This is a genomic window from Amycolatopsis sp. WAC 01376, from assembly GCF_003947415.1.
Lineage (GTDB): Bacteria > Actinomycetota > Actinomycetes > Mycobacteriales > Pseudonocardiaceae > Amycolatopsis.
Map to the genome: position 1 here is coordinate 1,814,643 of NZ_QHKL01000001.1, position 55,666 is coordinate 1,870,308.

Sequence of the window (55,666 nt, forward strand, 5' to 3'; positions counted from 1 at the left end):
ATAGCTTTTCCGCATCTGCGGAAGTAACCTGCCAGACATGCCGCAATTCCGGTTGTCTGAAGCCGCTCGCCTGCTCGGTGTCAGCGATGACACCGTCCGCCGCTGGGTGCGCGCGGGCCAGTTGACCGCGTTCGACGACTCGGCGGGCCGCAAGGTCGTCGACGGCGCCGAACTCGCCGCGTTCGCCAAGGCGCAGGCCGAACAGCCCGAGGATCCTTCGAGCGTCGGCCGCTCCGCGCGGAACCGGTTCGTCGGGCTCGTCACCGAAGTGATCACGGACAAGGTGATGGCACAGGTCGAGCTGCAGTGCGGCCCGCATCGTGTGGTCTCGCTGATGAGCGCCGAGGCCGTCCGCGAACTCGGACTGCGGCCGGGGGTGCTCGCGGTCGCCGTCGTCAAGGCGACCACCGTCGTGATCGAAACCCCGGAAGGAACCCGATGAGGAAGCTCGCGCCCGTCCTGCTCGCGCTGGCGCTGGCCGCGACGGCCTGTGGCTCGGACGGGCCCGTCACCGCGACTGTCGAGTCGAGGACGCTGACCGTGTTCGCGGCGGCGTCGCTGACCGAGTCGTTCGGGGCGCTGGGCAAGCGGTTCGAGGCGCAGAACTCCGGGGTGACCGTGAAGTTCAGCTTCGAGGGCTCCTCGGCGCTGGTCCAGAAGCTGACCCAGGGTGCGAAGGCGGACGTCTTCGCGTCCGCCGACCAGGCCAATATGGACAAGGCCGCCAAGGGCGACGTGATCGACGGTCAGCCGTCGGTGTTCGCCACCAACCGGCTCGCCATCGCGGTCGAGAAGGGCAACCCCAAGGGAATCAAGGGTTTGGTGGATCTCGCGAAGGACGGGCTGACCGTGGTCGTCTGCGCGCCGCAGGTGCCGTGCGGGGCGGCGGCGAAGAAGGTCCAGCAGACGTCCGGGGTCACGCTCAAGCCGTCGAGCGAGGAGCAGGACGTCAAGTCCGTGCTCGCGAAGGTGCGGTCGGGCGACGCCGACGCCGGGCTCGTCTACGTCACCGACGCGACCTCGGCGGCCGCGAACGTGGACAAAGTGGACTTCCCGGAGGCGGCGGGCGCTGTCAACGACTACCCGATCGCGGTGGTGAAGGACGCTCCGCAGGCTCAGCTCGCCGGGCTGTTCAGAGACCTCGTCCTCGGCGAGGAAGGCAAGAAGGAACTCGCGAAGGTCGGTTTTGGCGCGCCCTGACCCCGCATTCAGTCCTCTGGATGCGGTAGATGCACGCGCAAGTACCGCATTCAGAGGACGAAATGCGGGAGCCGGGGTGCCGTGGGTGCTGTGGCCGCCGGCGGTGTGCGCGCTGGCGCTGGTGGTGCTGGGCGTCGTCGGCCTGCTGGTGCGCTCGGATCTGAGCCGCTTCCCGAGCCTCATCACCTCGACGTCGTCGCTGAACGCGCTCAAGCTCTCGCTGATCACCGCCGGACTGTCCACTGTGGCCAGTGTGCTGCTCGGGGTCCCGCTCGCCGTGGTGCTCGCGCGCTCGCGGGCGCGTGGCGTGCGCGTGCTGCGCGCGGTGGTGCTGCTGCCGCTGGTCCTGCCGCCGGTGGTCGGCGGCCTGGCGCTGCTGTACCTGTTGGGCCGCAAGGGTTTCTTGGGCATCCTGGTGACCACGCTGACCGGTGAGCAGGTGCCGTTCACCACGGCCGCGGTGGTCATCGCGCAGACGTTCGTCGCGATGCCGTTCCTGGTGGTCAGCCTCGAAGGAGCCCTACGCGGTGCCGGTGACCGATACGAAAGGGTCGCATCGACGCTGGGTGCCAAGCCGTGGACGGTGTTCCGCCGGGTCACGCTGCCGCTGCTGCTGCCCGCGCTCGGTTCCGGCATCGTGCTGAGCTTCGCGCGGGCGCTGGGCGAGTTCGGCGCGACGATCACCTTCGCCGGCAGCCTGGAAGGGGTCACCCGGACCCTGCCGCTGGAGGTCTACACGCAGGCAGAGGTCGACGTCGACAGCGCGGTGGCGCTCGCGTTGCTGCTCATCCTGGTCGCCGTCGCGGTGATCGCGCTCGCCCGGCCGCGCGCGCTCGAAGGGGTCCGGTCGTGACCCTTTCGGCGGAGATCGCCCTCCGGCGCGGCGAGTTCACCTTGGACGTCGGCTTCGAAGTCCCCGACGGCGGTGTGCTCGCGCTGCTCGGCCCGAACGGGTCGGGGAAGTCCAGTGTGCTCGGTTGCCTCGCCGGTCTGCTCCGGCCCGATCGCGCGCGGATCACCCTCGACGGCCGCGACCTGGCGGGCCTGCCGCCGCACGCGCGCGGTATCGGCCTGCTCTCCCAGGACGCCCTGCTCTTCCCGCATCTGTCCGCTTTGGACAACGTCGCCTTCGCGCCGCGCTCGACCGGTGCCGGACGCGCCGAGGCGAAGAGGCTCGCGCGGGAGTGGCTGACCGAAGTGGACGCGCTCGAACTGGCCGGACGGCGGCCCGCGCAACTCTCCGGCGGGCAGGCGCAGCGGGTCGCGATCGCGCGGGCACTGGCCGCCGAGCCGGGACTTCTGCTGCTCGACGAGCCCTTCGCCGCACTGGACGTCGACGCGGCACCCGCGATCCGAGGCCTGCTCCGGCGGGTGCTGCGCTCCGGACCGCCGACGGTGCTGGTCACCCACGACCCGCTCGACGCGCTGGCGCTGGCCGATCACGTGGCCGTCCTCGGCGACGGCCGGATCGTCGAACGCGGCGAGACCCGCAAGGTGCTCTCCGCGCCGCGCACGGCGTTCACCGCGCGGATCGCCGGGCTCAACCTGGTGCCCGGCATCGCCGCGGAGGGCGGTTTGCGCACGTCAGGCGGGTTGTCGCTGGCCGGGATCCCGGCGGAGGACGTCGTCGTCGACGCCGCGCTCGTCGCCGTCTTCGCCCCCAGCGCCGTCGCGGTGTACCTGCGGGACGGTGAGCACCGAGGCAGCCCTCGCAACACCGTCGAGGGATTCGTCGACGCGCTCGAACCACACGGACCGGTGATCCGCGTCCGGACCCGCGGTGACGACTGGGCGGCCGGCCTCGCCGCCGACCTGACCCCCGCCGCGGTCGCCGAACTGGCGCTCGAACCCGGGACACCGGTCAATCTTTCGGTCAAGGCGGCGTCCGTGGCTGTTCACGCCGTCTCCGATCATTAGGGTGGGACCCATGAACGAGCGCCGTTGGACATACCTCAGCGACATGGATGGCGTGCTGGTCCAGGAGGAGCACCTCGTACCCGGCGCGGACGAGTTCCTCAAGGAACTGCGCGCCAACGACATCGGCTTCCTGGTGCTGACCAACAACTCGATCTACACCCCGCGCGACCTGCGGGCGAGGCTCGAGCGGACCGGTCTCGACATCCCCGAGGAGGCCATCTGGACCTCCGCGCTGGCGACCGCGAAGTTCCTCGCGTCGCAGCGGCCGAACGGCTCGGCGTTCGTGATCGGCGAAGCCGGGCTCACCACGGCGCTGCACGAAGTCGGCTACGTGCTGACCGAACGCGACCCGGACTACGTCGTCCTCGGCGAGACGCGCACGTACAGCTTCAGCGCGATCACCCGTGCGATCAGGCTCATCGAGGGCGGCGCGAAGTTCATCGCCACCAACCCCGACGCCACCGGCCCGAGCGTGGAGGGCTCGATGCCCGCCACCGGCTCGGTCGCCGCGCTGATCGAAAAGGCCACCGGCCGCTCGCCGTACTACGTCGGCAAGCCGAACCCGCTGATGATGCGCTCCGCGCTGCGGCGGCTCGGCGCGCATTCGGAGTCGACGCTGATGATCGGCGACCGGATGGACACCGACGTCCACTCGGGAATCGAGGCCGGTTTGCAGACGATCCTGGTGCTGACCGGCATCTCCTCGCGGGAGAGCGCCGAGCACTACCCGTACCGGCCGACCAAGATCATCGACTCGATCGCCGATCTGGTCGGGCGCACCGGCGACCCCTTCGCCGAAGGCTGAGCGACACATCCGGATGCGGAGGGCTTATCGTCAGACGATGCACGACGATCAGCCCGCGCCCCCGACCTATGTGGTCGGTGACGTGCACGGACACCGGGACGAGCTTGCCGAGACGCTCCGGGAGAAAGGGCTGCTCGACTCCGACGACGACTGGGCCGGTGGCGAAGCGACCCTCTGGTTCCTCGGCGACTTCGTCGACCGTGGACCCGACGGCGTCGGCGTGATCGACCTGGTGATGCGGCTCGAAAGGCAGGCCGCCGCGGCGGGCGGGCGCTGCGGGACGCTGCTGGGCAACCACGAGATCCTGCTGCTCGGGATGTACCACTTCGGCGACACGGAGGTGCCGTCCGACTTCGGGCCGCGCAGCTTCGCCCGCAGCTGGGAGATCAACGGCGGACTGCTCGAAGACCAGGACCGGCTGACTCCGCAGCACATCGAATGGCTGAGCTCCCGCCCGATGCTGACGCTGGCCGCGGACCACCTGCTGATGCATTCGGACACGCTCGAGTACCTCGGGTGGGGCGAGAACATCGACGAGATCAACGCGCGTGGCCGCGAGATCCTCCAAGGAAGCGACATCCAAGCCTGGTGGGACGTGTGGCGGCGGATGACCACGCGCTACGCCTTCCGCGGCCCCGAAGGCGCCGACGTCGCGCAACAGCTCATGGACCGGCTCGGCGGCGAGCGGATCGTGCACGGGCACAGCGTCATCGCCGACCAACTTGGCATCCACCCCGCGCAGATCGAGGGGCCGTACCTCTACGCGGGCGGGAAGGCGCTGGGGATCGACGGCGGGTTGTTCGTCGGCGGCCCTTGCCTCATCGTTTCGCTGCCTTGGGAGCCCGAAGACTGAGTCTCACACGTCCCCGAGCGTGCTATGAACGGACCGTTCCTTGCAAAATTTGCAAGGAACGGTCCGTTCATAGCGTTGGCGGAGGTCCTACGGCAGCTCCACGATCTCCTTGCCCAGCGGCATCAGCGAGACCGGGATCATCTTGAAGTTCGCCACGCCCAGCGGGATCCCGATGATCGTGATGCACAGCGCGACCCCGGTCAGCACATGCCCGATGGCGAGCCAAAGCCCGGCGAAGAGGAACCAGATGACGTTGCCGATCGTCGACGCGGCCCCGGAGTCGCGCCGGTCCACCACGGTGCGGCCGAACGGCCAGAGCGCGTAGGCCGCGATCCGGAACGACGCCAGCCCGAACGGGATGGTGACGATCAGGATGCAGCAGATGACACCGGCGACGATGTAGCCGAGTGCCATCCACAGGCCGCACAGCACGAGCCAGATGACGTTCAGGATCAGGCGCATCAGACGTGCAACTCCCCGCTGGCCACGGTGACCGCCTGCCCCGAAAGCAGGACGCGGTCGCCTTCGAGATTCATCCGTACGATGCCGCCGCGGGCCGAGGCCTGTTCGCCGACGAGCTTGTCCCGGCCGAGGCGAGCGGCCCAGTACGGCGCGAGGACGCAGTGCGCGGAGCCGGTGACGGGGTCTTCGTCGATGCCGACGCCCGGCGCGAAGAACCGGGTGACGAAGTCGATCCCGTCGACGTCGCCGGGGGCGGTGACCATCAGCCGCCCGTTCCAGTGCCCGCGCAGCGCGGCCAGGTCCGGTGCGAGCGAGCGCACCACAGACGCGTCGTCCACCACCGCGAACAGGTTGTGCTTACTGCGCCCGACGTACTCGAAGGAGACGCCCGGCAGGATCGGCGACAGGTCGTCGTCCGACTCGCGGGGCGGATCCGACGGGAAGTCCATCGACACCCAGCCGTCTTCGGCGCGGCAGCGCAACTCGCCGCTTCTCGTCGTGAAGGTCTGCTCGCCGCCGAGGACGTGTGTGGTCGCCAACGTCGCGTGCCCGCACAGGTCGACTTCGGTCTCCGGCGTGAACCAGCGAAGCGACTTCGGGCCTTCGCCACCAACCTCGACGAAGGCCGTCTCGGCGTGCTTCAACTCGGCGGCGACCGACTGCATCCAGCCCGCGTCGCCCGGCGAGTCCAGCAGCACCACGCCGGCGGAATTACCGGCGAAGGCTTCGGAGGTGAAGGCGTCGACGATGTAGAGGCGCATGATCCCGACGATATCGGCCACGGCCCGGCCCGGCCTCCGGGTTTCCCCTGAGGTGGTCTCCACTTGCAGGTGGCCGTGGTCACGCCACGTTCTTAGACTCGACGCGTCGATGCCGCCGAACGCAGGAGTCTCCATGCCCGACGCCCCCGCACTACCGGCTTACGCATCGGGAATCTCGGACACCCCGCTGCTGGGGGACACCATCGGGGACAACTTCGATCGCACCGTCGCCGCCTTCGGTGACCGGGACGCGCTCGTCGACCGGGCGGCCGGGAAACGCTGGACCTACGACGAACTCGCCGCCGAGGTGAACGCGCTCGCGCTGGGCCTGCTGGACCTCGGGATCGCCAAGGGCGACCGCGTCGGCATCTGGTCGCCGAACCGGTGGGAGTGGACCTGCGTCCAGTACGCGACCGCGAAGATCGGCGCGATCCTGGTCAACATCAACCCGGCGTACCGTTCGCACGAACTCGAGTACGTGCTGAACCAGGCCGGGATCAAGCTCATCGTGGCCGCGAACTCGTTCAAGACCTCGGACTACGCGGGCATGATCGCCGAAGCGGGGCCGAAATGCCCGGCGCTGGAACACGTCGTGCTGCTCGACGGCCCCGCGTGGCCCTCACTGCTGGAGATCGGTGCCAAAGCCGATCACGCGCCGCTGGCCAAGCGCCAGAGCGAGCTTTCCGCGGACGACCCCATCAACATCCAGTACACGTCCGGCACCACGGGTTTCCCCAAGGGCGCCACGCTCAGCCATCACAACATCCTCAACAACGGCTACTTCGTCGGCGAACTCTGCAACTACACCGAAGCCGACAAGATCTGCATCCCGGTGCCCTTCTACCACTGCTTCGGCATGGTGATGGGCAATCTCGCGGCGACGAGCCACGGCGCGTGCATGGTCATCCCGGCGCCCGCGTTCGAGCCGAAGGCCACCCTCGAAGCCGTCGCGGCCGAGAAATGCACGTCCCTGTACGGGGTTCCGACGATGTTCATCGCCGAACTGGCCGACCCGGATTTCGCTTCCCACGACCTGTCCTCGCTGCGCACCGGGATCATGGCGGGCTCGCCTTGCCCGGTCGAGGTGATGAAGCAGGTCATCGATCGGATGGGTATGGCGGAGGTGTCGATCTGCTACGGCATGACCGAGACGTCGCCGGTGTCCACGCAGACGCGCGCGGACGATTCGGTGGAGCGGCGGGTGTCGACGGTCGGCCGGGTCGGGCCGCATCTGGAGGTCAAGGTCGTCGATCCGGAGACCGGGCTGACCGTGCCGCGCGGCGAACCGGGCGAACTCTGCACCCGCGGCTACTCGGTGATGCTCGGTTACTGGGAGCAGGCCGACAAGACGGCCGAGGCGATCGACGCGGCGCGGTGGATGCACACCGGCGACCTCGCGATCATGGACGCCGACGGGTACGTCAACATCACCGGCCGGATCAAGGACATGGTCATCCGCGGCGGCGAAAATCTGTACCCGCGTGAGATCGAGGAGTTCCTCTACACCCACCCGGACATCCTCGACGCGCAGGTCATCGGCGTCCCGGACGAGAAGTACGGCGAAGAACTGATGGCGTGGGTCCGCATGCGCGAGGGCGCGGAGCCGCTGACGGCCGAAGCGGTGCGGGAATTCTGCGAGGGGAAGCTGGCGCGCTACAAGATCCCGCGGTACGTCCATGTCGTCGAGGAGTTCCCGATGACGGTCACCGGAAAGGTGCGCAAGGTCGAAATGCGCGCGGAGTCGATCAGCATCCTCGGGCTGGAAAAGGCGGCCGCCGCCAAGCACGCCTGACATATCGAGGCAACCTGTCACAGTTTTGACGCGTGTTCCCTTCGCGGTGGATCCGAACCGCCGCGAAGGGGAGAAAAATGAAACTCGAGCGAAGCAGAAGAGTTCTCGCCCTGGGTGCCTCGCTGGTCGTCCTGCCGCTGATGCTGCCCGGCCTGGCGGCCGCCGGCGCCGCGACCGCCCCGATCGACCTCGGAACCCTGCCGGGAGACCAGTACAGCCAGGTCAACGCGGTCAACGACGACGGGGTCATGGTCGGCTCGTCGACGCCGCTGGAAGGCCAGATCAAGTACCACGCGGCGAAATGGGACGCGCAAGGCCGCATTTCCGCGTTGCCGAGCCTCGGCGGCGAGCAGAGCAAGGCGATGGACGTCAACAGCACCGGGGTCGCGGTCGGCTGGGCGGACGAGGACTTCTCGAACCGGGCGGCGGTCGAATGGTCACCGGACGGGACGGTCACCGCGCTGCCGTACCTGCCCGGCGGGGATTACGCGACCGCGAACGCGATCACCGACGGCGGGGTGATCGTCGGCGCCGGACGGGCCGCGGACGGCAAGATCCACGCCGTGCGGTGGAATCCGGACGGCCAGGTGGTGGACCTCGGCGGACTGCCGGGCGGTTCCTACGCCAACGCGGATTGGATCACGCCGGACGGCCGGACCATCGCCGGAACGGCGTCCGACTCCGCCGGGCGCAACCACGTCGTGCGCTGGAACCTCGCCGGTGCGATCACCGATCTTTCCCCCGGCAACCCGTACAGCACCCCGGAGGACATGAACGACTTCGGCGTGATCGTCGGCAGTGCCGAGCTGAACGGCAATCCGAAGCCCGTGCGATGGGAGCTCGACGGTCGGATGACCTGGCTGGAGTATCCGGAGAGCGGCCCGGCCTGGGCGAACGCGGTCAACGACGCCGGTGCCGCCGCCGGCGGCGGGTACCTGGTGTTCGGCACGGAGAGCCCGGTCAAGTGGGACCGGGCGGGAACTCGGACGACGCTCTCGACCCAACGCGGACTGGGTTACGACATCGACCCGGCCGGGACGGTCGTCGGACTGGAGAACAACATCGCGACGAAGTGGGATTCGGCAGGCACGCGGACGGTCCTCGGCACGCTGCCGGGTGGTACCTACAGCGTCGCCGACCACATCACGGCTAACGGGATGATCGTCGGCCTGTCCGACAACGAGAACGGCCGCACGCACGCCGTCTACTGGCCTGCCGGGTGACCTCCGAACGCGCGTGAAGGCCCCCTTCCTCCATCCATGCCCCCGCCACCGCCCTCAACGGACGCGCTGGCGCGCGCATGCCTGATTCCATCAGCCGAGGGAAGGGGGCCTTCACGCGTCAAGCCGCGGTGTTGGCGGCCGCCTCGGCGATCGCCTTCGCGTCTTCTTCGCCGAAGGTCTCTTCGAGGTTCTCCGGCGAATAGTCGAGGTCGATCTGCTCGACCGGCATCCCGCGCGCGGATTCGATCGCGCCGAGACGCCGCTGCGCCCGGTCGGCCGCGTACTGGATGATCTCCTCCGGATCGTTGTCGAACGGGATCTCCTCGAACTGGTCCTGAACCCACTGGATCATGCCCAGCGCGTGGGGGAGCAGTTCGCCCATCCGCTGCTGCACCGCGTCCCACAGCGAGTCGTCCCCGGCGACGTGACGGCGGCAGGTGAAGGTGCCCCAGGCCATGTGGCGGCGTTCGTCGTCGCCGATGCGGCGCACCAGTTCCTGCATTCCCGGCAGGATGTCGTGCTGGGTGCAGATCAGCTGCCACGAGTAGTACCCGGTCAGCGCGAGACTGCCTTCGATGACGTGGTTGTAGGTGACGCTCGCGCGGATCTGGTTGAGCGGACTGGGATCGTCCTCCAGCGCCCGCAGCGACTGCGGCAGCTCCTCGTAGAAAAGCTTGCGGTAGTGGGGATTCTCCGCGACGTACGGATGCAGGTCCTCGGTGAGCCCGACGGCGTCCATCCAGCGGCGGAACACCTCGGTGTGCTTGGCCTCTTCGAAACAGAACTGCGTCAGGTACATCTCGTCGCCGAAGCGGCCCGTCGCGGACATCGCCCGCATGAACGGCTGGATGTCTTCGGTGACGGCCTCTTCCCCCGCGATGAACTGCGCCACCAGGTAGGTCGCCGACCGCTGCTGCTCCGGGTTGAGGGTGTCCCAGCCCTCGCGTTCACGGGAGAAGTCGATGTCGGCGGGGTTCCAGAACTTGTTGTTGCCCTTGACGAACAGCCGCAGCGGGAACGAGTCCCAGTTCAGCCCGCCCTTGCGCAGTGAGGAAAAACCGGTCCGCAGCTCGGAAAGAGTGCCGGTCATGACGTCCCCTTCGAATCGGTGGTCAGCGCCCGTATCGCGGGTGCCAGCACGGCGACAACGGAAGCCGCCGCCTCGTCGGCCGAATGCGTCGGCATGACGAGATGGGACAGGGAGAGCCGCACGACGGTCTCCGCCAGCAGCGCGGCGGACTCCGGCGAGAGTGACGGCTCGAACTCGCGGTACTGCCCGGCCGCGACCTCGGTGGCCGCGGTCAGGATCGGTTCGCCCTTGGTGGTGAGCAGCGGAAGGAGGTCCTCGCCCGCTTCGGTGCCCAGCGTGGTGGCGACGAGCCGGTTCTCGCGGGCGTGCTCGATCGTGTAGACGACCGCCTCGCGGATCCCGTCGCGCAGATCCCGCGCGTGCTGGACGCGCAGCCGGATGCCCTCCAGGAATTCCGACGTCGTCCGGAGGACCACGGCCTGGGCGAGCGCGGCCTTGGTGCCGAACTCGTTGTAGACGGTCTGCCTGCTCACCCCGGCGCGCGCGGCGACGTCCGCCATCCGCAGGGCCGTGAAGCCGTGTTCGGTGAGCAGTTCGGTGGCCGCGTCGAGCAGCGCCTCCCGCAGAGAGGCCTTGGTCCGGTCGGAGAAGCTCGTGATCTCGCCCACACTTCCAGCTTGACACAGATCACATCGATGTCAAAGAAATTGACGAGCATCCATCCGGTGTAAATCAGTCGGTGGTGGCGGCTACCGTGATCGGGTGGGCATCACCGTGGGGTTCGACCTCGACATGACCTTGATCGATCCGCGGCCGGGCATGGTCGCGGTGATGAACGCGCTCGGCGTGGAGTCCGGCCTGCCGCTGGACGGCGAGTTCTTCGCGGCCAACCTGGGCCCGCCCCTAGACGACAGCCTGCGCGGCTTCGGGGCGCCGGAGGAACGCATCCCGGAGCTGGTGGCACGGTTCCGCGCGATGTATCCGGAGACCGTCGTGCCGGTGACGGTCGCGATGCCCGGGGCGGCCGAATCACTGCACGCGGTCCGCGAGGCGGGCGGGCGCACGGTCGTGGTCACCGGCAAATACGCGCCCAACGCCAAACTCCACCTGGACGCCCTCGGACTCGAGGTCGACGTCCTGGTCGGAGAGCTGTGGTCGACGGAGAAGGCCGCCGCGCTCACCGAGCACGGCGCCCGTGTCTACGTCGGGGACCACCTCGGCGACATCCGCGCCGGCCTGGCGGCGGGCGCCGTCCCGGTCGGGGTCACGACGGGCCCGTGCACCAAGGACGAACTGCTCGCGGAAGGAGCCGACGTGGTGTTCGACTCGCTGACCGAGTTCCCCGGCTGGTTCAGCTCTTTCGGCGAGCCTCGCGAACCAGGGCGATCAGGCCGAGGGCCAGCCCCAGCGGAGTGATGACGCCCGCCGCGGCGGACAGCCACACCGGCAGGTTCTCCAGTCCGGCGGCGAACAGGACGAACACCGCTGTGACGGCGATCATGCCGAGCGCGAACAGGCCGATGCCCACGCGCATCAGGATCGGTTTGCCGGGCTTTTCGGGGACGGCCACAGCGGCCTCCTTTACTGCGGTCTCCATGAACCAAAGGGTATCCGGCGGTATCCGCTTCTCCACAGGGCATGTGTCGAGATACGCTTATGGGACGCGCGCCCTGGGTACGCCCCCGGGCGCGTTCGTTGTGAGCGGGACAGCAAAGGATTGGTGAGGGAAGTGCCGACCGGCAAGGTCAAGTGGTACGACGCGGAAAAGGGTTTCGGTTTCGTCACCCAGGATGGGGGCGCCGACGTCTACATCCGCAAAGCCGCGCTGCCACAGGGCGTCGAAGGACTCAAGGCCGGGCAGCGCCTCGAGTTCGGTGTCGCCGACGGCCGCCGCGGGCCGCAAGCGCTCTCCGTCCGGCTGCTGGACCCGCCGCCCTCGGTCGCCGAGGCGCGCGGCGACCCCGCCGAGGAGCTGCACGGGCTCATCGAGGACATGATCAAGCTGCTCGAGCTCAAGGTGCAGCCGGACCTGCGGCGCAACCGCTACCCGGACCGCAAGAACACCAAGCAGATCGCCGAGATCATGCGCGCCGTGGCCAGGGACCTCGATCCCTGATCGGCGCCCGTCTTCAAGCGCCATGAACGGTCCGTTACTTGCAAATTTTGCAAGTAACGGACCGTTCATAGCGTTTACGGCGCGCACGGTGCCTTAGGTACCTGCCGGATTCTGACCGCGGTCGGCCGTTGGGTGCCCCGGTCCGTGAAGGCCTCCTTCGCTACCTTGAGGGCCAGGGTCCCGGCAAAGTCGAGATCCTGCAGTTCAGGCGACTATTCCTGCACTGTCGCGGGGCGCCGGCAGGGCTTCAGTGTTCACAAGGGACACCACCGGACGATCAAGTGTCCGATTGATGCCGCTATGTACGTTTCCGCGCGGGGTCGTGAGTGGCAATGAGGGTTAGAACGACATTTGCCACTCACGACCCCCTTTGCGAAACCGCGCAAGTCGCCCAAATCGGGCACATCTGTCTCGAAAAGTGTCCCTTGTGGACAGCCAAGAGCCGGGTGAGGCTCCTTGCGTACCTTCACGCGATCAGCCCAGGAGGAAGCCCGCGCGATAGCAAAGGTCCCTTGCTCCCTCAGGCGGCCGGCGCCTCGACCTGCAGCGACCAGATCGCCGTCGTGACCGCCTCGGCGTCCTCCGGACGTCCGGTCTGGCTGATCACCGAAGCCTGCGCGACCTCGACGACGAGGATCTGGTCGTCGGGCCGGGGTGTCGTCACGGTGTAGGCGAACCGGTCCAGCGACGTGATGATGTCCTGCTTGAGCTCCTGCGGCTCGCCCTTGCCGTTCACATACTGCACCGTGACCTTCCACGGCGTTTCCGCGATCGCGCTCGGCACGGAGATCTGCACCGGCTTCCCCGGCCGGATGCGGAGCTTGCCCGCGGCGTCGGGTTTGGTCGTGCACTGGGCGCTCTTGATGTCGCAGGAGGCCAGCGGGGTGACGTTCACCGTGTTGCCGTCGGCGAAGAAGGTCACCTCTTCGGGGGCCGGGGCCGAACAACCGGCCACCACGAAACCACCCGCCGCGAGCAGGGCCAAAATACGAAGTCGCCGCATACGGTGAAGATTACGAGCCCGGCCGCCACCGGGAGTCACCGGGCTGCGAGGGGATCGGCGATTCGCTGGTCGGCTCCGGGCGCAGCGGCCGGTCGCCGCCGAGTCCCGGGATCAGCGAAGTGCCGCGCCGGACCATGAACGTCTGCGTGAACCCGACGGCCAGCAGGATCGAAAGCACCAGGAACCCGATCCAGTATGTCGGCGGCAGCAGCAGGCCGACGGCACCGCCGAAGCACCAGGACATCTGCAGCACGGTCTCCGACCGGCCGAACGCCGACGCGCGCGACTCTTCGGGCAGGTCTTCCTGGATGACGGCGTCGAGGCTGATCTTCGCCAGCGCGCTCGCGGTCGCGCCGACAAGTGCGACGATCGCCGCCGTCGCCAGGCCTGCCGCCACGGTGGCGATGACCGCGATGCCGAGACAGGCTCCGACGCAGGCCAGGATCACTTGATCCGGTTTGCCGAAGTGCAGCCGGGAGCCGAGCGCGTTCCCCAGGAAACCGCCGGCGCCCGCCGCGGCGCCGATGATGCCGAGCAGCAGCAACTGGTCGAACGGGCTCTGCCCGCTGCCCTCGGCCTGCGCCTTCACCGCGAACGCGGAGAACATCATCAGGAACCCGGTCAGCACGCGGACGGTGCCGTTGCCCCACAGCGAGACGACGATCTGCCGCCCCATCGGCTGACGCTGCTTCTTGACCCGCCGCTCGGGATGCGCGGACAGCGAAGCGGGCACCTCGCCTTCGGTCTTCTCGACCCAGGACGGGATGCGCATCGACTGCACCGCGGCCGCGACACAGATCACCATGGTGAACCACAGCGCGCCCTGCGAGCCCCAGATCGCGTTGACCCCGCTCGCCAGCGCGCCGAACGCGCCGGCGGCGATCAGGCCGAACACGGTGAGCCGCGCGTTCGTCTTCGAAAGGGTGATCTCGGGCGGCAGCACCCGTGGGGTCATCGCGGCCTTGAGCACGGTGAACGACTTCGAGAGCACCATCATGCCCAGCGCCGCCGGGTACAGGAGCCAGTCGTCGAAGTGCAGCGCCATCACGATCGCCATCAGCGCCTGGCCTGCCGAAGACACGCACATGGCGAGACGGCGGCCGCGCTGGATCCGGTCCAGCGCCGGGCCGATCACCGGCGCGACCAGCGCGAACGGGGCGATCGTGATGAGCAGGTAGAGCGCGACCTTGCCCTTGCTCTCCCCGCTGGTGGCGGCGAAGAACAAGGTGTTGGCCAGCGCGATCGCCATCGCCGCGTCGCTGGCGTAGTTCAGCATCACCGCGTACGTCAGCGAAGTCAGGCCCGATTTGTCGGCGCCGTCCGCCTTCGTGGCGCGCTGGAACGCGCCGACGGCCTGTCCGGTGAGCTGACGGCTGCGCATCGCCGCGACCCGGGTGACCGTGATCTTCTTCGGCATCTTCGGCAGGGAACCCGCCCGCGGCGGGACCGCGGTCGTCGGGTTCTCCTGCGGCAGCTCTTCGGCGTAGCGCGGCTCGCCCGCGTAGCCGCCGGTGTCGTAGTGCTCGTACTCGCCGCTGCCCGGCGGGTGGTCGTCGTAGAACCCGCCCGGACGACGCCGGACGGGTTCGGTCTGCCGCTGCGAGGGATCCGGATACGGCCGCGCGCCGCGGGGAGGTGTCCGCGGCGGTGGCGGCGGTGGCTGGTGGTGTCCCATCGGGATCGCGCTGGTGCGCGCCTCGTCCGCGGTGGGTCCGGCCGGATGCGGCTGGTACTGGGGCTGGTGCGGCGGCTGGGGGCGGGCCGCGCGCGGCGGGGCGGGCGGCACCGGCTGCTGGTCGACCCTGGTCGGCGGCGGCGCGGACCAGTTGCGTGCCTGGGCGGAGCCGGGCTCCGGCGTCCACTTCCGCTTGCTCTTGCGGCCACGCTCCTTGCCCGACCGGCCGGAGGGCGTGCCGTCGGGTCCAGAGTTCGAGCCGAAGATTCCCACCCTGCAATCCTGCCTTACGCGGGACCCGCTTCGCGCGTTCACCACTGCTTTCTAGGCGGCAGGGACGAATTTCACGCGGAACATCCGTGGCCAGAGCTTGCCGGTGAGCACGAACTCGTCGGTCCCGGGCACCGCCGCGATGCCGTTGAGGACGTCGGCGGAACCCCGCTCGGCCTGTTCGAGCAGCCCCGACGCGTCGATCTCGCCGGTGACCCGCCCGGTCGCGGCGTCGATCCGCAGGATCCGGTCCGTCTGCCAGACGTTCGCGTACACGGAGTCCCCGACGCATTCCAGTTCGTTCAGCTGGTCACGCCCGACGTCTACGCCGCCCGTCGGAGCGAAGGACACGGGGTCGCGGAAGGTCAGCTTCGACGAGCCGTCGCTCATCACCAGCTGTCCTGTGCTCTCGCGATGACACAGGCCCCAGCCCTCACCGGTGTAGTTCACCCGCCTGAGCTCGGCCAGCGTCTTGGCGTCGCGTTCGATCGCGACGCCGTCCTGCCAGGTGATCTGCCAGACCGTCGGCCCGAGCACGGTGATGCCCTCGCCGAACAGGCCGGGCAGGTCCTGCCGGACCGTCGGCGCCGCGCCGGCGGGCCCGGCCCGCATCGACGACTTCCCGACCAGGCCGGTCCCCTCGTACAGCGTCTCACCGGAGAACTCGAGGCCCTGAGTGAAGGCGGCCGGGTCGTGAGGCAGCTTCGACAGCACCTGCACCTTGAACTTCTCCGGTGGGGCAGCCTCGCTCACCGGCGCGGCGGCGCAGCCACCGAGGACGGCGGCCAGCAGGAGCGACATGGTCATCAGCGTGCGCACGCGGACAGCCTGACACGGACCGCGATATCGCGTGCGGCAGAATGGGGGCATGACCCTGCTGTTGACCCTGGACGACGGCTCCATCCAGCGCAAACTCGCCGAGGCGGTCGATCTCGCCCGCACCGCGGTGCTGGCGGACGCCGGTGCCGAACAGGTCGGCGCGCACGTCGGCGTCGACCGGGAGGACGCGGTTTCCGCGAGCCACCTGTTCGAGGCGACCGTGTCGGGTTATCGAGGTTGGCGCTGGTCGGTCACGGTCGCCCTCGCCGGCGAGGAAGAGCCGATCACGGTCAGCGAGGTCGTGCTGATCCCCGGTCCGGAAGCGCGTGTCGCCCCGGCGTGGGTGCCGTGGGATCGCCGCGTCCAGGCCGGCGATCTCGGTGTCGGCGACATCTTCCCGGTGGAGAAGGACGACCCGCGGCTCGCCCCGGCGTACCTGCAGTCCGACGACCCCGCGGTCGAAGAGGTCGCCAAGGAGGCCGGCCTCGGCCGGGTCCACGTGCTGTCGCGGCACGGCAGGCTCGACGCCGCCGCGCGCTGGCACAGCGGTGAGTTCGGCCCGCGGTCGGACATGGCGCGCAGCGCGCCGGACGTCTGCGGGAGCTGCGGCTTCTTCGTGCCGCTCGCCGGGTCGCTCAGCGCGGCCTTCGGCGCGTGCACCAACGACATCTCCCCGGCGGACGGTCACGTCGTCGACGTCGAGTACGGCTGCGGCGCGCACTCCGAGATCGAGGTCGAGGTGACCTCGTCGGTGCCGGTCGCGGAACTGGTCTACGACGACTCGCTGATCGACTTCGAGCCCATGCCGGAAGCGCCCGCCGCGCCTGAAGCTGCGGAGCCCGAAGCCGCTGAGGCCGAGCCCGCCGAGGCCACGGTCGTCGACGAGTCCGAGGCCCCGGTGGTCGAGGCACCCGAGACCGCCGAAGTCCAGCCGGAGGTCGAGCCCGAGGCCGTCGCTGTGGACAGCGCCGACGAAGCGCAGGTCGAAGCCGAAAGCGCCAGTGAGCACTGACCCGTTCGGCACCGAGCGGCTGCGCGCCGCCGTCCTGCGAGCGTGGGCCGACTCGCCGACGCGCTTCACCGAGGACACGAACACCGAGAACGACCTGCGGGTCGGCGGCTACCGTGACCGGTTGTTCGTCGAGCTGGCGCAGAACGCCGCCGACGCCGCCTTGGCCGCCGGCGAACCCGGCACGCTCCGGGTGTCCATTGTGGATGGTGAGCTGAGGTTCGCCAACACAGGTGCGCCGCTGGACGCGCGCGGCGTCGAATCCCTTGCCTCCCTTCGTGCTTCGGGCAAGGGGGAGGAGACCGTCGGCCGGTTCGGCGTCGGGTTCGCCGCCGTGCTCACCGTTTCCGCCGAGCCGCGGATCGTTTCGGCGACCGGCGGGGTCGCGTTCTCCGCGGCACGCACGCGGGCCGAAGCCGGCCGCACCGGTGACGTTCCCGTGCTCCGGCTTCCGTGGCCGGTCGCGGACGACGAACCTCCGGTGCCCGAAGGTTTCACCACCGAGGTCCGGCTTCCGCTGCGTGAGGGCGTCGACAGCCGAGCACTGCTGGCGGAGCTGAAGAACGACATCGGCGACCTCCTGCTCACCCTGTCCTGGCTGGAGAGCATCGAGGTCGAGGGCGGTGTCTGGCGCCGGTCCGATCTCGGTGACGGCGTCGTCGAGCTCACGTCACCGGACGGCTCCGAGCACTGGCAGGTCCACCGCGGCGACGTCGTCTGGGCCGTCCCGCTGGACGACGCCGGTTCGCCGCGGCCGCTCGGCGAAGACGTCCTGCACGCGCCGACCCCCACCGACGACGAGCTTTCCCTGCCCGCGAGGCTGATCGCGACGCTGCCGATCGAGCCGTCACGCCGTCGCGCGCTGCCGGGCCCGGAGCTGACCGCGGCGCTGAAGAACGCCGCACGGGAGTACGTCGCTCTCGTTTGTTCCTTGCCCGCCAAGGAACGTCTGCTGCTCGTGCCGGGTGGCGGCTTCCCGCGTTCCACTGTGGACGGAACGCTGCGGGAGTCCATCCTCGAAAATCTCGCCGACTCGCCCTGGCTTCCCGCGCAAGTAGGTGACGACTTGCCGGGACGCCGGGCGCGTGTCCTGTCGGTGGACGTACCGGGGCTGGCGCCGTTGCTGGCCGATCTCGTGCCCGGACTGATTTCCCTGTCCGGTGTGGACCTTCGCGCCGTCGGTGCGCAGTCGCTTTCCCCGGCCGAAGCCATCGAGCAGCTGACCGGGATCCAGCGCGAGCCGTCGTGGTGGCGCTCGCTCTACGACGTGCTGCTCCCGGCGCTCGAAGCGCACGACCTCACCAAGGACGACCTCGGCGCCTTGCCGGTGCCGATGTCGGACGGCCGCACTCTGCCCGGCGTGCGCGACGCGTTGCTCGTCGGCGGCTCGGCGGAACTGCTCGAACTGCTGTCCGATGTGGACATTCTCGGGCTGCGGCTCGTGCATCCGGCGGCCGCACATCCGTTGCTGGAACGCTTGGGCGCCAAGCACGCCGAGGCGAGTGACCTGTTGGAGGCCGACGCGCTGAGCGCAGCCGTCGAGCGCAGCGCCGAAGACGTCCGGTCCGGTTTGGACGGTATGGCGCTCGCAGGTGCGGTGCTCCGCCTGATCGCCGAAGTCGGCGACGAGGCCCCCGAATGGGCCGGCGCGCTGGCGTTGCCGAGCGAGGACGGCTGGCGGCGCGCGGACGAACTCGTCCTGCCCACGTCGCCGCTGGGCGACATCTTCGATCCCGAGGTGTTCGAGGAAGACGGCGCCTTGTCCGTACTGGACGAGGAATTCGCCGAGGACTGGCCGACGGCCACGCTCGTCGCGGTCGGGGTACTCGATTCCTTCGCGATCATCACCGACGACGAACCGCTGGAACCCGAGCACGGCCTGCCCGACGAGCACGAATGGTGGGATTCGCGGGAGCGGCCGCCGTCACGGGTGCTCGCCGTACGCGATCTCGACCTCGTCGGCGACGACGCCTGGCCGGAGGCGCTGCGGTTGCTCGCGTCCCGTCCGGAAACCTGGCGTGCCCTCGCCGAACCCGGCGGGCACACCGGCTGGTGGCTCGCGCGGTACGCGCTGCTCGACGGGCACGCGCCGCTCGATTGGCGGATGCCGGAGGCAGCCGCGCTGGCCGGGCTCTACGACGTCGTCCCGGATTCGGGGCTGAGCAAGGAAATCCTGCTCGCCGCCGGGGTGCGGACAGAGCTGGGAACGGATGCCGAAGACGTCGAGGATCTCTTGGAGCGGCTGGGCGATCCCGAGCGCAAGGTGAGCCCCGGTCTCGCTTCCCGGGCGCACGCGGCACTCGCCGAGTACACAGTGGACGTCGCGCCGCCGGATCGTGTCCGGGCGGCGGACGGTTCGGCCGTCGACGCTCGCGACGCCGTCGTGCTCGACGTGCCGTGGTTCGCCGCCGTGCTGGCGCCGGACCGGATGGTCGTCTCGGCGAGCGGCGCCGCCGCGCTGGCGGAACTGCTGGATCTGCCGGTGGCGAGCGGTCTCGGCGCCAAGGTCACCGAGGGTGGCGAGTACGTGCCGTGGACGGAGCTTTCCGCGCTCCGGCTGGCCGCCGATCAGCTGGGCGTCGAACTGCCCGACGGCGGCGTGCTGCTGCACGAGTCGCTGACGGTGACCTTCGAGGACGCGGAGCACGAAGTCGCCTGGTGGTCCGACGGCACCCTGCACGCCGCCGACACCCCCGAAGGCCTCGGCCGCGCCTTCGCCTGGGCCACCGACCGGTGGGCCGACCGCCACGTGCTCACCGCCCTGCTCGACGACCCCTCGCCTTCGGCCCTGCTCAACTGACGCATTTCGTCCTCTGAACGCGGTCCTTGCGTGTGCAACTACCGCATTCAGAGGACTGAATGCGGGAAAGTCAGAAGCGTTGGGCGCCCTTCGAGCCCCGGCGGGCGGCGGCGCGCTGCCAGGCGATGATCGCGAGCCCGACGAAGCCGAGCACGAGGCCGGAGAACGCCGTCTGCACCCAGATGCCGTCGGTCACAAAGAACAGGACCACGGTCGCGACCGCCCAGAGCGAGGTACCTACGATCACGACCGGCGTCAGGTCGGTCAGCCGCTTCGGCAGCTCCGGCGTTGGCCGCAATGAACCGTTTACTTCCCCGGAATTGATCGATTCGCCCACGTGGGGAAGGGTACCCGGCAACGGGCGAAGGGTGGTACGCGATGGCGGAGCAGCGCACCCGGTCCACACTGGACCGGTTCTTCAAGATCAGCGAGCGCGGCTCGACACCGGGGCGTGAGGTCCGCGGCGGGATCGTCACCTTCTTCACGATGGCCTACATCGTCGTCCTCAACCCGCTGATCCTCGGCAGCTTCTCCGCGGACGACGCGGGCGCGCACAAGGACGTCCTCGGCAACATCCTCCCGGTGCCGCAGGTCGCCGCGGTGACCGCGCTGGTCGCCGGGGTGCTGACCATCATCATGGGCCTGGTCGCGAACTACCCGTTCGCCATCGCCACCGGCCTCGGCATCAACAGCCTGATCGCGGTCACCTTCGCCTCCCAGATGACCTGGCCCGAGGCGATGGGCCTGGTGGTGATCGAGGGGCTGGTCATCGTCCTGCTGGTCTTCGCCGGCATCCGCACGGCGGTGTTCAACGCCGTGCCGCCGCCGCTGAAATCCGCGATCGCGGTCGGCATCGGCCTGTTCATCTGCCTGATCGGCCTGGTCGACGCCGGATTCGTCCGCCGCGTCCCGGACGACGCGAAGACGACCGTGCCGGTGGGGCTCGGCATCAACGGTTCGATCGCGTCGTGGCCGACGCTGGTGTTCGTCGTCGGCCTGCTGGTCACCGGCATCCTGGTGGCGAAGCGGGTCAAGGGCGCGATCCTGATCGGTGTGCTCGCCTCGACCGTGCTGGCGATCGTCGTCGAGGCCATCACCAAGGTCGGTCCGTCGAAGGGCGTCAACCCGCTGGGCTGGAACCTCGGCTACCCGGCGCTGCCGGATCAGGTACTCGGCATGCCGGACCTCTCGCTGGTCGGCGAGATCTCCTTCGGCGCCTGGACGCGGCTGCCGATCATCACCGTCGTGCTGCTGGTGTTCACGCTGGTGCTGGCGGACTTCTTCGACACCATGGGCTCGATGACCGGGCTGGCGAAGGAAGGCGGCCTGCTTCCGCCGGACGGCAAACTCCCGAACGTCGGCAAGGCCCTGTTCGTCGACGGCACCGCCGCGGTGGCGGGTGGCTTCGCGTCGTCGAGTTCGAACACCGTCTTCGTCGAATCCGCGTCCGGTATCGCGGAGGGCGCCCGGACGGGACTCGCGAACGTCGTCACGGGCGTGCTCTTCATCGCGGCCATGTTCCTGACCCCGCTCTACCAGGTCGTCCCGGTCGAGGCCGCCGCTCCGGCGCTGGTCGTCGTCGGCGCGCTGATGATGAGCCAGGTCAAGGAGATCGACTTCGCCGACTTCACCATCGCGCTGCCCGCGTTCCTGACCATCGTGATCATGCCGTTCACCTACTCGATCGCGAACGGCATCGGCGCCGGCTTCGTCAGCTACGTCGTCCTCCGCTTGGTCGCCGGGAAGGCGAAGGGCGTGCACCCGCTGATGTGGGGCATCGCGCTGATGTTCGTGGCCTACTTCGCGGTCGGGCCGATCCAGGCCGCATTCGGCTGACCAGCGGTTTTGCCAGCCGTGGGCGATCTCACGGGCCGACGACCCGATCGTGAGGTAAGCTAACTATATGTCCGGAGACACGCACGAGCGCTCATTGGCGAGCCGCCTGCGTCTCGCGGTGGTGCGGCTCAATCGACGGCTGCGGGCCCAGCGGGCCGGTGACGGCATCTCGCTGACCCAGGTTTCCGCGTTGTCGACGCTGCACAAATGCGGTGCGCTGACCCCTGGCCAGCTCGCCGCGAAGGAAGGCGTCCAGCCGCCCTCGATGACGAGGGTGATCGCCGCGCTCGAGGAGATGGGTTACGTCGAGCGCAGGCCGCATCCGACCGACGGCCGCCAGGCCATCGTCGAGTTGTCCGATCGCGGCCGGGCCTACGTGATCGAGCAGATCACCGCGCGGGAGATCTGGCTGGACAAGCAATTGGCGGAGTTGAGCGCCGAAGAACGCGAAGTGCTCTCTCGCGCCGCCGAGATCATCGACAGGATGGCGGGGAACTAACAGCGGTGACGACCACGGGTAACGAAACACAGTGTCCTTCGAAGACCACCGTTACCCGGGAACCCGCTCCACCACCGCCTCCCGCGCCCGAGAAGCCGCGCGGGAGCATGTTCTCCTCGCTGAAGGTCCGTAACTACCGGCTCTTCTTCACCGGCCAGGTCATCTCGAACATCGGCACCTGGATGCAGCGCATCGCGCAGGACTGGCTGGTGTTCACCCTCAGCGGCAACGACCCGATCGCGCTCGGTATCGCGGTCGCGCTGCAGTTCCTGCCGACGCTGTTCCTCTCGTTGTGGGCCGGGGTGCTCGCCGACCGCGTCGACAAGCGGCGGCTGCTGATCGGCATCCAGATCGCCGTGCTGGCGCAGGCGGTCGTCCTCGGCGCACTCGACCTGAGCGGGATCGCCGCGCTCTGGCACGTGTATCTCCTCTGCTTCACGCTGGGCGTGACGGCGTCGCTGGAAGTGCCCGCGCGGCAGTCGTTCGTCGCCGAGATGGTCGGCAGGGACAAGGTCACCAACGCCGTCGCGCTCAACTCGTCGATCTTCAACATGGCCCGCATCGTCGGCCCGGCCATCGCGGGTTTCGCGATCACCTGGGTCGGCACCGGCTGGCTGTTCATGGCGAACGCGGTGAGCACGGGCGCCGTCATCGCCGCGCTGGTGATGATGAACCCGGAGAAGCTCTTCCGCGGCCCGGCCATCCCGCGCGAGAAGGGGCAACTCGTCGAGGGCCTGCGATACGTCCGGCGGCGCAGTGACCTGATGACCGTGATGGTGCTGGTGTTCTTCGTGAGCACGTTCGGCATCACGTACTTCACGTCGCTGCCGATCGTGGCCGCGAACGTCTTCCACACCAACGCTGACGGCTACGGCCTGCTGTCGACACTGGTCGCCGTCGGCACCTTCACCGGCGCGCTGATGTCGGCCCGCCGCAACACCCGCGGCGGTCCTCGCGTGCGGCTGCTGCTGATCTCGGCGTTCCTGCTCGGCGCGTTCGAAGTGGTCACCGCGTTCATGCCGACGTACCTGACCTTCGGCCTCGCGCTGATCCCGCTCGGCTTCGCCACGATCACCTTCCTGAACACGGCGAACGCGCTGGTGCAGACCGCGGTCAGCCCGGAGATGCGCGGCCGCGTGATGGGCCTGTACGTGCTGGTGCTGATCGGCGGCAACCCCGTCGGCGGCCCGATGACCGGCTGGATGGCCCACGCCTTCGGCGGCCGCTCGCCGTTCTACATCGGCGGCGCGATCTCGGCGATCGCCGCGGTGGTCTGCGCCGTCGTGCTGATCCGGCGCGGCGGGGTGAGCCTGCCGGTGCGGCGGTTCGGGAACGGGCTGCGCGTGCTGAAGCGGGAACGGGTGTGAACAGGCTCGGTGTCGAGCCGTCGGTGACGTCCTGGAACGACGGTGAGGCCCGCTTCCTGGACTGGACGATCGACGGCGTCGCGCTGCGCTCGATGGTTCCCGTGCAGGAGCAGACCCCGTTGTTCCTGGACGACGAACGGTGGCGTGAGTCGGCGGTCGAGACGCTTTCGCGGTTGCTCGGCCACCTGCCCGGCGATTTCGACGACGGCCGTGTCGCGCTGCTCTTCTGCCCGCTGTGCGGCGACTTGGGCTGCGGCGGGTACAGCGTCGAGGTCGTCTTCGGCGATGACGTGGTCGAGTGGCGGGCTTTCGGCCACCAGTACGACTACGAGCCCTTCGACCCCGATCAGGAGTTCTCGTTCACCGGGGCCCGATTCGACCGGAAGGCGTACGAGACCCTGCTCGGCGACCTCTTGTCGGATTACCGGGCCTAACGGCCGAGCAGCGGCGGCACCATCTTCTCGGCTAGCGCCGGGAGATCGCCGGTGCCCTTGAACTTCAGCGTCTGCCCGTCGGGGTCGTCGGTGAGCTGCACGACGACGCCTCGTTCGTCGACCTGAGCGGGCAGCCCGGCGATCGTCGTAGTCGGAACGACGGCCGTGGACAGCGCGCTGTAGTCCGCGGTCACGCCGTTCAGCTCGCACGCGGCGAAGAAGTTCGGCTTCGCCTTGTCGGCGGGCACGCCGAGCGCGCGGCCGAGTTCGCCGCACAACAGCCACGAGATCACCGGAAGCGGCCGGTCCTTGATCGGGCCCGGCTCGGTCTTCTCCAGTGGGATCTCGCCGTCTTCGCCGATTTTCGGCAACTTCGGCCCGGGCGGCATCGCACCGGCGATCAGCGCCTCGGCGAGCGCCTTCGCCTTCTCTTCCGATCCAGGGGTTTCGGTGGTCCTGCCGCGAACGGAGACGCGAAGCACCGGCGAGGCGCCGTTGTGCGGCGCGACCTCGACGAGTTCGACACTCAGGCTGGTGCCGTCCTTGTCCGTGGCGATGACCGCGAGCTTGCCCGCGACCGTGGTCCTCGTGGGCAAGCCCCGGCTCGTGTCCTCGGGCAGCCCGGCGATCATCTGCGCGCTGACGTCGAGCTTCGCCGTGACCGCGTGACAGGCCCCTCCCGCTTCCAGGAGCGTCGGGCCGCCGAGGATCTCCTCCCAGCGCTGCTCCGGGATCACCTGGCACAGCACCTGCGCGCCGGTCTCGTCGGTGAGCGCGGCCACCATCTCACCCGTCGGCATCAGGACCGGACGGAGCGCCTGCCCGGACGTGGACGGCCAGACCGCGGGCAGTTCGGCCTCGGGCTCGTCGTTTTCGTTCAGCACGGTGATGGCGACGACGACCCCCACCCCGAACAGCAGCAGGACACTGGTCAGCGCGCAACCCGCCCAGATCCACATCGGACGGTCGGTCTTGCGCGCGATGGCGCGGTAGTCGTGCGGGGTGGCCACGGGGAGAAGCTAGCCCGTCGGACGCCCGCTGTCCGGCGAAACGCCAACCCGATGGGTGGATGCGGAGAGTGGGCCTTCGGGAAGGGGTGCGGTAGACTTCGATCAGCGCTGGTTAGTAAACCGGCGAAGTGGACCCGGCAGCCTTCCGGACGGTGGGTGGGCCGGGTTTCGCGTATCCGGGACTCATACGGTTTTGACCTCTTCCCCTAGATGGCGAGCAGCGGTTCTTCGACCGCAGGTAGGTGTCGATACCCGAGGGCGCCGTGGCATCCGTGCTGCCGGACGGCCCGGTAGAGCACGACCACCGTCGCCACATCCAGCCTCTTTCCCTTGAGGGGTAAGGCAACGTGTCGTGTCTCGGGCGAGACGTGGGCTGGGTGACGCGACACCGCACTCGCGTGTTACGTCCCCAAGCACGCGAGTCACGCCTTGCCGAAGTACATGAAGGCCCCCTTCCTTGCGCCTAGCGCAAGGAAGGGGGCCTTCATGTACTTCACGACGGGCCACCAAGGTCACAGCCGTCCCACTGTTACCAGGGATCACATCCGACGGTAGCGAAAGCCTCCTTCGCTACCGTCAGAGTAGGCAAGGAGGCCCTCACTGCCGGGAGAACGCGTACGCAGGAGCCACATTGGGCGCACCGCGCGTCCGGCCGGGGAGCGTCAGCCGCCCAGTAGTGGCGGCAAGATCTTTCCCGCCAGTTCCCGTAGTTCCGCCTCCGAGCGATCCCGCCACGAGAACCGCAGCCCCTGCCCGGAACCGTTGTCCGTCACCAGAACGCTCAACTGCCCGCCGCTCTCCGAAGCCGGGCGGCCCGCCACCGGCTCACCCCGGGGCTCCGTCCGGAGGACGGCGTGCTCGACCCGGATGGGCGAGTCGTCCGTCGCGGTGGCCGTGCATTTCCCGTCGGAGTACGGCTCCGTGGCCTCGGCGGGAAGGCCGAGCGCGCGTTGGATCTGTGTGCACAGTTTCCACGAGATCTCGGGCAGCGGAGCGTCGAGGATGCCCGCGCCCGGCTCGACGGGTTTCCGTTCGATGACGTCACGTTCGTTCGCGGCGGGCAGTTTCGGGCCGGGTCCGAAAGCGCCGCCGAGTATCGCATCGGTCAGCCCGAGCAGGAGGCCTTCGCTCTGGTCGTGCTGCGGCGGGACACGCGTCCAGCTGGTCTCGATCCGCAGCACGCGCACGTCGGTGCCGGAGAGCTTGGCCTCCACAAAGGACGGTGAGCCGCCCAGGACGACGGTCGCCGGGCGTCCGGCGACGGTCACCTCTTTGCGTGTGCCCAGTCCTGGCGAGTCGGCCACGGCGGTCCGGTTCAAGGAGATCCGCACCCAGCTGTCCAGGCCGACGGCGTGGCACGACTCGCCGTGCTCCACCTCGCGCGCGACGTCGCCGCTCATCAGGGTTTTCCAGCGGTCCGCCGGGATCGCCTGGCACAGCACCTGGGCCGCGGTCTCCTGCGGCAGCGCCAGCAGGAACTCCCCGGACGGCATCGGCACCGGGCGCAGCGGACGGCCGTTCGCCGTCGGCCACTCCTTGGGGAGTTCCTTCGGCCCGAGCCCTTCTTCGTAGGTGTCGGCCTTCGTCATGCACCCCGCGCAGAGCCCGGCGATCACGATCGCCAGGAAACCCTTGACACCCCATGTGGTCACGCGCGCACGCTAGCGGATCGACGCAGGTCGGCGCCTCGAAAACGGTCACTTCCACCTGGCCGAGGGAGGCGGCTCCAGCGCCTCCCGCAGATCGCCGCCCAGCGCGTCCGCGATGTCTTCGGCGGTCCAGGCGTCGCGTTCGAGGACGGGATCCTTGATCGCGGTCTGTCGAAGGACGCACAGGATGTCACCGCGGAACCGGAGGATCTGCCCGGTGACCCCCGCCGAAAGGTCGCTGAGCAGGTACGTCACCAGCGGCGCCACCCGCTCCGGGGTGTGCTCCGGAGTCTGGACGACGGTCGGGTCGTTCCGGGCCATCCGCGTCCAGGCCACCGGCGCGACGGCGTTGACCCGGATGCCGTGTTCGGCCAGATCGGCCGCCCAGGACGCGGTCATGGACGCGACGGCGCCTTTCGAGGCCGAGTACGCGGCCGCGCGGCGCTGGCCGATCATCGAGCCGGAGCCCACGTTCACGATCACGCCGCCGCCCTGGTCGCGCAGCACTTTCGCGGCGGCGGTCCCGCAGAAGAGCGGGCCGAGCACGTTGACTTCGACCACTTCGCGCATCCGCGCCGGGTCGTCCGCCCAGGGGTCGGCCCGGTAGTTGACGCCGGCGTTGTTGACCAGGCCGTCGAGCCTGCCGAATTCGGTGACGCACTGGTCGATCAGCCCGGCGGCCAGTTCGGCGTCGGCGACCGAGCCGTCGTTGGACACGGCGCGCCCGCCCAGCGCGCGGATCTCCCTCGCGACCTCGTCCGCGAGCCCCGCTTCGACGTCGTTCACCACGACCGCCGCGCCCTGCGACGCCGCGTGATGCGCGAATGCCCTGCCCAGGCCTTGTCCGGCGCCGGTGACGACCACGGCCTTGCCGCTCAGAAGACTCATGAGGACAGTCTGCCGTCACTCGGAAGGGTGAGATCGGCGTCTCTCGGCCGAACCCCTTGCCCGGGGAGATGAGGTTAGGCTAACCTCATACATGTCCGCTTCGTGGTGGGAGCGGCAGTCAGTTCGGGAACGGACGAAGCCCCGCAACCGGGTCACCCCCGGAGGCGGGGCTTCGTTCATTCCGGCGGGTTCATGGTCGATGACCAGGGCGATTCGGTCAAGGCACCCGGGCGAGTTCGATCCCGAATTCCTTCCGGTAGGCGTCCAGGATCTCCTGCTCACTCGAAAGCTTGGTTTCCTCACGGACGCCGTGGGTCGTGACGATCAGCTTGCCACCTGCCAGCGTGACCCGGCCGTGCCTGGTCGGCAGCGAACAGGTCGGCCCCCGCGTGAAATGCGAGTCGGGTGACGTCGCCTGCCAGAACGACGTCGGGACGAACTCGTCCAGCGCCCGCGGCCGCCGCTCGATCCGGTACTGGGGCTTGCCGTCCTGGAGGACGTCGATGTCACCGTGGGGCGCGTCGAGGACCAGGAACTCGCCCTCCGGGTCGGCCTGCGCCTCGGTGGCGGACAGCCGCAGCGGAAACCGGCTGAACCGCCCGAAACCGACGTCGGCCAGCCACGGCTCGTCCAATTCGACGCTGACGACGGCGTGGTCGAACGGTGGCCCGAGGGTGCCGTCCGGCCGGAAGACCTTCGCCGACCTCAGGACGGCGTCGAAGCCCAGTTCCCGCAGCAAGGCGGCGAAGAGCCCGTTCAGCTCGTAACAGAAGCCGCCACGGCCCCGCCGGACGATCTTGTCGAACAGCGCCTCGGTGTCCAGGACGATCGGCTCGCCGAGGTGGATGCTCAGATTCTCGAACGGCACCGTCGCGAGATGGCGCTCCTGCAGCGTCCGCAGCGCGGCGACGTCCGCTGTGGCGGGCCTGTCGACTCCGAGTCGATCGAGGTATGCGGCGACGTCCATGCGTCAACCTTGACACCTCGACCGTGCTGGAGGTCAAGACGAAAAACGGGGCCCTCCCGGTTAGGGAGAGCCCCGTGTCGTGGCGAGAAGATCAGCCGAGCAGCAGGCCGTTGCCGCCGGCGACGGCGTTGTCGAACCGCTTGGAGATCTCGGCCCAGTTGAAGATGTTCCACAGGGCCTCGACGTACTTCGGCTTCACGTTCTTGTAGTCCAGGTAGAACGCGTGCTCCCAGACGTCGACCAGCAGGATCGGCGTGGTCGGCAGGACCAGGTTGTTGTGGTGGTCGCGCAGCTGCTGGGTGATCAGCGTCTTGCCGATCGGGTCCCAGGAGAGCGCGGCCCAGCCGTTGCCCTGGATCGTGGTGGCGACCGCGGTGAACTGCGCCTTGAACTTGTCGAAGGAGCCGAACGCCTCGTCGATCGCGGAGGCCAGCTCGCCGGTCGGCTTGTCGCCGCCTTCCGGGGAGAGGATCTTCCACCACACGACGTGGTTGGCGTGCCCGGCGAGGTGGAACGCCAGCGTGGTCTGCAGGCCGACGATGTCGCCGAAGTTGCCGGCCTCGCGGGCCTCGGCGATCTTGTCGAGCGTGTCGTTCGCGCCCTTGACGTAGGTCGCGTGGTGCTTGCTGTGGTGCAGCTCGTTGATCTCGCCGGAGATGTGCGGCGCCAGGGCGCTGTAGTCATAGTCGAGATCGGGGAGCACGTAGCGGGCCATCGGCCCTCCTTCTGTCTTCGACACAAGTTTCCAAGGACGAACTTAGTCGTCTTCACCCGTTCGCGGCGACCGGGGGCGCCGCGTTTCTCCCCAGGTGGAACGACCCGTTCGTAGCGGCTGTACCCGTTGGGACCACCGCCTGAAACCCACCTTGCTAGCTCCAGTTAGCTGGAGGTCAAGGCGATGTGACGGCGGTCATCAAGCCAGGTAGGGCAGCCCGACCAGATGATAGGAGGCGATCACCCCGAGGAAGGCCGTCAAGGCCACGGAAACCACCGTGTAGGTGATCCTGGCGGGGGTGTTCCACCAGCCGCGGAGCCACGCGAGTGCCGTGCAGACGACGGCGGCGCCGGTCAGGAGCAGGACGACGTCCGGCAGGAGCAAGGTGACGCTCAGCAAGGGGGAGTGCCCGGAGGTCAGCGCGACGGCGGCGGCGCTCAGATCACTCATGAGGAGGGCGAAGCCGGCGGTGAACAGCAGGACGGCCAGCGCCGCGGACCAGGCGGCGGCGGTCGCGAACCGGGCGCCCGACGGGTTTCGTTCCCGGCCGCGCCGGACGAACGCGCGGATCGGCCAGAACACCAGCGCGCCCAGCAGGGTCGGCAGCGCGATCCCGAGGATCAGCAGGTGGGTGGAGGACGATTCGAGCCACGACATGCGTTCGTAGGAGGAGTTCGGGTCGTCACCGGCGAAGAGCAGGACCTGGCCGCCGGACTCACGGAACGCGATCCGCTCGCCCGCCACGTCGGTGAACAGCCCGGGCTCGGTCTGCGTCCACCGCCGGGTCCCCTCGCCGAGACCGGACGTCGTCAGCGCGCCGTCGCCGTCCACGGTCACCGTGACGCCTCCCGCGAGCGCGCGGACCTTCGTGAAGCTGTCGTAGTCCAGCCGGGTGTTGTTGTAGCTGCCTTCGAACCGTGAGACGTCTCCCGCGAGCGCCACGGGCGCGGGAACGGGGGCGGCGGGCTGTAGCCGGTCGACGAAGGCCTTCAGTACCTCGGCGGTGACCGCGGCGGCGTCGCCGGAGAACGCGCCGCCGTTGAACGCCAGGTACACGCCGGTGTTCTTCTCCGGGATCAGTTCCAGCACACTGAGGAACCCCGGCGAGTCGCCGGTCTTCTCCACCAGGCGCAAGCCGTTCAGATACCGCTCGGAGAAGCCGAACCCCATCGCGGGCAGCCGCGGGTCGTTGCGGAACCGCGCGCCGTGCAACTGGTCGAGCAACGGGCGGCTGAACGTGCCGGGGACGAGGTTCGCGGACAGGTAGCGGCCCATGTCGGCCGGAGTGGCGACGTTCCCGTCACCGGCGGGCGGTTCGGGGCCGAAGTTCGCCGGCGGGACGACCTGAGCCGAGCCGTCCCAGCGGTAACCGGTCGCCAGTGGCACGTCGGGAGTGGGCTGGGCGACGCTGCTGTCCTTCATGCCCGACGGCTCGAAGATGTGCTGCCGCACGTAGTCCGCATAGGACTGTCCCGACGCCAGTTCCACGAGATACCCGGCCAGCGCGAAGCCGTAGTTCGAATACAGGGCGACCTCGCCGGGTGGGCGGACGCGCGTGGGCATCTCGTTCGCGAGGTGTTCCGCGAGCGACGGCAGTTTCTCGTCCCGAGGGGTGAACATCCGGTACACGCGGTCTTCGAAACCCGCGGTGTGGGTCAGCAGGGAGAACAGGGTGACCGGACGGCCGGGGAAGGTTTCGGGGATCTTGAACGACTTCAGGTACGTGTTGACGTCGGCGTCCAGCGCCAGCTTGCCCTGTTCGACGAGTTGCATCGCGGCTGTGGCGGCGATCGACTTGCCGACGGAGTTGATCAGGAACCCGGTGCGTTCCGGGTCCACCTTGGCCTGAGTGTCCACTGAGGACACACCGTAGCCCGCCGAGAACACCGTCTTGCCGCCTTCGACGACCACCACGGCGGCGCCGGGAATGTGGTGCTCGGCAAGGCTTCTCGGGATGATCTCGGCGAAGACGGCCGCCGCGGAGGCGGGCGTGGCCGCTTGGGCGGCGGGCGCCGTCAAGACCGTCGTGATGGTCAGCAGTGCGGCGGTGGCCGCGATTCGGAACATGTGCTGAAAACTAGGGATTTCCCCGGGGTAAAGGGATCCGGTGGGCCGCCGGTCGCGGGGTGGGGCCTGCCCTACCCCGCGCCCCACTCGTGAGTGGCGGTTTCGCGTGATCGATGGGACGACACGTGTGATCCGATGGACGACACACGTGTCTGGATGGACGACACGCGCGCGGCCGGATTCCGACGGGAGTCGTCCGCCTGGACACGCGTGTCGTCCATCCCATCACGTGTGTCGTCCATCCGGACACGCGAAACCGCCGGCACTCAAGACATGGACGGTTATCCGGCCGGAGTCAAAGGCTCCTTTCGCTGCATCAGACGCGGCGAAGGGAGCCTTCGGCCCGCCGCCGGCTACCCGTGACCGGCTTACGAGGTCAAGCGGCCCGGTACGCGTCCAGTTCGCTCGCCAGCTCGTCGAACACCGCGATGTTGCACTCGAAGGCCACGATCGCCTCCTCGATGAGCCGCGCGCGCTCGTTCTCGGTCCACGGCGCCGAGTTCAGCTGTTCGCGGTAGTTGTCCCGGAACTTCGGCGCGCTGCCCAGCTGGTCGAAGTGGTAGAACAGCGACCCCGCTTCGCTGAGCTCGTACTTGCGCTCCAGCAGCCGCCGGATGACCTGGCCGCCGGCGATGTCGCCGAGGTAGCGCGTGTAGTGGTGGGCGACGAACCCGCCGGACCAGTCCGACGCCTCGGCGACACGCCGCGCGTACCGCTCGGTCGAGGGCAGCGGGCGGACGGTCTCGCGCCAGTCCGGGCCGACGAGGTGTTCGAGGTCGAGTTCGAGGCTCGGCAGCCGCCGCAGTTCCTCGAAGACGAACTTGCCCGCCACCGGGTCCTGCGCCAGCTTGTCGGCGGCCTGCTCGATGGCCTGGTAGATGAAGTAGTACTGGATCGCCAGCCGGGTGTATCCCTCGAGCGAGAGCTCGCCGCCGAGCAGCGCGTTCATGTACTCGGAGTGGTTGGCCCGCTCGTGGGCGGGCAAGGTGGAGGCGCGCAGGGTCGCGGAGAACGGCCCGGATTCGACGTCGGTGGTCACCGGCATGGACAGAGCCTCCAAGCATCGATCTGACATGCTGTCAGAAAGAGCGTAAGGCACAATCGCGGGTTAGGCTACCCTAATTTTTCGAGTCCTCGGTCATCCCGACCGCTCTGAGCACGAATCGGACCGCTCCCTCGATCGCGTCGTCCAGCCGTTCGGGTGGCACGTCGACGACCTGGCGGCTGCCGAGCGCGGCGGTGATCATCGGGATCAGCACGTCGGGATCCTCCTCCGGAACGCCCTCGGCGAGGATCTCGCGCAGCTGGCCGGTGATGGGGTCGGCGTGCGCGCTGATCCGCCGGTACGCGGCGGGCGCCAGCGCCGACGCGAGCGCCGTCCCCGGCGGCAGGTGGTACTCGGCCAGCACCCGCAGTTGCAGCCGGACGAACGTCGAAAGCTTCTCGACCGGGGTGTCCGCGGTCGCGACGGCCGCCGTCAGCCGTTCGACGTACCGCGTCGCCTCATCCTCGACGAAGGCGACAAGCAGGCTTTCCTTGTCCGGAAAGTGGTTGTACATCGCCGTGCGGCCGAGGCCCGCTTCGGCGGCGACACCCGCGAGCGTGATCGCGTCGAACCCGCGCTCGTACAGCTGCCCGCGCAGGACGTCGAACACCCTGCTGCGGACCTCGCGCCGGTGCTCCTCCAGCGACCGGCCGATGATCTTGGGCACGAGCCACCTCCCTGAGAGATGACTCTAAGCCTCAAGCGACCACGTGTGCACCGGAGTCTCCGTGGCCGACAGCTCCAGGTACCGGCCCAGCATCCGGTTCAGCGCGGTCTCCCGCTCGGCGCCGCGCTCCTCCGCGCGCAGGACGTACTCCCGCTGCCACGCCGCGCCGGTCCGCCTGGTGAGACACCGCTGCTCGATGATGCCCAGATAGCGCTCTCTCGCCTCGTCCGAAACATCCGATCGGCGTAGTCCCTCGTGTGCCAGCGGCAGCAGGACCCGCAGCACCAGCTCGTCCGGCGGGATCCAGCCGATCCCCGGCCAGTACAGCTGCGCGTCGAAACCCCGGCGCGCCCCCGCGTACATGTTCTCCTCGGCCGCCTGGAACGACATCTGTGTCCACACTGGACGGTCGGCTTCGGCGAGGGCCCGTTGCGCGCCATAGAAGAAGGCGGCGTTCGCGACCATGTCGACGACGGTCGGGCCCGCGGGCAGCACACGGTTCTCCACCCGCAGATGCGGCAGACCGTCGACGACGTCGTAGACCGGCCGGTTCCAGCGCCAGACGGTGCCGTTGTGCATCCGCAGTTCGGTGAGTTTCGGGGCCTGACCGGAGTCGAGCGCCTCGATCGGATCCTCGCGGTCGGTCTCGGGCAGCAGACCGGGGAAGTACCGGACGTTCTCCTCGAACAGGTCGAAGATCGAGGTGATCCACCGCTCGCCGAACCACACCCTCGGCCGCACGCCCTGGTTCTTCAGCTCCTCCGGCCGGGTGTCCGTGGCCTGCAGGAACAGCGGGATCCGCGTCTCGTGCCAGAGCGCCTTGCCGAGCAGGAACGGCGAGTTCGCGCCCACCGCGATCTGGACGCCCGCCAGTGCCTGTGCCGCGTTCCAGTGCGCCGCGAACTCCTCCGGCGCCACCTGAAGATGCAGCTGGACGGAGGTGCAGGCGGCCTCGGGGAGGATCGATTCGGAGTAACTGCGCAACCGCTCGGGCTGTCTTCCGGGCAGCGGCGCGCCCTCCATCGAGAGCACGGTGCGCTCGCCGCGCGCGGCGAAGATCCGGTCGTTGAGCAGCGAATACCGGGCGTTGTTGGTGAGCCACTTCTGATCGAAATGCTCGTGCCGCAGCGTCGGGAGGATACCGATCATCGCCAGCGAGGCGCCGGATTCCTCCGCCTTACGCGAGGCGGCGCCCAGATACGCGTGGAGGTCGTCCTCCAATTGCAGCGCGGACTCGCCGGCCAGCGGCCGCGGCGGCACGTTGAGCTCCAGGTTGTGCTGACCGAGCTCGGTGGTGAACGACGGATCGTTCAGCGCCTCGAGCACCGTCGTGTTCGTCATCGACGGGCGCAGTTCCGCGTCGACGAGGTTGAGTTCCACCTCGAGCCCGATATTCTTGCGCGGGAAGGAAAAACTGCCATCGGTGAGCATCCGGGCCAAGGTGTCGAGGCAGCGCTGTACCTTCCGGCGGTAACGTCCGCGATCCTGCGGCTCACAGGGGTCCGCCGAAAGATTCTTACCCATGTTCGTCGAGCTCCTCATTGGCCACGCTCCGCGGGATCCAGGCGGGACTGCCAGGCGGCCCAACGGTTTCACGCCTCGCCATCGCCCGGCTAGCGGCCAAACTGGTGCTCTCTGTCACTAGGGGTTAACTTACAGCAAAATACCGCCGTTCGTACTACCTCTCCGTTGACGTTCGGACGAAACCGGCGCGCGGGGGGCGGATGACACACTCTCCGGGTGGCTGAACTGATCACCATCGACGACTCCGGCGACCCGCGGCTCGACGATTTCCGCGACTTGTCCACAGCCGATCGGCGTCCCGATAGGCCGGGTGGGCGTGGCTTTGTGATCGCCGAAGGCACCGTCGTGGTCGAACGGCTGCTCAACTCCCGCTATCCGGTCCGCGCCCTGCTCGGCGTGGAACGGCGGTTCCGGGAACTGGGCGACGACCTGGCCCGCGTAGACGTCCCCGGCTATGTGACGTCGGCCGAGACGATGGCCGAAGTGGTCGGCTTCCACCTGAATCGCGGGATACTCGCCGTCGCGGGCCGGCCGGTCCCGTCGCTGGCGGTCGAGGACGTCATCGACGGCGCACGCGTCCTCGCCGTCCTCGAAGGCGTCGGTGACCACGAGAATCTCGGTTCGCTGTTCCGCAACGCGGCCGCGCTCGGGGTCGACGGGATCCTGCTCGGCGCCGGTTGCTCCGACCCGCTGTACCGGCGCAGCGTCCGCGTTTCGATGGGGCACGTCCTGCGCGTGCCGTTCGCCACCGTCGGATCCTGGCCCGGTGACCTGGAACTGCTGCGGGAACGCGGTTTCCGTATCGCGGCCCTCACTCCTCGTGCGGATTCCGTTTCGCTGCGCCAGTTACGCGACCAGACCCCGGGGAAGGTGGCGCTGATGCTGGGCGCCGAGGGCCCCGGCCTGACCGACGAGGCCATCGCCGCCGCCGACGTCGCGGTGCGGATCCCGATGCCCGAAGGCGTCGATTCGCTGAATGTCGCCACGGCGGGCGCGATCGCGTTCTACGAGACGCGTCCACCGCTATCGTGAGCACCCGAGGCGACCACGAGGAGAACCGATGGAATTGCGGATCCGTGAGGGCCGTGCGGTGCTGGCCGGGCGTGGCGGCGACAGCGCGCACGAGGTGGACCCGCATTCGCTCGCGATCGGTTCGGACCTCGCGCAGGCGTTGCACGAATGGGCCCGCGTCGCGTCCGCCGTCGGCTCCTCCGGCACCGAGGCCGCTTCCGTGGTTTCCCAGCGAGGCCGCCAGCTCGCCCAGCGGGTCGCCGCCACGATGGGCACCTCGGTGCGGTACGTCGACCCCGTCTCCGGCGACGGCGTGATCATCGACCCGCCCACCCCCTCGCCCCGCAACGAACTCGCGCGGCGGCTTTTCGGCACCCCGGATCCCGCCGGGGAACCGACGCCGTGGCTGACCGGGCTGACCGTCTCCGCGTTCGTCGCGGCCGTGGTCGTCGTGGCGATGCTGGCGCTGGCGAACACCCTCGCGCGCGAGACCAACGGCTGGCTCGCACTGCTCGCGTCGGTCGTCGTGACCGCCGGGATCACGCCCTCGCTGTGGCTCGCGCGGCGGGTGCCGATCGTGCGGTGGGCGTCCTTCGGCGCGGCCGCGGGAATCGTGATCGCGTGGATCGGCGTGCTGATCGTCGTCTTCTAAAGAGCCGAAGGTCAAACGTGTCTTTGTCGGGCGGAGTGTCCAAGGGCCGGGGGGCCGCGGGGTGGTCGTGAGTGGTAAGTGACGTTAGAACGTCACTTACCACTCACGACCACCCCGCGACACGCCTTGGCATCGCGCCACGTTTGCCTTACCCCTCAATAAGGAGAGCCCCATGACACGTGACCCGCTCAGTTCACTCAGACGGCTGTGTCTCGCGCTGCCGGAGACTTCCGAGCGGCTCAGCCACGGCGAGCCGACCTGGTTCGTGCGCGGCAAGAAGACGTTCGTCATGTACGCCGACCGGCATCACGACGACAAGGTCGCCTTCTGGTGCCCGGCGCCGCCCGGGGCGCAGGAGGAACTGGTGGGCGCCGAGCCGGAACGGTTCTTCCGGCCGCCGTACGTCGGGCATCGGGGCTGGCTCGGGGTCCGGCTGGACATCGACGTCGACTGGGCCGAAATCGAGCGGATCGTCACCGACGCGTATTGCCTCGTGGCGCCCAAATCCCTGATCATGCAGGTCCCTGGACGCACGTAATGGCCCCTCCACCGGAAGGGGCCATTACGTGCGAATTCAACCTCGTTGTGATCGGACGCCCAGTAGGACGTCTTCCCAGGATGGAACGATGGGGTGGTTCTTCTTCCCCTTCGCCCGTGGAGCTGGCTCGGCCACTTCCTCCGGCTCGTCAGCCGGAAGTGGTGGCTCGACATCTTCTTCGGGTTCCGCGATCGGCGCGTCGATCACCTTCGCGACCGGCTCGTCGGGCACCGAATCCAGGGTGGGCTGGATGACCGCTTCCCTGCCGGGGTCCAGCGCCCGGACCGTGCGCGGGGCGCGGTAGGCGTTGGGGTTGAGCAGGACTTCGGCGTTCTCGTCGAGGGCCTGTACGGTGCCGCCGTGCGCGCCGGGCGAGAACGACCAGTGCGCGCGGTTGTCCGAACGGCCTGCCTTCCAGCTCAGCACGACGACCCACTTGCCGTCGTCGCCTCGCCAGGAGTCCCAGGTCGCCTGGCTGTAGTCGTGTCCGCGCTGCCCGAAGGAGTGCGCCACGACCTCGCCGAGCGTCTGTACGTCGGGGCCGTCCTCGCGGACCGGATGCGCCCGCTGGGCCAGTTCGGCGGTGCGGGATCGCTCGAGCAGGACCGGGTACGCGAACCGCTCGACGCGCTGCACGGTGACGCCGGCGCCGCTCGCGACCTGCTCCACGGACTCACCGGCCCGGATTCGTGCCTGGATCTCGCGTGGCCGCATTTGGCTCTCCAACTCGATCTCGATCTGGCCGAGGCGGGTGATGTCACCCCTCGCCGCCGCTCGCAGCCTCTCATCTGCGGGGAGCAGGAAACGCGTGCGGCTCGCCGGGTCTTCACACACGATGGACTTACCGTCCTCGTGCAGCCCGACCACCCGTAGCGCTCTCATTCTCGCCTCCCCGACTTCTTCACCTTTGTGGGTGTCCACGGTAAAACGGCGCGTCGCCTTGACGTGTGAGGCGCGCCGATGTCATGTGTCCTGCTCACTATTTTGTTCATGACGGCAAGGGGAATTCTGCGGGAGCGACGGGCGGCCCGCCGTGTGACGCGCCGGACACGCACAGTCACGATCGGGGGAATCTACGGAAGCCGCACCCGGACGACGAGCCCGCCGCCGCGTCCGCCCGGTTCCGCCCCGGCGGTCCCGCTGTGCGCCTTCGCGATGGACCGGACGATCGACAGGCCGAGCCCGGCGTTGCGGGAGTCGCCGGTCCGGTCGCCCGAGAGCCGCCGGAACGGCTCGAACAGCGCGGGTACGGCGTCCAGCGGCACTTGCGGGCCGGTGTTGCGCACGACCAGCGCCGGGTCGCCGCCGATGTCGATGTGGATCCAGCCGCCCTTGCGGTTGTAGGTGATCGCGTTGTGCACGAGGTTCGTGACCAGGCGCTCCAGCAGCACGGGATCGCCGGACACCGTCCGCGGCCGCAGCCGTGACTCCACAGTGACCCCCGCTTCCCCGGCCATGGCCGCCGCCGACCGGATCACCGTCGCCGCGACCTCGTCCAGCCGGACGGGGCCGCGTGCCGCCAGGCCGCGGTCGCTGCGGGCGAGCACGAGCAGGCCCTCGATCATCCGTTCGCTGCGTTCGTTGGTGTAGATCAGGTGCTCGCCGAGTTTCCGGACCTCGGGGCTCACGTCGGGATCGGCCATCGCGACCTCGACCAGCGTGCGCTGCACCGCGAGCGGGGTCCGCAGTTCGTGGGAAGCGTTGGCGACGAAGCGTTTCTGGCTCTCGAACGACACGGCGAGCCGGTCGAGCATGCCGTCGAAGGTGTCGGCGAGTTCCTTGAGTTCGTCGTCGGGGCCGTCGAGATCGATGCGCCGGTCGAGGTTTTCGACCTCGAGTTTCCGTGCGGTCGACGTGATCGCGTGCAGCGGCCGCAGCACCCGGCTCGCCATCAGCCAGCCGAGCAGCACCGCGAGCGCGCCGGCGATCGCCAGCGCCACCAGCGACTGCCACAGCAGCGCCGAAAGGACGTCCGAGCGGTACTCCGTGATCGAGGTCGCGACCAGTTGCGTGGCCTGAGCGCGCTCCACGGGCAGGATGGTCGTCGTGTCCATGGGATACGCGCGCTGGACCGCGATGCCCGCCGCGTCGCTCGCGAACGCCGCCGTATCCGGCAGCGTCGAGCTCACCAGCAGGTAGTTGACGACCAGCAACGCGAGCCCGACGAGCAGGAACGCCCCGCCGTAGAGCGCCGTCAGCTTGGTGCGGACGGAGAGCCGGAGCGGTTTCACGACCCGAACCGGTAACCGGCGCCGGGCACGGTGTCGATCAGCGGCGGTTCGCCGAGTTTGCGCCGCAACGTCATCATCGCCACCCGGACGGCGTTCGTGAACGGGTCGGCGTGTTCGTCCCACGCCTTCTCCAGCAGTTCCTCCGCGCTGACCACGTTCCCTTCGGCGCGCATGAGCACCTCCAGTACCGCGAATTCCTTGGGGGACAAGGGAAGGAACCGGCCGTCGCGGGACGCCTGGTGACGCGGCAGGTCGAGGACGACACCGCCGCGTCGCAGCACCGGCGGCAACGCCGGCCGTGCGCGCCGCGACAGCGCCTGCACCCGCGCGACGAGTTCGGCGAACGCGAACGGTTTCGTCAGGTAGTCGTCGGCGCCGAGACCCAGCCCGGCGACCCGGTCGTTGACGTCGGCCGCGGCGGTCAGCATCAGGACCCGCGCCTCGCCGCCGGTGCGGATCACCGCGGCGCAGACCTCGTCGCCGTGCACGACGGGGAGATCCCGGTCGAGCACGACGACGTCGTAGCCGTGCACCCCCACCCGGTCCAGGGCCTGCGCGCCGTCGTAGCAGACGTCGACGGCCATGGAGAACCGTCGCAGGCCCTCGGCGATCGTGTCCGCCAGGAGCCGCTCGTCTTCCACCACCAGCACTCTCACCTGGCCAGTCTGCCCCGGATGGGGGTAAGCGCGGGATAAGCGTGGGGTCGCGTGGGTCGTGAGTGGCGTTTCGGGTTAGAACCCGAAACGCCACTCACGACCACCTGTACCGAACAATCAACCGACCGGGTGCAGCTGCCGCGCCGGGATCACCTGCTGAGGGGTGTTCGGGCTGGACCACAGCAGCTTCATCGACGCCTCACCGCCTCGTTCGGTGTGTTCGAGCCGGATCGCGTACGACTTCCCGGCGACCAGGTCCAGAGTCGCTTTGTCGACAGCAGGGCCGTGCGGGGTGGTGTTGTCGATCAGGAGTTTCCCGTCGACCCACAGCCGTACGGTGTCGTCCGAAACCGTGGTGAACGTGTACTTCCCGGTGTCCCGCGCGGTCACCTTGCCGCTCCATCGCGACGAGAAGGACTCCGCCGGGATCTTCGCGTCGGGTGATCCGGTGAACTTCCAGTTGTGGTTCACGCCCGGCTCGACCCGGCGCACCGTCGGCGTCCCGGTGAAGTCCGCGTTCGGCCAGTACTCGGCGGTCAGTCCGGTCCCGCGTCCGGCGGGGGCCTGGGGCAGCGGGTCGACACTCAGTTCGATGACGGTCGCGACGTCGTTCGTCCGGCCGCCCGACGGCGTGAGTTTCACGCTTCCGGACGACTGCTCGACCTTCACGCGCTGCCCGCTGCCGAGCACCCGCGCGTCGCGGACCCGGAACGGCGCCAACGTGTCGAGCGTCAGCGAACCGCCCGAAGCGGGCCAGTCGAACACCGACGCGTAGAGCTTGCCGCCCCGGCGACTCACCACACCCCACTGAGGTTCGGCGACGATCCCCGGCGTGCCCGCTCCGTAGACGGCGGCGGAGTGGCCGTTCGTCCGAAGCCACTGGCCCATCTGCTTCAGCCTGTCGATGGATTCCTTCGGCACCCGGCCGTTGCGATCGGGTCCGACGTTGAGCAGGAAGTTGCCGCTGCGGCCGGCGATCGAGAGCAGTTTCCTGGTCAGATCCGCCGAGGATTTCCAGTTGTGGTCCCAATCGGTGTACCCCCAGCTGCCGTTGAGGGTCATGCACGACTCCCACAGCTGCCCGTCGACCGGCTTGTCCGGGATCTCCTGTTCGGGAGTTCCTGTGTCGCCGTCGACCACCCGGCGTTTGCCGACACGGTTGTTGACCACAATGGACGGATCGAGGCTGCGAACGTACGCCTCCAGCTCTTCACCGTCCTTTTCGGTCCACGGGTTGTTGGGCCGGTCAGTGCTCCATTCGCCGTCGAACCACAGCACCGCCGGGTGATAGTTGTCGACGAGTTCCTTGAGCTGGGCGTACATCCGTTCCTTGTACTTCGGGAACGTCGCCGGATCGGGGAAGTCCGGGTCGTGCCAGTCCCAGATCGAGTAGTAGAAACCGAGTTTGACGTCCCGCGCGGCCGTCGCGCGTTTCAGTTCGGCGAGGATGTCGCGCTTCTTGTCGAACGCCGAGTGGTCGCGGAGGTTGAACTTGTTGACCTTCGTCGGCCACATCGCGTAGCCCTCGTGGTGCTTCGACGTGATCACCATGTACTTCTGCCCGGCGTCCTTCGCCGACTGCGCGATGGCGTTCGCGTCGAACCCGGCCGGGTTGAACTTCGCGGCGATCTGCTCGTATTCGGCGCGCGGGATCTGGCAGTTCCGCTGGATCCACTCGGCGTCCTGGCAAACGCTTCCGTCAGGGCGTTGGTACTTCCCTTGAAGCTGGGAGTACGCACCGAAGTGGATGAACTGGCCGAAGCGGTCGTCGCGCCACCAGCGCGTCCGGTCGGCGGTGAACGGGTCGTCGTAGGCGTGGTCGGTCCCTGGTCCGGACGGCAGCGGCGCGGCTTCCGCCGCGGGCAGGACGCCCAGAGCGGTGGTCGCGACGACAAGGGCCGCCAGGGCCCGGAGTGGGTTGCGGCGATTCATGCACTCCTCCTCGATGAGGTGTGGACGTCGGGACTCTAAGAAGCCAGAGATCCGATGTGAACCCCCAAAAGGCTCCTGACTGGCCTGGTTCACCCGTAAAGACGGCAGATAGGTCGGATCTTTGTTCCGCTGATCGGGACGGTAAGCGCGGCATAAGCGACTTCGCTTACCGCGCCGGAATCGGCCTCTCCGTAGAAATCGGCACAGCAAGACGACCGAAGGAGCAGCGATGCGGAAACGACCGATGGCGGCACTGGTCGCCGGGGCGGTCCTGGCGCTGGTGGCAGGCTGCGGCGGTGGCGGGGACGGCGGCGACAAGGTCGCCTCGATCTCCTCCCCACCCGCCGCGGGCGCGGGTGACGGGAAACAGGCCGACAACGTGTCCGACGAGGACAAGATGCGCAACTTCGCGAAGTGCATGCGCGAGCACGGGATCGACATGCCGGATCCCCAGACCAACGGCGACGGGCAGGGCACGATCTCCATCGAGGCCGGCGAAGGCAGGCCCGACGAGAACAAGATGAAGGCCGCGAGCGACGCGTGCCGGAAGCTGTTGCCGAACGGTGGCGAGATCAAGCCGCCCACGCCGGAAGAGCTCGACAAGATGCGCAAGGAAGCCAAGTGCATGCGCGAGCACGGCATCGACTTCCCGGATCCCGATCCCAGCGGCAAGGGCGCCGCCATGACGATGGACGCGGGCGATCCCAAGAAGTTCGAAGAAGCGGCGAAGGCCTGTGGTCTCGGCATGACCATGAGGGCGGCCCCGGCGAAATGAGCGAACACGAAGGACCCGGCGGCGCACGGCGTTCGCGCCGGGCGCGCTGGTTCGTCATCGCGGCGGTCCTCGTCGTCGTGGTCGGGACGATGTCCGTGGTCGTGCTGACCAGGGTCACGTCGGAGGCCCAGCAGGTCGGGCAGGCGCCACCACCGGTGGAAACCGCGAAGGTCGAGAAGACCGACCTGCAGGAGGAGGAAGAGGCGAACGGAACTCTCGGCTACGGCGCGGAAAACGCCCTCGCCGGCCGGAAACAGGGCACCGTCACCGCCCTGCCGGACACCGGCGCGGTGCTCACCCGCGGCAAGACCGTCTACGGTGTCGACGCCAAACCGGTGCCGTTGTTCTACGGCACGTTGCCGTTCTTCCGTGACCTCGCGGACGGGGCCGCGGACGGCCCGGACGTCAAGCAGCTGGAAGAGAACCTGAAGGCGCTCGGTTTCGGCGGTTTCGGCACGCCGGACAAGAAGTTCACCTCGGCCACCACCGCCGCGATCAAGAAATGGCAGAAGTCGCTGGGCGTCGAGCAGACCGGCACCTTCGGTCAGGGCGACGCCGTCCTCGCCCCCGGCGAGATCCGGGTTTCGCAGGTCGCCGCGCAGCTCGGCGGCCAAGGAGGCGGCGAACTCCTGAAGTACACCGGCACCGAGCGTCTCGTCGAGGTCAAGCTCGACGCCGCCAAGCAGGCCATCGCGAAGGAAGGGGACAAGGTCGGGATCGACATCACCGGCGGCAAGAGCACGACCGGGGTGATCACCGAGGTCGGCAAGGTCGCGGAAACCGGCAAGGACGGCGCCGGGCAGGACGATGGCAAGCCGAAGATCAAGGTGAAGATCAAGCTGGACGATCCGGCCGCGGCGGGGTCGCTCGATTCGACGCCCGTCTCGGTGCGGTTCACCAAGGAAGTCCACAGTGGAGTGCTGGCGGTCCCTGTCGGGGCGCTGCTCGCGCTCGCCGAGGGCGGATACGCCGTCGAGGTCGACGAAGGCGGAAATCGGCGCCTCATCGCGGTGAAGACCGGCTTGTTCTCCGGCGGCCGCGTCGAAATCACCGGCACCGGCCTCGCCGCCGGGATGCGGGTGGTGACGACCTCATGACCCCGGTGCTGGACGTGCGCGGCGCCTCGCGTACCTATCCCGGTGGGGTGCGGGCACTGCACGAGGTGTCACTGTCCATTCAGGACCGAGAGATGGTCGCCATCGTCGGCCCGTCCGGCTCCGGCAAGTCGACGTTGCTGCAGCTGATGGGCACGCTCGACCGGCCGACCAGCGGCGTCATCGAACTGCGCGGGAACGACGTGGCGAAACTGCCCGACCGCAAGCTTTCCGCGTTGCGGTCACGGTGGATCGGGTTCGTGTTCCAGCAGTTCTTCCTCAGCGAGGGGGTGAGCGCGGTCGACAACGTCGCGACGGGGCTGCTGTACGCGGGGGTGCCGCGGCGCAAACGGCACGAACGGGCGCTGGCCGCGCTCGACCGGGTCGGCCTCGCGCATCGGGCCGGGCATTTCCCGAACGAGCTTTCCGGCGGGGAACGGCAGCGGGTGGCGATCGCGCGGGCGGTCGTCAACTCGCCGTCGATCCTGCTGGCCGACGAGCCGACCGGGAACCTCGACACGGGCAACGGCGCGGCGATCCTCAACCTGCTCGCCACGTTGAGTTCGCAGGGGACGACGGTCGTGATCATCACGCACGACCGGGAGATCGCGGCGGGCATCCCGCGGCGGATCGAGCTGCGCGACGGCCGGATCCGGCTCGACACCGGGACGGGGGTGCTGGTGTGAGCGCACCCGTCCTCGACAAGACGCCGACGCCGAATCCGGCCAGGCTCGGCCCGCGCGACGTGCTGACCCTCGGCGCGCACGGGATGCGGACGCGGCCGATGCGCGCGGTGCTGTCCGCGCTCGGCATCGGGATCGGGATCGCCGCGATGGTGGCGGTGCTCGCGATCCCGGCGTCGGGCGCGAAGGCGTTGCAGGACCAGCTGGCCGCGCTCGGCACGAACCTGCTTTCGGCGGGACCGGGCAAGACGATGTTCGGTGGTGACGCCACGTTGCCGGACAGCGCGGTGACGACGGCGCAGCGGATCGCGCCGGTGACGGCGGCGTCCGCCACCGGCACCACCGACGGGACCGTGCGGCGCACGGACAAGATCGCCAAGGACGAGACGTCCGGCCTCTCCGTCTACGCGGCGACGCCGGATCTCCTCGAGGTCATCGGCGGCGCCGTCCGCACCGGGCGGTTCCTCCGTGACGCGACCCGCGACTACCCGGTCACCGTGCTGGGTTCGGTCGCGGCCGCGCGGCTCGGGATCGACCGCATCGATCCGGCCAAGCCGCCGCAGGTGTTCATCGGCGGTCAGTGGTTCACCGTGGGCGGCATTCTCGGGCCGACGCCGCTGGCGCCCGAGATCGAGCGGTCGGCGCTGGTCGGCTGGGACGTCGCCAAACGGTTCCTCGGCTTCGAGGGGCATCCGACCACCGTGTACGTCCGGGCGAAGGATTCGCAGGTCGAGAACGTGCGTTCGGTGCTCGCGCAGACGATGAATCCGCAGGCGCCGAACGAGGTCGAGGTGCGTCGTCCGTCGGAGGCGCTGGAGGCGCAGAAGCTGACGGAGAACACCTACAGCGCGCTGTTCCTCGGGCTCGGCGGGGTGGCGTTGCTGGTCGGCGGCGTCGGGGTGGCCAACACGATGGTGATCTCGGTGCTGGAACGGCGTCGCGAGATCGGCCTCCGCCGCGCGCTCGGCGCGACGAAACGGCAGGTGAGAGGCCAGTTCTTGGCCGAGTCGGTGCTGCTGTCCGGGCTCGGCGGGATCGCCGGGGTCCTGGTCGGCGTGCTGGTGACGGCCGGGTACGCGCTGAGCCAAGGCTGGCCGGCGGTGCTCCCCGTCGGCGCCCTGCTCGGCGGGGTCGGGGTCTCGGCACTGGTCGGTGCCGTCGCCGGTGCCTATCCGGCGATGCGCGCGGCCCGCCTCCCGCCGACCCAAGCCCTCGCCTAGCTCGCGTTTCGTCCTCTGGATGCGGTAGTTCGTAGTGCCAACTACCGCATCCAGAGGACTGGATGCGGGGTAGCGGTGGGTAATCTCGCCGGGTGCTGGTGGGATTGTCGGGGCGGAAACTCGCGGGGGCGTTGATCGCGCTCGAAGCCGTCGTGGTCGGCGTGCTGTTCGCGTTCAAGGTGTTCGACGGCCAGGACCTCGAGGTCTACATCGGCGGCGCGCGGCTCCTCGCCGACTCGGGCGACCTGTACGGCACGTGGGTGCAGACGCACGGGGGCTGGCTGCCCTTCACCTACACACCGTTCGCGGCCGCGGTGTTCCTGCCCGGCACGCTGCTGTCCGCCGCGCTGGCCACGAGGCTGGTCGGGCTCGCGTCGATCATCGCGGGCGGGATCGTCGTCTACCTCTTCGTCGCGACGCTCAACGGCTCGCTCACCGACCGTGCGAACGTCCGTGGCCGCGCCATCGCCGTACTGGCGGCGATCGGGGCGCAGGCCGTCGGCGGGATCATGGAGCCGGTCCGCTCGACGCTCGGCTTCGGCCAGATCAACACCCTGCTGATGCTGATGGTCGTCCTCGACGCCCTGCTCCCGGGCCGCGCGCGGACCAAGGGCCTGCTGATCGGCGTCGCCGCGGCGATCAAGCTGACCCCGGCCTTCTTCATCCTGTTCTTCTTGTTCCGCAAGGACTTCCGCTCGTCCGCACGGGTCGTGGCCGGGTTCCTCGGCGCGGGCGCGCTGATGTTCCTGGTCGCGCCGGACGCGTCCGCGAAGTTCTGGACGAACATCCTCTTCGACACCAGCCGCATCGGCGATCGCGGCTATGTCGGCAACCAATCGCTGCGCGGGATGCTCGCGCGGTTCGGACTCGGCTCGGCGGAGGACGTCGTCTGGGTATTGGCCGCGGTGGTCGTGGTCGCGCTGACCGCGTTCGTGATCGTGCGCGTCGCGGAGCCGGTGTTCGCGCTGACGGCGTGCGCCATCGGCGGGTTGCTGGTCTCGCCGGTGTCCTGGACACACCACTGGATCTGGTGCGTGCCGATCCTCGTGCTGCTGGTCTGGACCCGGTCGATCGTTTCCTACGTGCTCGCGGCCGTGACGGTGGCGCTGTTCGTGATCGCGCCGATGTGGCTCGCGCCGCGGCCCGCCGGGAGTTTCGGCTGGTGGCTGGCGACGGAATCCTTCGTGCTGTACGGCCTTGTGCTGCTCGTGCTCCTTAAATCCGTGAGGGCCTCCTTCCCTACGCTCAAGGTAGGGAAGGAGGCCCTCACGGAAAGCTAGCTCAGCCCAGGCGCTCGACGACGTACTCGATGCTCTGGGTCAGCTTCGTGATGTCGTCCGGGTCGATGGCCGGGAACAGGCCGACGCGCAGCTGGTTGCGGCCCAGCTTCCGGTACGGCTCGGTGTCGACGATCCCGTTGGCGCGCAACACCTTCGCGACCGCCGAGGCGTCCACCTCGTCGGCGAAGTCGATGGTGCCGACGACCTGCGAACGCAGCGACGGGTCGCTGACGAACGGCGTCGTGTAGCTGGTCTTCTCGGCCCATTCGTACAGCCGGGTCGACGAGTCGCGCGTGCGCGCGGTCGTCCACTCGAGACCGCCGTTCGAGTTCATCCACTCGATCTGGTCGGCCAGCAGGAACAGCGTCGACACCGCCGGGGTGTTGTACGTCTGGTCCTTGCGGGAGTTGTCGAGCGCGGTGGTCAGCGACAGGAACTCGGGGATCCAGCGGTCGCTCGCGCCGATCTCGCCGATGCGCTCGACCGCGGCGGGCGAGGCCAGCGCGATCCAGAGACCACCGTCGGAGGCGAAGGACTTCTGGGGCGCGAAGTAGTAGACGTCGAAGTCCTCGGCCTTGACCGGCAGGCCGCCCGCGCCGGAAGTGGCGTCGATGGCGACGAGGGCGCCTTCGCTGCCTTCGGGGCGGCGGACCGGCACCGCGACACCGGTCGAGGTCTCGTTGTGCGCCCAGCCGACCAGGTCGGCACCGGCCTCGTAGGCGATCTCGGGCGCGCTGCCCGGGTCGGCCTTGACGACGATCGGGTCGGCGAGGAACGGGGCGCCCTTGGTCACCGTGGCGAACTTCGAGGAGAACTCGCCGTAGGTGAAGTGCTGCGCACGTTCCCGCACGAGCCCGAACGCGGCGGCGTCCCAGAATGCGGTCGTCCCGCCGTTGCCGAGGACCACTTCGTAGCCTTCGGGCAGGGAGAACAATTCGGACAGACCCGCACGCACGCGGCCGACGAGGGACTTCACCGGCTTCTGACGGTGCGAGGTGCCGAGGTAGGTGGCACCGGATTTCGCCAGGTTGGCGAGCTGCTCGTCACGGACCTTGGACGGTCCGCAGCCGAAGCGGCCATCGGCAGGCTTCAGGTCCGCGGGGAGGGTCAACTCAGGTGCGTCGGTCATGAGGCCAGTCTCTCAGGTCGGGACGGCCCTGCTGACAGTCGGTGCCGCGTGTCCGGGATGTGGGATCGGCGGACCGGCTCCCCTCGGCGCCGGCCGCCGGGTAGCTTCTCGCCTCATGGCGACAGTGCACGAACGATTCCCGGTGCCCCCCGAGGCGTTGTGGCAGGCCCTTCCCCACGGGGTCGACGCGGTCAAGGGGCAGGCCCCGTATTACGACGCGGCAGCGGGCTACGTCACCTTCTCGACCAAGCTCGGCTGGCTCAGCTACGGCCAGACGGTCACGGTGAAGGTCGAGCGGACGACGGAGGGATCGGGGCTGGCGATCCAGACGAGCCTCAAGTTCGGCTTCGTCGACTGGGGTGAGGGCAAGCGCATCGCCCGCAACTTCATCGCGGCCGTCGGCGTCGCGGTCGGGCACACCCCGGCCGCCTGATGCCGGACCCGTGGAGACCGAGGTGGGGTTTCCTGTTCCTGTACTTCCTCGTCTTCGGCATCCACGCGGTCTTCGCCGAGTGGGATGAGACGGCGGCCATCGGCGCACCGCTCGGTTTCGTGGCGGCGCTCGTGCTGGTGTTCGTTCCCGGCCTGCCGCGCTGGGTGCACGGCGACGAGCCGGGGGAGATCTCTTCGCCGAAGACCCGCCAGTGGTGGACGGCGCTGCGGTTCACGATCCGGCGCCGTGAAGGTGTCCTCGACGTCGTGTTCGGCCCCTGGGCGCTGGCCACCGCCACGCTCGATCCGGACGCCGGGACCGCGCGCGGGTGGGCCGTTCTCGACGGCCGCCCGGCGAAGTTCGTCATCGAGGACTGCGCGGACGAACTCGCCGGCTCGCTGCGCGGTCCGCGCCGGATGTGGGTCGTCGGCGACCCCGACCACCGCGATGTTCTGGTGTGCGCCGACGGCGGCCGCGAGTTCACGACCGCCGCCTTCCGCTTCCGTTAACGCCAGCCGTCGGGGTCGACGCCGCCGGGGATGGGCGCGGCCGGGTCGAACGGCGTCCGCGAGAAGATGAACGTCGCGAGGTCGAGATGGTTCGGTTTCCCCGCCGAGTCCCGGCCGACCCGCAGCGTTTCGCCCGCGTAGTAGGCGTCGAGGCCGACCCAGGTGTCTTCGCCGACCGGCGCGAACCGCGACGCGCGGCCGGGACCGTCGGTCGGCGCGAGGGAGAACAGGCCGCCGGGGAGCAGGCGCAAGTGGTACGGCGTCGGGCCCCAGTGCCACAGCCCGGTCAGCTCCAGCAGCTTCGGGTCCACAGTGGACGGTTGCCATTCCGCGGGCATGGACGGCTCGTGCTGTTCGGTCAGGTTCATCAGGTCGAGGCACAGCTGCGTGATGCCGACGCCCGCCGTCGAGTTCGTCAGCACCAGCGCGCCGATACCCGCGTTCGCGTCGACCAGCGAGCAGGCGAGGAAGCCCGGCATCGACCCGGTGTGCCCGGCCAGCCGCCTGCCTTCCGTGCGGACCAGCATGACACCGAGGCCGAATCCGGTGGTCCAGGCGTCGCCGTCGTCCACGGTGACCATTTCGCGCATCTCCGCGACGGTCTGCTCGCTGAGCACGCCGCCGGTGTTGCCGCCGAGGAACGCCGTCCAGCGGGCGAGGTCGGTGATCGTCGACCACAGCTGCCCGGCAGGCGCCATCGCTCCCGCGTCCGGCGACGGTTCCGGCATGAGGAGGTCGGCGAAGGGATGCACGGCGAACCCGTTCGCGTGTGCGCCTTCGGGATGCGGCGAGGTCCGGGTCATGCCGAGCGGGCCGAGGATCTCGGCGCGGACGACGTCGAGCCACGACTGCCCACGGTGCCGGGCGACCAGCTCGCCGAGCACGCCGTAACCGACGTTGCTGTAGTGGAACTTGCTGCCCGGCCGCAGCCGGGTCGCGCCGTCCTTGAGGCTCTCGACGAGCGCGTCCCAGTCGGCGCCGACCGTGCGCTCCCACCAGGAACCGGGCGATTCCGCGGTCAGGCCCGAGGTGTGGGAGAGCAGCTGCGCGATGGTGGCCGAGCCGAACGCGGTGCCGGGAAGGTGCTGTTCGAGCGGGTCGTTGAGATCGAGCTTGCCTTCGTCGCGCAGCCGCATGACGGCCGTCGCGACGAGGGTCTTGGTGATCGAGCCGAGGCGGTACTGCGTGTCGTCACCGGGTGTCTCGCCGTCGACGCGTCCGCGCCCTCCGGACCAGGCGATTTCGCCGTCGCGGACGACTGCGGCGACGATGGACGGGGCGCGGCACGAGGATTGCTCGTGCGCGAGGCGGCGTAGCAGCGCCAATTCGGTCGAGGCAAGCATGAGACGCATTCTGCCTACCCGAGCAGGCCCAGTCGCATAGCGGTGGTCACAGCGGCCGTGCGGTCCGAAACGTCCAGTTTGCCGAACGTCCGGAGCAGGTGGGTCTTGACCGTCGCTTCGCTGATGTGAAGCGTCCGCCCGATGTCGGCGTTCGTGTTCCCCCGCGCCACCAGCCGGAGCACCTCGATCTCGCGTGCCGACAACGGCGACGCCGTCGGGTTGCGCACCCGGTTCACCAGTTTCCCGGCGACCGAAGGCGCCAAGACCGTCTCGCCGCGTGACGCCGCACGGATCGCGCCGGCCAGCTCCGCGCGCGAAGCGTCCTTCAGCAGGTACCCGGAGGCTCCCGCTTCGACCGCGCGCAGGATGTCCGCGTCCGTCTCGTAGGTGGTGAGCACGACGACTCGCTGATCCGGCCGGTCGGCGAGGATCTTCCGCGTCGCGCCGACGCCGTCGAGACCGGGCATCCGCAGATCCATCAGGATCACGTCCGGCTGCTTGATCCGGCTCAGGGCGACGGCCTCGTCGCCGGAGCCCGCTTCCCCGATGACGCTCAGGTCCGGCTCGGCCTCCAGCATGCCGCGCAGGCCTTCCCGCACCACGGGGTGATCGTCGACCAGCATGATCGTGATCACGCGGGCACCTCCAGTTCCAGCGTCGTCCCCGCACCGGGTTCGCTCGCATACGTCACGATGCCACCGACCTGCCCCGCCCGGGCCCGCATCCCCGCCAGGCCGAAGCCGCCGGTGGGCTCGGCGGGATCGAATCCGGCGCCGTCGTCGGTCACGCGGAGCCGGACTCGTCCGTCCACAACGGACAGGCGGAGCGAAACCACGGCGGCCCGCGAATGTTTGCGGATGTTGCTCAGTGCCTCCTGTGCCCCTCGCAGCAGGACGACCTCGGTGGCCATCGGGAGCGCGGGCAGCGGGCCGCCGACCTCGATCGACGCCTCGATCCCGGTTTCCTCCGTCAGCCGTTCGACCAGCCTGCGCAAGGATTCCTCCAGTGAAGCGGCGGCGAGCGCCGACGGCATCTGCGCCGCCACCATCGCCCGCGCCTCGGCCAGGTTCTCCCGCGCCGTCCGCGCCGCGAGATCCAGGTGACGGCGGGCCGCCTTCGGATCGGTGTCCATTTCGGACTCGATCGCCTGGGTGAGCGTGACGATACTGGTGAAGCCCTGCGCGAGCGTGTCATGGATCTCGCGGGCCATGCGCTCGCGTTCGGCGGCCATGCCCGCCTCGCGGGAGAGGCGCGAAACCTCCGCCTGACTGGCTTCCAGCTGGTCGATCAGCGCGGCCCGGCCTTTGCTCTGCGCGATGATCTGCGTGATGTAGCGGCCTGCCAGGAGGTTGAAGATGATCAGGATCGCCGTCATCGGCGCCAGGATGCGCAGCGCGGGCTGGTCGAGGCCGCCCTGGACGATCGAAGACAACGGCTCCAGCAGCACCGCGATCGTGGTGAGGATCGACGCCGTCTTCGTCGGCAACGTCATGTAGAGCACGGGGCAGGCGAAGAACAGGATGAAACTCGAAGTGGCGGTGGCGAACGTGGCGGCCGTCACCAGGACCATCAGGACCCCGGCGAACAACCAGGGGATCTCCTCGTGGTCCGGGCCTTTGATGAGGCCGCGTCCCCGGACCAGGTAGGTGACACCGACACCGATCATGCACAGGATCGCGACCGTCTTGTCGGCGGTGTTGTCGTCCCCGACGAGGACCAGCGCCGTCGTCGCGACGAAGGTGATCCCGAAGAGGACCTCCCAGAGCCAGAAGAGGCGCTCCCAGGCGTTCACTTGCCTTCGTTCGACCAACGGAACGTCAGCTTCGCCAGCAGCAGCCCCGCGACGCACCACGCCGTCAGCACCAAGGCCACCATCGGAAGTTCCCATGTCCCCGCCATCTCCTGTGCCGCCGCTTCGGCCGGCAGGAACACCGAGCGGAAGCCCTGGCAGATCCACTTCACCGGGAAGAACGAAGCGATGTCGACCATAACCTTCGGCAGGTTGGTGATCGGCGTGACGAACACCCCGGAGATGAACTGCAGCGAGATGTAGATCAGGTTGGTCACCGCGACCGCGCCGCTGACCGTCTTGGTCACCGAACTGAGCGCGATGCCAAGGAGCGTGCAGCTGGTGATGCCGAGCACGAAGACCCACAGCGCGGTCAGCAGCTTCGCCGGGTCGGCCGGCAGCTCCAGATCGAACAGCAGGCTGCCGACGATCGACATCAGCACCACCTGGGCGATGCTCGTGAAGCCGACCAGGATGATCTTGCCGATGAAGTAGGAAGCGGCGGGCATCGGCGTGCCCCGCAGCCGTTTCAGCGCGCCGAGCTCACGGTCGGACGCGAGGTTGATCCCGATGCTGTTGAACGACGTCGAGACGATGCCGGAGCCGATCATGCCCGCGGCCAGCACCTGCCCGGTGGTGATCGCCATACCGGGCATCGACGAGTTCAGCATCGAGCCGAGCAGGATCATCAGCAGGGACGGAAAGGCGAAGGTGAAGATCACCTGTTCCCGGATGCGGAAGAACTGCTTGAGTTCCGCGGCGCCCCGGACGAGGCCGAGCGAGAAGGTGCCCGGGAGGGTCAGCGTGCTCATCGGGCTTCTCCGATCAGGTCGAGGTAGGTCTCTTCGAGGGTGGGCCGGTGGACGGTCAGCTCCGACGGCTCGCGGCCGTCGGCGGAGAGCTCGCGGATCAGCTTGGCCGGGAAATGGGTGCGCTCCTGATGGCCGCCCCGCTCGTCCGTCCAGCGGACGGTGGCCTCCGCGGTGGAGCGGCCGCCGAGCGTCTGCGGCGTCCCCTCGGCGACGATCTGCCCGCGCGTGATGACAGCGACGCGATCGGCCAGCGCCTCGGCCTCGTCGAGATAGTGGGTGGTGAGCAGGATCGTGGTGCCTTCGTGGGCGAGACTCCTGATCAGCTCCCAGAACTGGCGTCGTGCAGCCGGATCGAACCCGGTCGTCGGCTCGTCGAGGAACACCAGCTCGGGCCGCCCGATGATCCCGAGCGCGACGTCCACACGCCGCCGTTGCCCGCCCGAAAGGCTCTTGACGCGGGCACCCGCCTTCTCGGTCAAGCCGACTTTCTCGATCACTTCTTCGGTGTCACGGGGATCGGGGTAGTAGCGGGCGAAGTGCCGGACGGTCTCGGCGACGGTGAGCTCGGCGGCGTCGTTGGCCGTCTGCAACACGATCCCCAGCCTCGCCCGCCAAGCCCGGCCCGCCGTGCCGGGATCCTCACCGAGCACGTCGACGTCACCCGACGTCCGCCTGCGGTGGCCCTCCAGGATCTCGACCGTCGTCGTCTTGCCCGCGCCGTTGGGGCCGAGCAGGGCGAACACCTCACCCTGGTCGATGTCGAGGTCGATCCCCCCGACTGCCGTGTGGCCCGGGTACTCCTTGCGCAGGCCACGCACTCTCACTGCCGTTTTCATACGTCGATCGTGCTGTGCGGGGCGGGGTCTGCGGGACGTCCGCAGGACTGAACCCGGTTGTCAACCGAACGATGGACACCGATGTCATCTCCAGGTTCGTTCCTCGGGGCGCCACCGTCCTGCCGGATGCGTCGCCCGCAGAAGCGGAGTGACGAAGGCGTCCGCGAGGTCGTGCACACCTTCGAGCGTCCGGAATTCGGAAGGCAGCCCGCGGACACCTTGGGCGGCCTTGTGATAGCCACCCTTCCAGGAATACGGATCGGGGGTCTCGAATCCGGCGGGCGGATGCACCACCATCCCACGGCTTCGGCGGCGAGCGATTTCGTCGTGCAGGATTTCGTGCGTCTCCTTGCCCGGTATGGAGGACTTCAACGCGAACAGGGCGAGGTCGACGAGATCCTTGTAGCGGCTGGACGGGTGGCCGCCGACCTGATGACGCTCGTACATCGCGCAGATCTTTTCCGCGACATGGTCTTCGATCGGGAACATCCGCGCTTCCGGCCAGGGGGCGCAATCACTGGCGAACGGAGGTTCCAGCGGCTCGGTGGTAATGGGTCCGCGCGGCAGGTGCCCGGAGGTGACGACGTCCACGCGGACCCGATGATTGAGAGGCGCGTTCTCGTACATCGCCATGAACGACACCTTGCGGGTAGGGCGCTCGACATGGGTTTGAGCCGAGGTTCCGAGGTGGGAGAACCAGATGCCATCGGCGAGGCGTAGCGCGGCCGCCGTCTTGAGCGCGTCGACCGCGGCGTCGGTCGTGTCCTCCATGGAGAGCAGATCGATGTCGGTGGAGTAGCGCGCGGAAGGCCACCGGACAAGGAGGGCTTGCCCGCCCTTCAGTACCCAGTTCGAGGCGTCGTCGCCGTGGAAGACCCGGGCGATCAGACGACGATGAAAATGCAGTTGCAGCAGCTCGCCGGTGGAGATACCGGTCGTTTTGGCGCTGTCCCTGGCTCTGTTCTTCTGAGAGTCGAGATAACCACGCGGAGTTTTCGGGCGTTGAGAGGGCATCTCGCCATGGTCATGTGCTGGGACGAACTCAATGGAGAAGGTGCTTCGCCCTTGATTCGCCCTTCCGCAAGCCCTAATACCGCGGCGGAGTCGGACGGTGGGCGAGTTGCGTGATCGAGGTGCCGATCCCGGCAAGTAGCTGTTCGAGCAATGCTTCGCCGTCTCCAGGACGGCGGACGCCATAACGCAAGGCATAGGGTCCGATGTGCTCTGCCAGTACGTCCAAGCGAAGGAGATTCGCCTCTACCGCCTCCTGGATGATCGTGGCGATATGACTGCTGTCGATGCGCTGCGCCAACAGATCGCGGACGGTGCGGAGCGCGGTGGTGACCGGAAGCCCGTCGATCGTCGTCACGTCGTCTTCGAGCAGGCCGGCGACCCTGAAGCACACATCGGGATCTCGGCTGGTGCGGCGGCGTGGCGTGGTCAGGACTATCCGGTCGTCGACGAGTTCGCCGAGCCTGTGCAGCCGCGCGGCCGACTCGTGGGAGATCACCCCTCCGTCCGGATCGAGAGGGGTCCGCTTCCACGCGGGTTCGGCCGCGTTGAGCATCAGCCAGGCAGCCTGCTCCTCCCGCACTTCGGTCGCTGCGGCGATCGTGGCCGCGTAGACGCCGTGACGGACACGGTCGAGGTGGCCGGCTTTCTCCAAGCGATGCAGTGTGACGCCATCGACGCCGGCACCCTTGGCTTGCCGGGATGTGACCATGCCCCACTGGGCGCTGGTGAACGCACTGAGTAGCCGTAGTGCGTCACTCGTGTTCATGCAGCGAAGTTTACTTCATCAAGCAGCGTTAGTTACGTACGAATGTAACTAACGCTGCTCAGGTGGACCCAGGAGCGTGCGGACGGAGGTTTCCAGGGAGGGCAGGAGGGCGGCCGGATCGGCGGAGGTGAGCATCCGGTTCGCGAAGCCGTCCGAGAGGGCGAGCACGGCGTCTGCCAGGTCGCTCGCCGCGAGGTCGTCCCGGACGTGGCCCGCCGACTGGGCTTTCGAGATGTACTCCGTCGTGATCTCGGCGAGTTCGTCGTAGCCGGTGCGGATGAATTCTGCCCATGACGGCCGGACGGCGGCGCGGGCGGTGAAGGCGTTGATGACGATCACCTCCGCGCGGCGCTGTTCGTCGAGCGGCATCGCCTCGGCGAGCAGGCGCAGCAGCAGATCCAGCAGGTTCCCGGACTGATCGAGGGTCTGCCAGCGCTGCTCCAGGAACTCGCTGGTCATGTCGAGGGCGAAGCGGAACAGATCTTCCTTGGTGGAGAAGTACTTCTGCACCGCACCCGCGGACACCCCGGCTTCGACGGCGACCGAGCGCACGCTCACGG

At 68.8% G+C, this 55,666-nt stretch carries 58 protein-coding genes (2 of these 58 only partly in view); 27 read left to right on the forward strand and 31 right to left on the reverse strand.

What is annotated here, in order from left to right:
- From DMH03_RS08715 to DMH03_RS08745, 7 genes are all read left to right on the forward strand, one after another.
- Window positions 1-4: the 3' portion of a MarR family winged helix-turn-helix transcriptional regulator gene (locus tag DMH03_RS08715; RefSeq protein WP_125791377.1), read on the forward strand. 470 nt of this gene lie to the left of the window's left edge; only the last 4 of its 474 coding nucleotides appear in the window; its start codon lies off the left edge, out of view; the stop codon is at window positions 2-4.
- Between the two features lie 33 nt (window positions 5-37).
- On the forward strand, window positions 38-442 hold the full coding sequence (locus DMH03_RS08720) for a molybdopterin-binding protein (protein ID WP_125791378.1): 405 nt from the start codon (window positions 38-40) through the stop codon (window positions 440-442).
- Complete coding sequence (modA, locus tag DMH03_RS08725) at window positions 439-1,200, forward strand: molybdate ABC transporter substrate-binding protein (protein WP_125791379.1); 762 nt, start codon at window positions 439-441, stop codon at window positions 1,198-1,200. Before DMH03_RS08720 ends, modA begins: the two co-directional genes overlap by 4 nt.
- 76 nt (window positions 1,201-1,276) lie before the next feature.
- Window positions 1,277-2,053: an ABC transporter permease gene (locus DMH03_RS08730; RefSeq protein WP_199748726.1), complete on the forward strand. Its 777-nt coding sequence runs from the start codon at window positions 1,277-1,279 to the stop codon at window positions 2,051-2,053.
- Window positions 2,050-3,117 carry a sulfate/molybdate ABC transporter ATP-binding protein gene (locus DMH03_RS08735; protein WP_125791380.1) on the forward strand — a complete coding sequence of 356 codons (1,068 nt, stop codon included), beginning with the start codon at window positions 2,050-2,052 and terminating at the stop codon, window positions 3,115-3,117. The genes DMH03_RS08730 and DMH03_RS08735 overlap by 4 nt, the downstream gene beginning before the upstream one ends.
- Window positions 3,118-3,127: 10 nt before the next feature.
- Complete coding sequence (locus tag DMH03_RS08740; protein WP_125791381.1) at window positions 3,128-3,922, forward strand: HAD-IIA family hydrolase; 795 nt, start codon at window positions 3,128-3,130, stop codon at window positions 3,920-3,922.
- A gap of 37 nt (window positions 3,923-3,959) precedes the next feature.
- Window positions 3,960-4,775 (forward strand): metallophosphoesterase family protein, encoded by an 816-nt coding sequence (locus DMH03_RS08745; RefSeq protein ID WP_125791382.1) that lies wholly within the window; start codon window positions 3,960-3,962, stop codon window positions 4,773-4,775.
- An 87-nt stretch (window positions 4,776-4,862) separates the two neighbouring features.
- On the opposite strand, the gene DMH03_RS08750 is transcribed toward DMH03_RS08745, so the two are convergent.
- A complete protein-coding gene (locus DMH03_RS08750) occupies window positions 4,863-5,237 on the reverse strand; it encodes a YccF domain-containing protein (RefSeq protein ID WP_125782065.1) in 375 nt (124 codons plus the stop codon).
- Window positions 5,237-5,998 carry a PhzF family phenazine biosynthesis protein gene (locus DMH03_RS08755; protein ID WP_125791615.1) on the reverse strand — a complete coding sequence of 254 codons (762 nt, stop codon included), beginning with the start codon at window positions 5,996-5,998 and terminating at the stop codon, window positions 5,237-5,239. Before DMH03_RS08755 ends, DMH03_RS08750 begins: the two co-directional genes overlap by 1 nt.
- A 133-nt stretch (window positions 5,999-6,131) precedes the next feature.
- On the opposite strand from DMH03_RS08755, the gene DMH03_RS08760 reads away from it, so the two are divergent.
- Together DMH03_RS08760 and DMH03_RS08765 are read left to right on the forward strand one after the other, a co-directional pair.
- Entirely contained in the window at window positions 6,132-7,790 is a 1,659-nt protein-coding gene (locus DMH03_RS08760; RefSeq protein ID WP_125791383.1) for an AMP-binding protein, read from the forward strand.
- A gap of 77 nt (window positions 7,791-7,867) precedes the next feature.
- Entirely contained in the window at window positions 7,868-9,013 is a 1,146-nt protein-coding gene (locus DMH03_RS08765; RefSeq protein WP_125791384.1) for a hypothetical protein, read from the forward strand.
- Between the two features lie 118 nt (window positions 9,014-9,131).
- Here DMH03_RS08765 and DMH03_RS08770 read toward each other — a convergent pair whose 3' ends face one another.
- Together DMH03_RS08770 and DMH03_RS08775 are read right to left on the reverse strand one after the other, a co-directional pair.
- Entirely contained in the window at window positions 9,132-10,103 is a 972-nt protein-coding gene (locus tag DMH03_RS08770; protein ID WP_125791385.1) for a R2-like ligand-binding oxidase, read from the reverse strand.
- Window positions 10,100-10,711 (reverse strand): TetR/AcrR family transcriptional regulator, encoded by a 612-nt coding sequence (locus DMH03_RS08775; RefSeq protein ID WP_199748727.1) that lies wholly within the window; start codon window positions 10,709-10,711, stop codon window positions 10,100-10,102. Before DMH03_RS08775 ends, DMH03_RS08770 begins: the two co-directional genes overlap by 4 nt.
- A 94-nt stretch (window positions 10,712-10,805) precedes the next feature.
- Between DMH03_RS08775 and DMH03_RS08780 the strand changes: the two genes are divergently transcribed.
- A complete protein-coding gene (locus DMH03_RS08780) occupies window positions 10,806-11,459 on the forward strand; it encodes an HAD family hydrolase (protein WP_125791386.1) in 654 nt (217 codons plus the stop codon).
- Here the strand turns inward: DMH03_RS08780 and DMH03_RS08785 are convergent.
- Window positions 11,395-11,640, reverse strand: coding sequence for a hypothetical protein (locus tag DMH03_RS08785; protein ID WP_125782053.1), 246 nt, complete (start codon window positions 11,638-11,640; stop codon window positions 11,395-11,397). The two genes, DMH03_RS08780 and DMH03_RS08785, sit on opposite strands and share 65 nt — an antisense overlap.
- Window positions 11,641-11,772: 132 nt before the next feature.
- Here DMH03_RS08785 and DMH03_RS08790 point away from each other — a divergent pair, with 132 nt between their 5' ends.
- The gene (locus tag DMH03_RS08790) at window positions 11,773-12,159 is read left to right on the forward strand and encodes a cold-shock protein (protein ID WP_125791616.1); all 387 of its coding nucleotides are present in this window, start codon (window positions 11,773-11,775) and stop codon (window positions 12,157-12,159) included.
- Window positions 12,160-12,679: 520 nt separating this feature from the next.
- Here DMH03_RS08790 and DMH03_RS08795 read toward each other — a convergent pair.
- Genes DMH03_RS08795 through DMH03_RS08805 form a run of 3 tightly spaced genes read right to left on the reverse strand, consistent with a single transcriptional unit; the run spans window position 12,680 to window position 15,926 of the window.
- A complete protein-coding gene (locus tag DMH03_RS08795; protein ID WP_125791617.1) occupies window positions 12,680-13,144 on the reverse strand; it encodes a DUF2771 family protein in 465 nt (154 codons plus the stop codon).
- Between the two features lie 28 nt (window positions 13,145-13,172).
- Window positions 13,173-15,110, reverse strand: coding sequence for an MFS transporter (locus DMH03_RS08800; protein WP_125791387.1), 1,938 nt, complete (start codon window positions 15,108-15,110; stop codon window positions 13,173-13,175).
- Window positions 15,111-15,161: 51 nt separating this feature from the next.
- Window positions 15,162-15,926, reverse strand: coding sequence for a glutaminyl-peptide cyclotransferase (locus DMH03_RS08805; protein WP_125791388.1), 765 nt, complete (start codon window positions 15,924-15,926; stop codon window positions 15,162-15,164).
- A gap of 49 nt (window positions 15,927-15,975) precedes the next feature.
- On the opposite strand from DMH03_RS08805, the gene DMH03_RS08810 reads away from it, so the two are divergent.
- Window positions 15,976-16,938, forward strand: coding sequence for a DUF3027 domain-containing protein (locus DMH03_RS08810; RefSeq protein WP_125791389.1), 963 nt, complete (start codon window positions 15,976-15,978; stop codon window positions 16,936-16,938).
- Window positions 16,928-19,735 carry a sacsin N-terminal ATP-binding-like domain-containing protein gene (locus tag DMH03_RS08815; protein WP_125791390.1) on the forward strand — a complete coding sequence of 936 codons (2,808 nt, stop codon included), beginning with the start codon at window positions 16,928-16,930 and terminating at the stop codon, window positions 19,733-19,735. The genes DMH03_RS08810 and DMH03_RS08815 overlap by 11 nt, the downstream gene beginning before the upstream one ends.
- Window positions 19,736-19,805: 70 nt before the next feature.
- On the opposite strand, the gene DMH03_RS08820 is transcribed toward DMH03_RS08815, so the two are convergent.
- Complete coding sequence (locus DMH03_RS08820; protein ID WP_125791618.1) at window positions 19,806-20,033, reverse strand: DUF2530 domain-containing protein; 228 nt, start codon at window positions 20,031-20,033, stop codon at window positions 19,806-19,808.
- A gap of 80 nt (window positions 20,034-20,113) precedes the next feature.
- Here DMH03_RS08820 and DMH03_RS08825 point away from each other — a divergent pair, with 80 nt between their 5' ends.
- The 4 genes from DMH03_RS08825 to DMH03_RS08840 all read left to right on the forward strand — a co-directional run bounded on the left by DMH03_RS08825 (window position 20,114) and on the right by DMH03_RS08840 (window position 23,871).
- Window positions 20,114-21,571, forward strand: coding sequence for an NCS2 family permease (locus DMH03_RS08825; RefSeq protein WP_125791391.1), 1,458 nt, complete (start codon window positions 20,114-20,116; stop codon window positions 21,569-21,571).
- A 67-nt stretch (window positions 21,572-21,638) separates the two neighbouring features.
- The gene (locus tag DMH03_RS08830) at window positions 21,639-22,070 is read left to right on the forward strand and encodes a MarR family winged helix-turn-helix transcriptional regulator (RefSeq protein WP_037317984.1); all 432 of its coding nucleotides are present in this window, start codon (window positions 21,639-21,641) and stop codon (window positions 22,068-22,070) included.
- Window positions 22,071-22,177: 107 nt separating this feature from the next.
- Window positions 22,178-23,437, forward strand: coding sequence for an MFS transporter (locus DMH03_RS08835; RefSeq protein WP_125791392.1), 1,260 nt, complete (start codon window positions 22,178-22,180; stop codon window positions 23,435-23,437).
- Window positions 23,434-23,871 carry a hypothetical protein gene (locus tag DMH03_RS08840; RefSeq protein WP_125791393.1) on the forward strand — a complete coding sequence of 146 codons (438 nt, stop codon included), beginning with the start codon at window positions 23,434-23,436 and terminating at the stop codon, window positions 23,869-23,871. Before DMH03_RS08835 ends, DMH03_RS08840 begins: the two co-directional genes overlap by 4 nt.
- Here the strand turns inward: DMH03_RS08840 and DMH03_RS08845 are convergent.
- The 9 genes from DMH03_RS08845 to DMH03_RS08885 form a co-directional block, all read right to left on the reverse strand.
- Entirely contained in the window at window positions 23,868-24,881 is a 1,014-nt protein-coding gene (locus DMH03_RS08845) for a hypothetical protein (protein ID WP_125791394.1), read from the reverse strand. The two genes, DMH03_RS08840 and DMH03_RS08845, sit on opposite strands and share 4 nt — an antisense overlap.
- A gap of 662 nt (window positions 24,882-25,543) precedes the next feature.
- Window positions 25,544-26,533, reverse strand: coding sequence for a hypothetical protein (locus tag DMH03_RS08850; protein ID WP_125791395.1), 990 nt, complete (start codon window positions 26,531-26,533; stop codon window positions 25,544-25,546).
- Between the two features lie 45 nt (window positions 26,534-26,578).
- Window positions 26,579-27,418, reverse strand: a complete 840-nt coding sequence (locus DMH03_RS08855) for an SDR family NAD(P)-dependent oxidoreductase (protein ID WP_125791396.1) — start codon at window positions 27,416-27,418, stop codon at window positions 26,579-26,581.
- Window positions 27,419-27,635: 217 nt separating this feature from the next.
- On the reverse strand, window positions 27,636-28,385 hold the full coding sequence (locus tag DMH03_RS08860; protein ID WP_125791397.1) for an arylamine N-acetyltransferase: 750 nt from the start codon (window positions 28,383-28,385) through the stop codon (window positions 27,636-27,638).
- A gap of 91 nt (window positions 28,386-28,476) precedes the next feature.
- Window positions 28,477-29,100: a superoxide dismutase gene (locus tag DMH03_RS08865; protein ID WP_037317970.1), complete on the reverse strand. Its 624-nt coding sequence runs from the start codon at window positions 29,098-29,100 to the stop codon at window positions 28,477-28,479.
- Between the two features lie 198 nt (window positions 29,101-29,298).
- A complete protein-coding gene (locus DMH03_RS08870; RefSeq protein WP_125791398.1) occupies window positions 29,299-31,167 on the reverse strand; it encodes a serine hydrolase in 1,869 nt (622 codons plus the stop codon).
- A 376-nt stretch (window positions 31,168-31,543) separates the two neighbouring features.
- A complete protein-coding gene (locus DMH03_RS08875; RefSeq protein ID WP_125791399.1) occupies window positions 31,544-32,212 on the reverse strand; it encodes a heme oxygenase (biliverdin-producing) in 669 nt (222 codons plus the stop codon).
- 73 nt (window positions 32,213-32,285) lie between these two features.
- On the reverse strand, window positions 32,286-32,879 hold the full coding sequence (locus DMH03_RS08880; RefSeq protein WP_125791400.1) for a TetR/AcrR family transcriptional regulator: 594 nt from the start codon (window positions 32,877-32,879) through the stop codon (window positions 32,286-32,288).
- A 24-nt stretch (window positions 32,880-32,903) separates the two neighbouring features.
- Window positions 32,904-34,403 carry a glutamate-cysteine ligase family protein gene (locus tag DMH03_RS08885; RefSeq protein WP_125782025.1) on the reverse strand — a complete coding sequence of 500 codons (1,500 nt, stop codon included), beginning with the start codon at window positions 34,401-34,403 and terminating at the stop codon, window positions 32,904-32,906.
- Between the two features lie 216 nt (window positions 34,404-34,619).
- Here DMH03_RS08885 and DMH03_RS08890 point away from each other — a divergent pair, with 216 nt between their 5' ends.
- The 3 genes from DMH03_RS08890 (at window position 34,620) to DMH03_RS08900 (ending at window position 36,604) form a co-directional block, all read left to right on the forward strand.
- Window positions 34,620-35,435 carry an RNA methyltransferase gene (locus DMH03_RS08890; protein ID WP_125791401.1) on the forward strand — a complete coding sequence of 272 codons (816 nt, stop codon included), beginning with the start codon at window positions 34,620-34,622 and terminating at the stop codon, window positions 35,433-35,435.
- Window positions 35,436-35,463: 28 nt separating this feature from the next.
- Complete coding sequence (locus tag DMH03_RS08895) at window positions 35,464-36,066, forward strand: DUF2537 domain-containing protein (RefSeq protein ID WP_125791402.1); 603 nt, start codon at window positions 35,464-35,466, stop codon at window positions 36,064-36,066.
- Between the two features lie 172 nt (window positions 36,067-36,238).
- Window positions 36,239-36,604, forward strand: coding sequence for an MmcQ/YjbR family DNA-binding protein (locus tag DMH03_RS08900; RefSeq protein ID WP_125791403.1), 366 nt, complete (start codon window positions 36,239-36,241; stop codon window positions 36,602-36,604).
- 36 nt (window positions 36,605-36,640) lie between these two features.
- Here DMH03_RS08900 and sepH read toward each other — a convergent pair whose 3' ends face one another.
- The 4 genes from sepH to DMH03_RS08920 form a co-directional block, all read right to left on the reverse strand.
- Entirely contained in the window at window positions 36,641-37,486 is an 846-nt protein-coding gene (gene sepH, locus DMH03_RS08905; protein WP_125791404.1) for a septation protein SepH, read from the reverse strand.
- Between the two features lie 191 nt (window positions 37,487-37,677).
- Complete coding sequence (locus DMH03_RS08910; RefSeq protein WP_125791405.1) at window positions 37,678-38,835, reverse strand: ATP-binding protein; 1,158 nt, start codon at window positions 38,833-38,835, stop codon at window positions 37,678-37,680.
- Complete coding sequence (locus tag DMH03_RS08915; RefSeq protein WP_125791406.1) at window positions 38,832-39,491, reverse strand: response regulator transcription factor; 660 nt, start codon at window positions 39,489-39,491, stop codon at window positions 38,832-38,834. The genes DMH03_RS08910 and DMH03_RS08915 overlap by 4 nt, the downstream gene beginning before the upstream one ends.
- A 117-nt stretch (window positions 39,492-39,608) precedes the next feature.
- Window positions 39,609-41,423 (reverse strand): alpha-L-fucosidase, encoded by a 1,815-nt coding sequence (locus tag DMH03_RS08920; protein WP_125791407.1) that lies wholly within the window; start codon window positions 41,421-41,423, stop codon window positions 39,609-39,611.
- A 229-nt stretch (window positions 41,424-41,652) separates the two neighbouring features.
- Here DMH03_RS08920 and DMH03_RS08925 point away from each other — a divergent pair, with 229 nt between their 5' ends.
- The 5 genes from DMH03_RS08925 to DMH03_RS08945 all read left to right on the forward strand — a co-directional run bounded on the left by DMH03_RS08925 (window position 41,653) and on the right by DMH03_RS08945 (window position 46,475).
- The gene (locus DMH03_RS08925; RefSeq protein WP_125791408.1) at window positions 41,653-42,198 is read left to right on the forward strand and encodes a hypothetical protein; all 546 of its coding nucleotides are present in this window, start codon (window positions 41,653-41,655) and stop codon (window positions 42,196-42,198) included.
- Window positions 42,195-43,295, forward strand: coding sequence for a peptidoglycan-binding protein (locus DMH03_RS08930; protein WP_125791409.1), 1,101 nt, complete (start codon window positions 42,195-42,197; stop codon window positions 43,293-43,295). Before DMH03_RS08925 ends, DMH03_RS08930 begins: the two co-directional genes overlap by 4 nt.
- The gene (locus DMH03_RS08935; protein WP_125791410.1) at window positions 43,292-43,978 is read left to right on the forward strand and encodes an ABC transporter ATP-binding protein; all 687 of its coding nucleotides are present in this window, start codon (window positions 43,292-43,294) and stop codon (window positions 43,976-43,978) included. The genes DMH03_RS08930 and DMH03_RS08935 overlap by 4 nt, the downstream gene beginning before the upstream one ends.
- A complete protein-coding gene (locus DMH03_RS08940) occupies window positions 43,975-45,195 on the forward strand; it encodes an ABC transporter permease (protein WP_125791411.1) in 1,221 nt (406 codons plus the stop codon). The genes DMH03_RS08935 and DMH03_RS08940 overlap by 4 nt, the downstream gene beginning before the upstream one ends.
- Before the next feature lie 92 nt (window positions 45,196-45,287).
- On the forward strand, window positions 45,288-46,475 hold the full coding sequence (locus DMH03_RS08945) for a glycosyltransferase 87 family protein (protein WP_125791412.1): 1,188 nt from the start codon (window positions 45,288-45,290) through the stop codon (window positions 46,473-46,475).
- A gap of 1 nt (window position 46,476) precedes the next feature.
- Here the strand turns inward: DMH03_RS08945 and serC are convergent, their stop codons facing one another.
- Entirely contained in the window at window positions 46,477-47,604 is a 1,128-nt protein-coding gene (gene serC / locus DMH03_RS08950; RefSeq protein ID WP_125791413.1) for a phosphoserine transaminase, read from the reverse strand.
- Window positions 47,605-47,719: 115 nt separating this feature from the next.
- On the opposite strand from serC, the gene DMH03_RS08955 reads away from it, so the two are divergent.
- Together DMH03_RS08955 and DMH03_RS08960 are read left to right on the forward strand one after the other, a co-directional pair.
- The gene (locus DMH03_RS08955; RefSeq protein ID WP_125791414.1) at window positions 47,720-48,037 is read left to right on the forward strand and encodes a hypothetical protein; all 318 of its coding nucleotides are present in this window, start codon (window positions 47,720-47,722) and stop codon (window positions 48,035-48,037) included.
- A complete protein-coding gene (locus DMH03_RS08960; protein ID WP_125791415.1) occupies window positions 48,037-48,546 on the forward strand; it encodes a hypothetical protein in 510 nt (169 codons plus the stop codon). The genes DMH03_RS08955 and DMH03_RS08960 overlap by 1 nt, the downstream gene beginning before the upstream one ends.
- On the opposite strand, the gene DMH03_RS08965 is transcribed toward DMH03_RS08960, so the two are convergent.
- From DMH03_RS08965 to DMH03_RS09000, 8 genes are all read right to left on the reverse strand, one after another.
- Window positions 48,543-49,889: a serine hydrolase gene (locus DMH03_RS08965; protein ID WP_125791416.1), complete on the reverse strand. Its 1,347-nt coding sequence runs from the start codon at window positions 49,887-49,889 to the stop codon at window positions 48,543-48,545. The genes DMH03_RS08960 and DMH03_RS08965 overlap by 4 nt on opposite strands.
- Before the next feature lie 14 nt (window positions 49,890-49,903).
- Window positions 49,904-50,524, reverse strand: a complete 621-nt coding sequence (locus DMH03_RS08970) for a response regulator transcription factor (protein ID WP_125791417.1) — start codon at window positions 50,522-50,524, stop codon at window positions 49,904-49,906.
- Window positions 50,521-51,681, reverse strand: a complete 1,161-nt coding sequence (locus DMH03_RS08975; protein ID WP_125791418.1) for a sensor histidine kinase — start codon at window positions 51,679-51,681, stop codon at window positions 50,521-50,523. Before DMH03_RS08975 ends, DMH03_RS08970 begins: the two co-directional genes overlap by 4 nt.
- The gene (locus DMH03_RS08980) at window positions 51,678-52,490 is read right to left on the reverse strand and encodes an ABC transporter permease (protein WP_125791419.1); all 813 of its coding nucleotides are present in this window, start codon (window positions 52,488-52,490) and stop codon (window positions 51,678-51,680) included. Before DMH03_RS08980 ends, DMH03_RS08975 begins: the two co-directional genes overlap by 4 nt.
- Window positions 52,487-53,326, reverse strand: coding sequence for an ABC transporter ATP-binding protein (locus DMH03_RS08985; RefSeq protein ID WP_125791420.1), 840 nt, complete (start codon window positions 53,324-53,326; stop codon window positions 52,487-52,489). The genes DMH03_RS08980 and DMH03_RS08985 overlap by 4 nt, the downstream gene beginning before the upstream one ends.
- An 84-nt stretch (window positions 53,327-53,410) precedes the next feature.
- Window positions 53,411-54,523 (reverse strand): nucleotidyl transferase AbiEii/AbiGii toxin family protein, encoded by a 1,113-nt coding sequence (locus DMH03_RS08990; protein WP_233611338.1) that lies wholly within the window; start codon window positions 54,521-54,523, stop codon window positions 53,411-53,413.
- Complete coding sequence (locus DMH03_RS08995; protein ID WP_125791422.1) at window positions 54,414-55,106, reverse strand: type IV toxin-antitoxin system AbiEi family antitoxin domain-containing protein; 693 nt, start codon at window positions 55,104-55,106, stop codon at window positions 54,414-54,416. Before DMH03_RS08995 ends, DMH03_RS08990 begins: the two co-directional genes overlap by 110 nt.
- A gap of 48 nt (window positions 55,107-55,154) precedes the next feature.
- Window positions 55,155-55,666, reverse strand: the 3' portion of a protein-coding gene (locus DMH03_RS09000; protein ID WP_125791423.1) for a TetR/AcrR family transcriptional regulator. 85 nt of this gene lie beyond the right edge of the window; 512 of the gene's 597 nt are visible here — the last part of the coding sequence; its start codon lies beyond the right edge, outside the window; it ends in the stop codon at window positions 55,155-55,157.

What these genes read in the sequence shown, in the direction of transcription:
- DMH03_RS08720 (WP_125791378.1), top strand. Translation starts at nt 38, where the DNA reads ATGCCGCAATTCCGGTTGTCTGAAGCCGCTCGCCTGCTCGGTGTCAGC.
- modA (WP_125791379.1), top strand. Translation starts at nt 439, where the DNA reads ATGAGGAAGCTCGCGCCCGTCCTGCTCGCGCTGGCGCTGGCCGCGACG.
- DMH03_RS08740 (WP_125791381.1), top strand. Translation starts at nt 3,128, where the DNA reads ATGAACGAGCGCCGTTGGACATACCTCAGCGACATGGATGGCGTGCTG.
- DMH03_RS08745 (WP_125791382.1), top strand. Translation starts at nt 3,960, where the DNA reads ATGCACGACGATCAGCCCGCGCCCCCGACCTATGTGGTCGGTGACGTG.
- DMH03_RS08750 (WP_125782065.1), bottom strand. Translation starts at nt 5,237, where the DNA reads ATGCGCCTGATCCTGAACGTCATCTGGCTCGTGCTGTGCGGCCTGTGG.
- DMH03_RS08755 (WP_125791615.1), bottom strand. Translation starts at nt 5,998, where the DNA reads ATGCGCCTCTACATCGTCGACGCCTTCACCTCCGAAGCCTTCGCCGGT.
- DMH03_RS08760 (WP_125791383.1), top strand. Translation starts at nt 6,132, where the DNA reads ATGCCCGACGCCCCCGCACTACCGGCTTACGCATCGGGAATCTCGGAC.
- DMH03_RS08765 (WP_125791384.1), top strand. Translation starts at nt 7,868, where the DNA reads ATGAAACTCGAGCGAAGCAGAAGAGTTCTCGCCCTGGGTGCCTCGCTG.
- DMH03_RS08770 (WP_125791385.1), bottom strand. Translation starts at nt 10,103, where the DNA reads ATGACCGGCACTCTTTCCGAGCTGCGGACCGGTTTTTCCTCACTGCGC.
- DMH03_RS08785 (WP_125782053.1), bottom strand. Translation starts at nt 11,640, where the DNA reads ATGGAGACCGCAGTAAAGGAGGCCGCTGTGGCCGTCCCCGAAAAGCCC.
- DMH03_RS08810 (WP_125791389.1), top strand. Translation starts at nt 15,976, where the DNA reads ATGACCCTGCTGTTGACCCTGGACGACGGCTCCATCCAGCGCAAACTC.
- DMH03_RS08825 (WP_125791391.1), top strand. Translation starts at nt 20,114, where the DNA reads ATGGCGGAGCAGCGCACCCGGTCCACACTGGACCGGTTCTTCAAGATC.
- DMH03_RS08830 (WP_037317984.1), top strand. Translation starts at nt 21,639, where the DNA reads ATGTCCGGAGACACGCACGAGCGCTCATTGGCGAGCCGCCTGCGTCTC.
- DMH03_RS08835 (WP_125791392.1), top strand. Translation starts at nt 22,178, where the DNA reads ATGTTCTCCTCGCTGAAGGTCCGTAACTACCGGCTCTTCTTCACCGGC.
- DMH03_RS08855 (WP_125791396.1), bottom strand. Translation starts at nt 27,418, where the DNA reads ATGAGTCTTCTGAGCGGCAAGGCCGTGGTCGTCACCGGCGCCGGACAA.
- DMH03_RS08860 (WP_125791397.1), bottom strand. Translation starts at nt 28,385, where the DNA reads ATGGACGTCGCCGCATACCTCGATCGACTCGGAGTCGACAGGCCCGCC.
- DMH03_RS08865 (WP_037317970.1), bottom strand. Translation starts at nt 29,100, where the DNA reads ATGGCCCGCTACGTGCTCCCCGATCTCGACTATGACTACAGCGCCCTG.
- DMH03_RS08870 (WP_125791398.1), bottom strand. Translation starts at nt 31,167, where the DNA reads ATGTTCCGAATCGCGGCCACCGCCGCACTGCTGACCATCACGACGGTC.
- DMH03_RS08875 (WP_125791399.1), bottom strand. Translation starts at nt 32,212, where the DNA reads ATGCCGGTGACCACCGACGTCGAATCCGGGCCGTTCTCCGCGACCCTG.
- DMH03_RS08885 (WP_125782025.1), bottom strand. Translation starts at nt 34,403, where the DNA reads ATGGGTAAGAATCTTTCGGCGGACCCCTGTGAGCCGCAGGATCGCGGA.
- DMH03_RS08895 (WP_125791402.1), top strand. Translation starts at nt 35,464, where the DNA reads ATGGAATTGCGGATCCGTGAGGGCCGTGCGGTGCTGGCCGGGCGTGGC.
- DMH03_RS08900 (WP_125791403.1), top strand. Translation starts at nt 36,239, where the DNA reads ATGACACGTGACCCGCTCAGTTCACTCAGACGGCTGTGTCTCGCGCTG.
- sepH (WP_125791404.1), bottom strand. Translation starts at nt 37,486, where the DNA reads ATGAGAGCGCTACGGGTGGTCGGGCTGCACGAGGACGGTAAGTCCATC.
- DMH03_RS08920 (WP_125791407.1), bottom strand. Translation starts at nt 41,423, where the DNA reads ATGAATCGCCGCAACCCACTCCGGGCCCTGGCGGCCCTTGTCGTCGCG.
- DMH03_RS08925 (WP_125791408.1), top strand. Translation starts at nt 41,653, where the DNA reads ATGCGGAAACGACCGATGGCGGCACTGGTCGCCGGGGCGGTCCTGGCG.
- DMH03_RS08930 (WP_125791409.1), top strand. Translation starts at nt 42,195, where the DNA reads ATGAGCGAACACGAAGGACCCGGCGGCGCACGGCGTTCGCGCCGGGCG.
- DMH03_RS08935 (WP_125791410.1), top strand. Translation starts at nt 43,292, where the DNA reads ATGACCCCGGTGCTGGACGTGCGCGGCGCCTCGCGTACCTATCCCGGT.
- serC (WP_125791413.1), bottom strand. Translation starts at nt 47,604, where the DNA reads ATGACCGACGCACCTGAGTTGACCCTCCCCGCGGACCTGAAGCCTGCC.
- DMH03_RS08955 (WP_125791414.1), top strand. Translation starts at nt 47,720, where the DNA reads ATGGCGACAGTGCACGAACGATTCCCGGTGCCCCCCGAGGCGTTGTGG.
- DMH03_RS08960 (WP_125791415.1), top strand. Translation starts at nt 48,037, where the DNA reads ATGCCGGACCCGTGGAGACCGAGGTGGGGTTTCCTGTTCCTGTACTTC.
- DMH03_RS08965 (WP_125791416.1), bottom strand. Translation starts at nt 49,889, where the DNA reads ATGCTTGCCTCGACCGAATTGGCGCTGCTACGCCGCCTCGCGCACGAG.
- DMH03_RS08980 (WP_125791419.1), bottom strand. Translation starts at nt 52,490, where the DNA reads ATGAGCACGCTGACCCTCCCGGGCACCTTCTCGCTCGGCCTCGTCCGG.
- DMH03_RS08985 (WP_125791420.1), bottom strand. Translation starts at nt 53,326, where the DNA reads ATGAAAACGGCAGTGAGAGTGCGTGGCCTGCGCAAGGAGTACCCGGGC.
- DMH03_RS08990 (WP_233611338.1), bottom strand. Translation starts at nt 54,523, where the DNA reads ATGGCGTCCGCCGTCCTGGAGACGGCGAAGCATTGCTCGAACAGCTAC.
- DMH03_RS08995 (WP_125791422.1), bottom strand. Translation starts at nt 55,106, where the DNA reads ATGAACACGAGTGACGCACTACGGCTACTCAGTGCGTTCACCAGCGCC.